Genomic DNA, 56,858 nt, shown 5'->3' on the forward strand with positions numbered 1-56,858 from the left:
GCCGGCGTTGTGTCGAAAATCGTCGAATAATTCGCGCCAGCGAATGATCAGACAGAAAGGGCGTCTCCAGGGGCGCCCTTTTTTTGTGTTCAGTTTCCGTTATTTGTCTCATTATGGTCGTTACAGTGGGCCATCGCTTGAGAAACCCAAACTTTGCTCTGGGCTTGAACGCTTGGAAGTCAGGGAACCCGAACGGAGAACGACCGAACAGTGATGACGACTCACCTCGAACACATTTTCCTGAATGTCTTCAACATCATTCTGCCGGTACTGCTCTGTGTCGGCGTTGGTTATGTTCTGGCCCTGATCAAGGCGCCCTTCGACAACAAAGTGGTGAACGACCTCATATCACGTGTCGGGTTTCCCACTCTGGTCATCTCTCATATCTCGACAGCCCAGATCGATGGTCCCACGTTTCTAACCGTGATCGCCGCAGCGGCGATGGCGGTCGCGGGACTGGCCATTTTCAGCCTGCTGGCCCTGCGATTGCTGGGCTATTCCATTCCGGCGTTTCTGGGTCCGTTGACGCACGGCAATGTCGGCAGCATCGGCTTGCCGGTTACCCTGCTGGCGTTCGGGGATGCAGGCATGGCCTATGCGATGGGATTCGTCGTTGTCATCCTGCTCAGCATGTTCACGGTCGGCATCTGGATTCCCTCCCGTTCCGTTTCGCTGAAGGCGGTGCTGACCTCTCCGGTCATCTACGCCGCCCTAATCGCTTTGGGATTGGTGATGACGGATACATCTCTGCCCAAGCCGGTGGCGGCGAGCTTTAATATTCTCGGCGGGCTTGCGATTCCTTTGCTGCTGCTGACGATGGGGCACACCCTTGCCTCGTTCAAGATCGGAGATGTTCGGCAGGCCAGCCTGCTTACTGCAATCCACCTGATTATCGCGGCGTCGGTCGCGCTGGCGGTGACGCAACTGTTCGGATTTACGGGAACCGAGCGGGGCGTGGTGATTTTGTGCTGCCTGATGCCGTCATCCGTTGCCAACTATCTGTTCGCCGATCAGTATCTTCCGGATAAAGCCCCGGATGTGGCAGGGTTCATTCTGGTTTCGACGCTTGCAACCCTTGTGGTATTGCCGCTGGCGCTGACGTTCTGGGTGTGACGCCGGACAGGTTTTCAACGTCTGCACATAATCGATGTAGTTTGCGCACCGAAATTGTTCTTCCTGCCTTCGCTTGGACCTTGGCCCCGAAAATGTTGCTTTTTGGTATCGACCCATTGTGCGGATTGTTGCCGTTATTGCTGCAAGAGATTCTATTTCCTACAGTTTTTCAAAGATTAAGGCAGGACGAACAACTTACCTGAAGCAGACAGGAACCGGGACTGAACCATGAAGAATTTTCTGGCAGCCATTTTGCTGTGCATTCCACAACTGCTTTTTGCGCAGTCGAACACGATTGTGCCGGATCAGACCAAGCCGACAAAGCACGAGTTGGTGGGCTTTGGCTGGATGTTCAGCGATGATCTGATCGGTGACGATCACGACCGCTGGCAGACCTCGTCCCTGAACCTGTCGTGGGTTCTGGCGCGTGGATGGAACGGGGAATTGCCCGAGGCGTTCGGAGACGTGATCGAAATCCGGGCCTACACTCAGATGATCTCACCCGAGGACCTGATTACACCCAGTGCTACTGACAGGCAGTACGCAGGTATTCTGTCACTGGGTGCATTCACTCATTTTCAAAGACGCCAAGCCGAATATACGCTGGGCGCCGAGCTTGTGGCGGTCGGTCCTCAGACCGGCGTCGACAGCCTCCAGACCGAGTTTCACAAGCTGATCGGAAGCACACCGCCTTCGCAGGCGGTTCTGGATGATCAGATCCCCAATGGCTTTTACCCGACTGCAATTGCAGAGGTTGGACGCGAATGGGATTTGGGGGGTTCCACGCGTATTCGCCCTTTTGCCTCACTGCGTGCGGGTGATGAAACGCTGGCCCGAGTCGGCTTCGATCTGGTGTTTGGTCAGATGGGCCGCTCGGAGTTGCTGGTTCGCGACAAGATCACCGGGCAGCGCTATCGCACCATGCGCAAAAGCCCGAAAGGGTTCAGCGCCGTGTTTGGCGTCGATGCAGCCTATGTCGCCGACAGTGCCTATATTCCGAATTCAGGAACCGTAAGCCTCAAGCATGAACGCTACCGCGCCCGGCTTGGCCTGAACTGGGAGGCGAAATACGGAACCTTCTTTTACGGCGCGACGTATCTGAGCCGCGAATTCGATCCGCAGCCCGAAGGGCAGGTCGTAGGGTCGCTGAACTTCAAGATCTGGTTCTGAGAGGGGCCGATGCGCAGCGTCAGTCAGCCTGACCGCCCCGCCACGGTTCGCGTCCCACCATCCGGTCGGCCTCGGCCGTGATGTCGTTCATGTGCCGTTCAAGGCTCTGCCGCAGTTCCTCGATCTGGTCTTCGCTGGCCTTGCGAGGAACGGGGTCGGTCCATTCGCGGCACAGAAATACGCCCTCATTCCGCCAGGGCCTCGGCATTAACAGGCGATCCCATGTCCCGGCTTCTCGGCCATGGCGGGCGGAATAAGTGATGCCGAACACCCGTTTGCCCGAGGTGCGTGCCCAGATCAGTGGCACGGTCGACGACACCCGCTCGGGCCCGCGCGGCCCGTCGGCGGCGATACCGATCGATATTCCCTGCTTCATCTTGCCCAGCACTTCGCGCGACAGGGCAACGTGCCGCTTGTGGCTGGACATGGCGATCGTATCCATGCCGAATTGCTGCTGAACCCGTCCAACCATGCTGCCTGCGCGCGCGGCTGAGGTGATGGAACAGATGCGGCCCTTGTCCAGCGGAAAGAAATAGGGCGACTGGGCCAGACGCTGATGCCACAGCACCACGATGACCGGTTCACCCTGTTCGGCCAGCTGATCCAGTTCCTCGTATCCGATGCGTTGCCACTTGGTATTTCGATGCACCATGCGGATATAGCTCGCAATGCGCCGCGCGAACCAGTTCAGAGCGGTTTCGCTGTTTGCGATTCTCTTGCGCAAATTCACTGGCGGCGTCCTCCTGCTGGCCGGGCAAAGTCATACCCGACTTGGCGTCGCGTGCAATCGGTTTGTCTGTAACAGAACTGTGGGTAAAATCGAAAAAGCCTCTTGAGTCCGCCGCGCGGCTGGCATATCTGGATGCTCGATACAGGGGTATAGCTCAGTTGGTAGAGCGACGGTCTCCAAAACCGTAGGTCGCGGGTTCGAACCCTGCTGCCCCTGCCACTCACCATATGTTTATATTTATCAAAGGCTTAGCCTTGATCTGCTCGCCAGATACGTAACAGTTCTTCGTAACAGTTTTGTTCTTGTGAAACCGTGTAACCACTGACCCTACAAACGGTCTCACCGGAAACGACATAGACTGCCGACTCACCAGCGTCATCGGATGTGGCTCAGATAGTTGCGGTTCCCGGCGTGCGGTGTGGACCTGCAATCCTGTGGTGCAGGCGATGAGAGCCGTGATATCGCCACGTCCGATTATTGATGATCGTTCCCAATTGATGAGTGTCGAACTGTTGCATCGTGTCCACGCTGTCGATGATCCGATCGCGGCAGTGGAATTGGCGCGACGACGCGCGTTGAGGAAACTGAGAAACGGAAGTACTGATTAGAAATCGGCGCGCGGGTTTGTCCGCGTGTCGTAAGATTTGGAAAAGTACCTGATTGCATCATGGATAAAAAAGATAAACTTGAACTCAGTGAAATTGATATTTGCGACCTGTTCATATCGCCCAGCATCAAGGACGCGGGTTGGGACCCAGTCACACAAATCAGACGTGAAGTGACGCTGACACCGGGTCCGGTTGTTGTGCGTGGCAACATGTCTGCGCGAAACAAGAAGAAAAAGAAGTTCGCGGATTACGTTCTATTTTGGCGTAAGGGTGTTCCGCTTGCGGTCGTTGAAGCCAAAGATAACAAGCACTCGGTAAGCCAAGGGATGCAGCAGGCCCTGTCATATACTGAAATTCTGGATGTACCCAGCGCATTCAGTTCCAACGGTGATGCCTTCGCCACCCACAACAAGGCGGCCGTGCCACCCGAGTTGATTGAGGACGAGGTTGCGCTTGATGCCTTTCCCGGCCCCGACCTTCTTTGGGAGCGTTACAAGAAATACCGTAGCATCTCGGATGACGAGGGAACGCTGGTCGAGCAACCTTACTACTCGGACGGAAGCGGGAAAGAGCCTCGGTACTATCAGGTCGAAGCCATCAACCGGACAGTGGAAGCGATTTCCAAGGGCTCTGATCGCGCGCTGCTCGTAATGGCAACCGGTACGGGCAAGACCTACACCACGTTCCAGATAATCTGGCGGCTTTGGAAAGCCGGTAAAGCCAAACGCATCCTGTTTCTTGCTGACCGGAACATTCTGGTCGATCAGACACTGGTCAACGATTTCAAACCGTTTGGCAGCGTCATGACCAAGATTAAGAACCGCAAGATCGATCCCGCTTACGAGGTCCATCTGGGGCTCTATCAGGCGCTCACGGGACCTGACGAAGCCGATAAGGCGTTCAAGACTGTATCGGGTGACTTCTTCGATCTCGTAGTCATAGACGAATGCCATAGAGGCAGCGCAGCCGACAACGCGGCGTGGCGTGAAATACTGGATTACTTCTCAAACGCCATCCATTTGGGGCTGACAGCGACACCCAAAGAAGACGATGGTGTTTCCACCAAGAGGTATTTTGGGGGTGCCGTTTACACCTACAGCCTCAAACAAGGGATCGAAGACGGGTTTCTAGCCCCGTACAAGGTGATCCGCGTCGACATTGACCGCGATGTGGAGGGGTGGACACCCGAGCCGGGTATGGTCGATGACCTAGGGCAAGAGATCGAGGACCGTGTCTACAACCAGAAAGACATGGATCGTATCCTCGTTTTGAACCAGCGGACGAAGCTGGTGGCCAATCGAGTGATAGAGTTCCTCAACGCAACTGATCCGTTCGCGAAGACCATCATATTCTGCGAGGACATCGATCACGCTGAAAGAATGCGGGTGGCGCTGGTGAACGCAGCGGGACAAAGGGCTATCGAGAACCCGAAATACGTCACGCGGATTACGGGCGACAGCAAGGAAGGCAAGGAACAGCTAGACCCGTTCATCGACCCAGAAAGCAGGTTCCCAGTCATCGTGACCACATCAGAATTGCTTTCGACGGGGGTTGATGCAAAGACATGCAAGCTGATTGTGCTGGACAAGTCGATTGCTTCCATGACCATGTTCAAGCAGATCATTGGGCGTGGCACCCGGATCGACGAGGAACACAACAAAATGTTCTTCACCATTATGGATTTCAAAAAGGCAACAGAACTGTTCCGTGATCCCGCATTTGACGGTGATCCCGTTGTGATCATTGATGGCGACGACTGGCCACCTGACGGCGGGGGAGGTGATGGCCCGGATGGTGGCGGCGAAGACGATGATGACGACCTCGAGGGTAGCGATGATAATGGCGGTCAATCCAAGTACAAACTCGGCTCTGTCAGCGCCACAATCGTAAACGAACGCGTCAGCTACATCGGACCCGATGGTAATTTAGTCACCGAAGCTTATCGGGACTTTGCGAAGAAGCAGATTGTCGAGGAATACCGTTCTCTGGATGAGTTCATCCGGGGTTGGAATGACGCCGACAAGAAGCGGGCAATCATAGAAGAACTGGCCGAGCGCGGTGTGCTGCTGGATCATCTGGAGGAGGAAGTGGGTAAGGATGTCAGCGAACTTGACCTGATCCTGCACGTTGCCTTCGATCAGCCGCCTCTGACGCGCGCAGAGCGCGCTAGCAACGTCAAGAAGCGGAATTACTTTGCGAAGTACAGCGATACCGCAAAGGCTGTTCTAGAAGCTCTGCTGGACAAGTATGCGGATGGTGGTGTTCAAACGATAGAGGATAACCGGGTGCTGAAGCTCGAACCCTTTGACAAGATCGGCACCCCCATCCAAATAGCCAAAGCGTTTGGCGGAAAATCAAACTACGAACAGGCCGTTCGCGAGTTGGAAAACGAAATATTTAAGCAGGCCGAGGCGGGATGAGTATCAACACCACTCTCAAGACGATCCGAAACATAATGCGTAAAGACACGGGCGTTGATGGAGACGCCCAAAGGATTGGGCAGTTGTGTTGGATTTTTTTCCTGAAAATCCTTGATGACCAAGATCAGGAGCTTGAGTTTACCAAAGACGACTTCGTGTCTCCCGTTCCGAAAGAGCTACGATGGGAAAGCTGGGCGGCAGACGCTGAGGGTATTACTGGCGACACGTTGCTGAAGTTCGTGAATGACGAGCTTTTCCCCGGCCTCAGAGAATTGCCGGTAGAAGCGGGGCCAAGGGCGCTTGTTGTCCGCGAGGTTTTCGAGGATGCGAACAACTATATGAAATCTGGGCAGTTGCTGCGTCAGGTCATCAACGTCGTGAACACTGTCGATTTCAACGATATGGCAGAGAAGCGCCATTTCGGCGAAGCCTATGAAGGCTTGTTGAAGGAACTGCAGTCCGCTGGGGACGCCGGAGAGTTTTATACCCCTCGCGCTGTGACGCAGTTCATGGTGGATCGGATAGACCCAAAGCCAAATGAAACAATCATGGACCCGGCATGTGGCACAGGAGGCTTTCTAACCTGCGCCATGCGGTACATGCGTAAGCATCACGTGAAAACCACGGAAGATGAAGTCACGATGCAGGGCAACTTGCGGGCGGTGGAGAAAAAGCCGCTGCCGCACATGCTCTGCACGACAAACATGTTGCTGAATGGCGTTGAAGCGCCTGCATTTGTCCAGCACGACAACACACTCGCGAAGCCCTACCGCGATTGGACGTCTAAAGATGCCGTGGATGTCATCCTCTCCAATCCTCCATTTGGCGGTAAGGAAGAGGATGGTATCGAGCAGAACTTCCCGCAGAATTTTCGCACTAAAGAAACCGCTGACTTGTTCCTTGCTTTGATTGTTCGCTTGTTGAAGCAGGATGGGCGTGCGGCGGTTGTGTTGCCCGATGGCTCGCTCTTCGGGGAAGGTGTTAAGACGCGCCTGAAAGAACATCTGCTGGAAGAGTGCAACCTGCATACTATTGTACGGCTGCCAAACTCTGTGTTCAAACCCTATGCCCAAATTGGTACCAACCTACTGTTCTTCGAGAAAGGCAAGCCCACGGAAGAAGTATGGTACTGGGAGCATAAGGTTCCATCGGACCGAAAAGCCTACTCCATGACCAAGCCCATTGAGCTTGGCCACTTGGATGGCTGCGTCGAGTGGTGGGGCGGAAAAACGCGAGAAGGTCGCGAGGAAGGGCCTCAAGCGTGGAAAGTCACAATCGACGAGATCAAGGAACGCGGTTTCAACCTTGATATCAAGAACCCGCACAACGAAGAAGAAGACTTGGGTGACCCGGTAACATTGGCGGTGGAATTGCAGAGATCAGAGGCTGATGTTGTTGCCCTACGCGATCAGTTGAAGACAATCCTGTCGGAGGCATTGCTGCGATGAATGCTGATCTGCTTTTGAAACACTACGAACATATCAGCGACGCGCAGGACGCTGTAGACCGGCTTAGGAAGTTTGTGCTGGATCTTGCCATTCGGGGAAAGGTGGTTGATCAAGATCCAAGCGAAGAACCCGCTTCTGCACTATTGAAAGAAATCGCGGAAGAAAAAGCAAATCTGATTAAGACAAAGGCGATCAGAAAGCCGAAAGCTCACCAACCGCTTTCACAAACTGATATCCCATATCCAGTTCCCGCTGGATGGGTTTGGTCGCAGATCGCTGAAATTGGCATTCTAAACCCTCGGAACGACGTTCGCGACGATTTGCTTTCTTCGTTCGTACCCATGCAATTGATTGCTGCAGATTACGGCGTTCAAAACGGTCACGAACCGCGAGAATGGGGCAAAATAAAAAAGGGTTATACGAACTTCGCCGAAGGTGACGTTGGATTGGCCAAAATAACTCCGTGCTTTGAAAATGGGAAATCGACGGTTTTTAGGAACCTCACTGGAGGTCTAGGCGCGGGGACAACCGAACTACATGTTGTCCGACCAATAAGGGTGTTAGCTGACTATATAGTGCTGTTCCTCAAAAGCCCCCAATTCATTGAAACGGGAATACCCAAAATGACCGGTACAGCTGGTCAAAAGCGTGTCCCTTCTGAGTACTTCAGCACTTCTCCTTTCCCATTGCCGCCACTCGCGGAACAGCACCGCATCGTCGCCAAAGTCGAAGAACTGATGGCTCTGTGCGACCAGTTGGAGGAAGCCCGCAACAGCCGGGAAGCCACCCGTGACATGCTGACCGCCGCCAGCCTTGCCCGACTGACTGATGTTAAAAGCACCACCGAAAAGTTCCGAGAGAGCACACGTTTCGCAATAAGTGTGTTGCCGTCGATCACCCATCGTCCGGATCAGATCAAGAAGATCAGACAGACCATTCTTGATCTGGCGGTTCGAGGGAAGTTGGTGGAGCAGAACCCAGATGACGAGCCCACATCAAAACTCCTTGAAAGAATAGCGCTTGGAAGTGCTCGTCACGGCAAAAAGCACGCAGTTTCACCCCTGCAAGATGATGAGATACCCTTCGACTTGCCCAGTGGTTGGGCTTGGTCACGGATCGGGGAGATTTGTTCAAAGACGGGATCAGGCAGCACGCCCAGAGGTGGTAAAGACGCGTATAAGAGTTCGGGCGTTTACTTCTTGCGCTCCCAAAATGTCCACAACAACGGTTTGCGATTGGACGATGTTGCTTTCATTGACGAGCAAACCCACGAGCGAATGAAGGGCACCCATGTAAAGCCTAGAGACTTATTATTGAACATAACTGGTGGATCAATGGGGCGTTGTGGGCTCGTTCCCGAGGACATTTTGGACGCCAATGTTAGCCAGCACGTCGCCATCATTCGTCCTGCTGACGACGGGATGGCAGAGTTCCTGCACGCATTGGTTCTTTCGCCCTATTTCCAAGCTTTTATATTTGGAGAGCAAACTGGTGCTGGGCGCGGTGGTCTTCCTAAAAACCGAATGGACAAGATTGTAGTCGCTTTGCCACCCCTCGCCGAACAAAAGCGCATCGTCGCTAAGGTCGAGGAACTGATGGGTATCTGCGATCAACTAGAGGCCAGCCTCAGCGTCGCTGAGACGACAAGGGCCCGGTTGCAAGAGGCGACCCTGCGAGAGGCCCTTGAACCCGCTCAGAACGCGCTGGAGGCCGCCGAATGATGACCTGCAAGCGCCCTATTTGGGCTGGTCCGCGCAAGCTGCAGCGGCGGCTCCTTTAATACATTCAAAGACGCCAAACGCTTACACCTTCGGCGGGGTAGTGTTGGGCCTAAATTGTTCCAAGGACGTCGAGGCCATACTGAAATCTGAAATAGGAGACGAATTTCCTGTTTTCTGTACAGAAAAGAGCAATGAAAGCTTCGAAATCGACATCATAAATTGAATTGCATCCTGAAGGCCTAGGTACCTTGGCCAAGAAAACGTCATTTAGTATCCGGTGGCAGGTGTTCAAACAGAAGAATAAAGAAATCCTCTGAGGTCATTGTAGTGATTTCCATGTTTCCTCCGCGTGATTGCGGGCGAATTGCCGGGAGTTCTTTGATCGCCACAAGTCTAGAAATGAAGCTGAAAGATGTATAAGTATTTGGTAATGAACGAAAAAGTAAGTCAGTTGTGACTTACTTTTCTGGTGTAAGGATTTCTGTGTGTCCCAGTATTGGTCAGTCAATACCTGACCCGTGTTAGTGATAGCTTATATGTGTGGGGGTTTTAGCGGGAATAGTACTGGTTACACACGGAGAGTTGCTTCGACCTTACTCGCTTCGCTCGTTGGCGGTCTTCGCGCATCTCCTCTGGATTTGACCTCTGATGCGCTTCGCGCATTTATCAGAGGTCAAATCCTTTCGTCGATGTTTCTTCCATCTAAATGCGTTGATGCCTTTCTTTCAGACATAGCTTCGCCATTGCCATCATCCTAACTAAGACAATGGCGAAGCTATGCCTGAGATGCACACGCTCCGGGCCTCGCCACGGCGCGCTGGGGGATAGTCCCCGGTGCAATGCACTGGGTTGCTGCGAAAGCGCGGCATGGTAGTCTCTCAGTCAGAAGTGTTTGTCTTTGGTGCGCGTCCGTGCGCAGGTTCAGGAATTGTCGAATTCCTGTGAAAGAACGAACGAAGCTAAATTTGCCGGATCGGTCAATTCTTTGGTTACATAGTCAACAGCGCCATTAATTGAATACACACGCTGAACATTTGTTGTCCCAGTATTTAGGATGCGTGTCCAATGGTGTTGGGCTTTGCAGCTCAAGCAGATGAGTGCGCTGGATGATTTGCCGCCGATGAACCGGCCATCCGCATCAACACCGCCCCACCTGATTCTATCGTGGCGTTCGTCTGGCAGCTCCTCGGAAAGGCTAAACAGAAAATGGTAGTGAGGTAGCGTCTTCCTGCCTTCTCGGAATGCAACCCATTTATTCCAATGCTCAGGTCTTTCGGCCCATTTTCGTCCAGCAGCCGACCCGTGCATCCGCTTGTGCCATTCCTTCACCTTCGCTCTTAAACCGTTCTCCGTGATCGTTGGACTATTCGATGCGAGCGTGATCATGTAGGTGAACCGCTGATCGAAACTCACCAACCATTGTCTGGCGGCAGCCCTTAGACGGCGGCGCTGGGCGTCTGTCAGGCCGTCAGACAAGGAAGTACTCGGCGTGGCGGGTACCGCCATTGGTCACCATCTTGGTTCGAATGTCATAACCCGCACTACGCAAATTGTGGATTATGGAGGAAAGTCTATAGACCTTCCATTGGGCTAGGGCGCTCAACCCGGTGATGTGCTCTCCGCGCTTGAGGGCGGCTAGGATTTGATGGGTAGCTGTGGTTTTTCTCATTTGCCTGTATCTTTTATTGGTGTGGCTTTTACTGCTGTTAAGTCCGCTTTGTTCATCATGCTGAACCAGACGCGGTTTTGTTCACGAGTTGTTTGCTGCTTCTATGCGCGCTGCCGAGATAATCTGATCCAGAGCTTCACAAATTCGCGGCACGCTTGTTGTGGCGATGGATGCCTTCTCACCTGTCGATTGGCCTGTGGAAGGATCTAAACGATAAAACAAAATGCCACGCCCGTGACGGCGGGCTTTCACTGGAAACCCGATATGAGAACCACCAAAGACAAAGCTTCCGCCTGATAGATTAGGTAGGTCACAAAGGCTGTCTCGGATGATCTGAGCTTCTCGAATACCAACATAGGTCGGCACTAGGTCATCAAGACCTAAATCTAATCCAATCCAAGTCTCACATCGACTAGAACTGCCATCTTTCAAAAAAGAGCATACGGCAAAATTCCAACCCTCTGGGAGTAGGACGTTAGCATTCTTTGACAGACATTCCGCCTCGGTATCGTCGTCATTTTCGATGTATGCGCTCAGCTCAGGAAGCAGTGCCTCTCTGATCGCGTACTCCATAGCTGCCTTTAATGACATGCCTGCTAGATCAGCATAACGCTTTGCTAAATCAGCGTATTCCACACTGATGGTGATTGTTTTTCGCGAAGACTTCATTTGGCTGCTCGATTCTAGGTGTTGCATTATTGTAACATGCGTCACCTTATTGTGCAACCGATTAGCTTCGACAATCTGGACCGGGATATGTGATCGCTCTGAACTTTCTAAGACTTCGAATTTGCATTTTCCTTAGGGTATTGGGCTCGCTGTGAGTGATTGGAGGATCTGGCCTCTATGCAGGCGGTAAGACGCGCGACAACACGCGCTGGACCTGCACGGCACTCCAAGGCCCGCCACGGGCTGTCTGGACGCCCACCTTGTCCAACTCAGTGGCAATTTCTCGAAGCGATTTCCCAGCTTCACGCAGCGGAACGACAATCCCGGCAATTTTATCAGCACGATGCTGGGCGTTCGCTTTTACGACTTCATTGCGCTTCATCGTCTTGTCGCGCAGGCCGCCCAGTTTTCGACCCTGAGCTTTCGCCGCTGCCAATGCGGCTTTTGTTCGCTTGCTGATGAAGTCGCGTTCTTGTTCAGCCAACGCGGCATAGATGTGAAGCTGGAAGTTGTCTGCGTTGGGCATTTGCGCCACACGAAGGGTCAACTTCTTGTCTTCCATCATCGATGAGACGAATGAAACGCGACGGGAAAGGCGGTCCAACTTAGCGACTAATAGCTCTGCTCCAAACTTTTTTGCCAAAGCAACAGCCTTCGCAAGTTCGAGGCGATTGTCATCTTTGCCAGATTGTACGTCCACAAACTCTTCGATGATCTCGTACGGTACGTCTGAGTAATTGTTCAGATAAAGCTCGATATCACGCTGCTGAGCTTCAATACCCAAGCCGGAACGCCCCTGCTCAGCGGTGCTAACTCGTTTGTAGGTCACATACTGTTTCATCGTTAGCGCTCCAACTGACTTTTCTAGTTATCGGTTGATTCGTTACAAACGTCAACGAACGTTGTGACTGTAACAACGCCAAAAAACTACGTAAAGGGGGGGTAAAGGATGGCCGCTTGGGCAGGTAGTGTTTAGAAATGGTCGATGTTTCGGGAGGGTTGTTGCTTCAATCGAACCTGTATCGTTGTTGGAGTGATGTTACATCCCAATTGTGAAGGAATGCCCAAAACATGGCAACGTCGGTGATGTTGTTGAAGCAGATCAACCGATCTGAATCTTGTCTTAACCCAGAGCAACCAATCATCATCTGAAAAGTCTCGTCAGCGATAAATTTCAGAGCTTCGTCGCGCTCATCTGGGGATGCATCTTTCAACATCTCCAGCAATTCCAGTTTCCAAGGAACGTCTTCAGCTCGATCAGGGCTCGAAACGTCGTTTTCTGCACTAGCTGCAATGGATGCGCTGGTGGCTAGTATGCACGTAAGTGCAAGAATATGAGCCCTGAAGGAAATGGTTGGCATTGTTTGATCCCATTTGAATTTGATAAGAGCAACTAGCAATCGGTTAGAATTTTGATCTCAGACAAATCAAGGTCTGTATAACTGATCGTCTCGATAATTTCTTTACGTTTCCCAACAGAATAGGCTTCCGCCTGTCCATACCCTCGAGTAACGCTCCTTGGTTCATGACCAATCAGTGGTTGGAACTCGTACTCTGCATAGGCGCGGGAGTCATCGCCGCTGGCCACGCTCTGGATTGTCGCAGGTACTCAGGGGGGCGGTATCGTCATCTTGAGACACCAGCCGCCAAGTCACGCCTCAAGCGGGCGCGTTACTGCCGGTAGAGCGTCGATAGCCCATCAACCCCACCAACGCTCCAAGCAACAGCAACCCACTCGCAGGAAGCGGAACTGCCGCAACTGTCGCGACCTGTTGCAGACCCGTTGCCCCCGAAAAAGTCAATGCAATCTTCCGACTGCCTGTTGCATCAAGGTACTCATAAAAGCCACCAATCCCGGGCTGTCCACCAACACAAGAGTTTTGCGCCTGGAAAAATGCGCCGCAGAGGTTACGACTGTTGGGGCTAAAGGATATTGCAGAGGCCAAGCTTGAAAAATCAAAAAGCAAAGCGTTCGCCGTCGCACTCAACCCAGTTCCAAAGAGGGTAAAACTGCCTAGGCTGGAGTTCATTGACGTCGTTCCAAAGCCGTCAACAACCGTGTTCAGATTAAATCCGGTAATGCTGGCTGAATCTAGTACGCCAATGGTGCCATTGGTTTCGATTGTACCCAAAATTCGCCCCGAACTGTAGAAACTGCCTGCGCCGTCGAAATCAGAAAGTGCTATGTCGACGTTGTAAGTTATTGCGCTTGCGCTGGAAGCCGCCAGCATCGCCGCTGCAATTGCAGAGATTAGTCTCATCATTACCCCCCAACCAAAGAAATCAATAAATTCCGGCCAGTTTAACAAAAAAGTTGTGATTTTCAAAATCCCGTTAGAAAATCAGGTTTGAGCGCTTTTATTGGGAGCCCGAGCCTAAACTCTTCCTAGAGCTAACTCGTCGAACAGAGAGAGATGCGAAGTAACCCTCGCCTTCGGGAGTGATGGCGCGACGCACCAAACTCTTACCTCCTCAATTCAATCGCTACGGCCCTTGTCAGTCTTTGATCCTGTCGATTTGCCCCGTGGAACTTGGACTACCCCAAACCTCCCCAAAAATAGCGAGTAGATTCAAGGCCCGTGCCGATATGCACTTACACCTACACTCCGGATCTGCCTGCTACAGTTGTTTTGCGTGCGATGGCGGAGTGAGGGGCTGGACGAGGGGGTAAAGGCCAGCCTCTCATCTCCGAGGGTACACAGAGTGGTGAATGTACTCCGTTGATTTGACGTTACGTCAGCGTGTCGTCATATGTAATTGGGGGATTCCCGTAGCGTCCGCGCAATCAATGCACTATTTTCTTTCAACTAAAGCGTGTGCCACCGAACGATCTGATCTTGGCCAAGTCAAGGCCCAGATACCTGATGTTCTCAATCATCTCTTTCCGCCTGCTTGGGGAATAGGTCTCAACTTTCCCATACCCGCGTGTGACGCTTCTGATCTCATGGCCGACTATCGGTTGGAACTCGTGCTCTGCAAGGTTACCGCGTCTGAATTCATCAATGACCGAGTGACGGAAGCTGTGAAACGTAGGCCGCTTACCTTCGCGGTCGGGGGCAAACCCCATTCTCTGGAAATAACGCGCGTAGAATTTGGCGGGCTTGTCGTACTGACCTTTCTTGTTCCTCACGAGATCGGGGAAAAGCCGAGTAGCTCCCCTTTTTCGCTGCTGTGCTATGAATTCCAAGAAGCCCAGCGCGATTAGCCGGGAGTGAATGGGTACGGTCCGAACCGCTGCTCCTGTTTTGACGGACTTTGCAGGGTCACTCCCGGCATTGGTTATCTCGAAACAGGCGACGCCATCTATCGTCTTGATGTCTGAGAGTTCAAGTTGCGCAAGTTCCCCCAATCGCGCACCTGAGAATGCTGCCATCAGCGGTAGCCAAAACCGCCAGTCTCGGACCAAGGTTTTACCCGGAGACGTGAATTGCCGAATGTCTTTGTCGCCAGCGCATCCACAGAAGAGTGGCGAAGAGAACAGCTTTTGTAGCTGATGTGCTGAGAAGGGAATGCGGCTGTTGTCGACCACGTCAGGGGCAAGTCCCTTCCAGAGATTGTCGGTAGCACGCTCTTCGATGGCAAGCCAGCCAAAGTAGGCGGACAGATCGGATATATAGTGCTTGATCCGATTGGGGCTGATCGTCTGGTGTCCAAGCCTTTCATTCGCGCGGATGGTCTCAGGAAAGCTCATTCCGGCAAATTCATGACGTGTCGAGGCCTTTGCTGGGAGCTTATAGAGCAGGTCGCGGAAATTGCGGCAATCATCTTTCGTAATGCTGTCTGTGGGTCGCTCAATTCCGACGAATTCTGCGAATAGGGTGACGACGCGAAACCTGTTTGAGATGGTGTCCCCCTTTAAGTTTCCACACTTCTGTCTGACATACATCGACCAGTGATCGAGCAATGGCGGTTGCTTGAAGGTTTCTTCTACCGGCGCAATGGCGGGAGCCTCTGAGCGCGCCGTAGAGTGCCTGAAAAGTGGATCTGCGGGCTTCCTGCCAAACTTACCTTTGTCATGCTCAGAGAAGCGTTGAAGGGCCTCCGCGTGCGCACGAGCCAGCATTTGGCGGAACCTGTTCTGTCGGGGTGATCCGGATCGGAACTGAAATCCGAAGTGATGCGACCAGTAGTCAATATCCGCGACACTGAAATCACCAACTGCTACCGCTTCGCGAAGGCGGCGGGCTTCACGTTTGTTTGCCTTTGCGGCTTCTTTGCCGCCTCTTTCAAGCAATCGCGCTTCCTCGGCGTCTGACCGCTCATCAATGTCATTCTCAACTTCTAAGTCGTATACCTGTCGTGCGGCGTCTTCCATCTGGGCGTCTGTAGGTTCCAAGACCGTTCCAGAGGCAGCGATCCATTCCGGGGGTTGGGCCGCCAAGATATCGTGCCAGATGTCCTGAGCGACACCGCCTGCGATTTCCTGAGCCTTCCTGTGGTCTGGGGTTCGCAGACTTCGCCAAATTTCAGATGTACCGCCCAGCGCTGGGCGATACTCTTGAGGGACATAGTACCGAACCTGCCAATTTCTCGAACCGGGTCTTTGGGTGACTTTATAATGTGATGACATAAACGCGTGTTTCGTAACAGTGACTCGTAACAATCAGTAGTCGACAGCGCGTTGAAATTGCAATGATTTATCTCAATCAATGGGTTGCGTCCGGGTGGTGAGAGCACCCTGCTGCCCCTGCCATCAAGATCAATCGCCAACATGCTGATCCGGTCCGTTTCCTTACCAGCCCGTTTCCTTGTCAAAATGGCGCTCAACATATTTCTTATGTTTCGCTTCTGCCGTGCAATCGCGGTTTCCTCCCGGGTTCGAATGACATAACATCCGCGGAAACCCTGGCGACCGGATGGAGTCACATGTCGCGTTTCGATGGATACTTCCTGCGGCAGCTGCTTGTTCTGTTCGGATTTTTCACACTGGTTCTGGTGGGTGTGTTCTGGATCACCCGGTCGGTTAGTCTGTTCGACCATGTCATCAGCGGTGGCCAGTCAGCGATGGTGTTTCTCGAATTCACTGCATTGACCCTGCCGACGCTGATCCGAACCGTCATGCCGATGGCGGTGTTCGCGGCTGCCGTCTATGCGACCAACCGACTGAGCCGCGAAAGCGAATTGACGGTGATGCTTGCAACCGGCAGCAGCCCCTTGCGACTGGCCCGTGCGGTGTTCCTGTTCGGCCTCTTTTCCGGGTTGATGATGGCTGTCATCAGCGTCTATCTGCGGCCGGCGTCGGTTCTGCAACTTGAGCAGCGACAGGCCGAAGTCGCCGGAGATGTCACCGCCCAACTGCTGAACGAGGGCGAGTTTCTGCACCCGACGCCAGGCGTTACCGTCTATATCAGCAGCATAGATCTGGATGGAACTCTGCACGATGTTTTCGTCTCGGACGGGCGCGACAAGCTGCACCCGGTCAACTATTCCGGAACGACCGCCTATCTGGTCAACAGCGACACGGGCTATAATCTGGTTATGCTGGATGGCGTGGCGCTGCGCCTCGACCGCGAGGGAAGAACCCTGTCTTCAACCCTGTTCGAGGATGTGACATTCGACATTTCCGAGCTGACCGACAGCGACGACGGTCACACACGCAGCCTTGAAGCCATCCCGACTTCCGAACTCATCTGGGATCGCGCGGCAGTGGCCGAGGCTGACAAATTCAGCCAGGGTGAACTGATCGAGGAACTGCACCAGCGGTTTTCCTGGATTGCCATCTGCATCGCCGTTGCACTGGTTGGCTATTCGACGCTGATGCTGGGCAGCTTTTCCCGCTTTGGTCTGTGGCCGCAAATTCTGGCGGCCTTCACGATTCTGGTTGTGCTCGAAGGTGTGCGCGGATTTGTGGCATCGATCGTAATCGACCGCCCGAACCTTTGGATATTGCTTTATTTGCCCGCAATTTTCGGCATTTCCGTATCCTGCTTGTTTTTCGCATTCGCCGGGCGTCCGCTGATCAAACGCAGGGATCGGGGTGGCAAGGCCTCTTTGTCTCCGGTCTGACCGGTCGGCCCTTGAGCCCCTTCGCGCATACCCGACCAAATTGTGACACAGAGTTCTGAACGCGCCTAACCGTCCGCCTCGTCCATCAGCCCGCGCAGCCAGCGCCCCGCGAGCCATGCCGCCGGGATGCCCAGCGGGATTGACCACAGGATCGCCGGCACAGGCCGGATTGCCCCGAACCCTGCGCTATGGGCGATAAGCCCGACAAGAAACAGATTGACCGCCACGGTCAGCGCCGATGCCGGGTACAGAAGGATGGCCAGTTTCCAGACTGGCCACCGCCCTTCAGTGGCTGGTGCCTTCCGAGAAGGTGATTTTGTTCCAGACATTGTATTTCCCCGAAGGTTTGCGCATCGGCAGCCGCCGGATTTCCTCCAGCGTTTGCGCATCATAGATGATCACCGCGCCGTCATCCTCCCAGATCGACACCAGCGCACGGCTGCCATCGCGGGTGAACTCCACATGCGCCACGGTCTTGCCGGGGGCTGGGCGCAGCGTCTTGACGATCTCAAGGCTTTCCTTGTCGATCACATGCATGGCGTCCTTATTCGGGCCAAAGAAGACGTCTGCCCAGACATAAGGCGAATTCTCGTGGCTTCGCATGAAGAAACCCGGGCCCTCGGTCGTGATCCGCTTTACGGTTTCCCAAGTGCCCATGTCGATGACCGACACGGTTCCGTCCGTCAGATGCGGTGTCGCCATCACAGTCGTTTCACCACGTTTCCAGGTGATACCCGACCCAAGATGCGGCATTCCCGGCAGATCCAGATCGGCCACTTTCTGGCCGATGACCAGATCGATGACCTGACCACCCTTGCCGTCACGAGAGGCGCCCATGACGTACTCATAACTCTGGTCGAAAAAGAAATCGTCCAGATAGTCGGGCGTTGTGATCTTACGCACCGGGAAGGGGTCGGGGTTCTTGAATTGCCCCTCAATCCGAAAGTCATGACCCAACCCGGACTGAGGCGGATTCGCTCCGTAAAACACCTCCCAGATTTCCGGCACGTCCTTCAGCGCCAGCACAAAGCTTTCACGCGGCGGCGCCTGATACACGGCCGAAACCCGACTGGGCTTGCCCTTCTTGCCCTTGACCTCAACAACCTTGGCGACCGCCAGATCGTCGGTAGACAGCAATGTCAGAGAGTTCGGCAGATAGTTCGCAACAGCCAGCCATTTGCCATCCCCCGACATTGCGATGTTGCGGCTGTTCAGCCCGGCCCGGACCCGCCCAACTTGCTTTAGCGCCCAGATGTCGTACTTCTGAACCCAGCCATCGCGGGACATGATAAAGACATACCGACCGTCGGGGCTGAACTTCGGCCCGCCATGCACGGCAAACGGCGTCTCGAACCGGTCCAGAACCTCGAACGTGTCACCATCCAGAACGCTGACGTGATGATCCCCGGTTTCCACCACCAGCGTGATATTCATCGGATCACTGGACCAGCCGGGGGCGTCGACAGGGGCATAACCTTCGTCCAACGTGCGGCTGGCCATGATTTCGGCCTCACCCCAAACAGGATCGGTTTCCAGCGGGGATTTCAGCCACCCGGCCAGTTCCTCGATCCGCAAGGCGTCCAGTTCGTGGGAAAAGGCTGGCATCTGCGTGGCCGTCCGCCCGTCGGCAATCACCGCCGCCACCCGTGGCCCGCGCATCCGCTTCAAGGTCTCAGGGATCAGCGCCGGTCCAACTCCGCCAAGACGGTTCTCACCGTGGCAAGAGGCACAATGATCCGCGTAATCCGAGGGCGCATCGGCCCAAGCTGCGCCTACGCTAAGTAGGCAGACCAGCCCCCCCATCTTCATCTTTTCAAAAATACTCCAGCCGGAGGCTCCCGCGTTCACCACCCGCGTATCGGCCGGGCCAGCAGAGCAAACGGTTTCAAAAGAACTGATGCGCCGGATCATGGCTTTTCCCCCGGAATGGCGTGACCTGCAGACGTTCCCCCGCATCGTTCACACCAATTTCTTCGTTCGAAAGATAACAGGCCGGGTCCTCGGCCCATGGATCGCCGGTCACCTGCAAAGCCCGGATGCGGGTGTTGCCACCACAAACATCCTTCAGCTGGCAGGCGCCGCACCGCCCCTTCAGCGGGCGCGGACGGGTGCGCAACAGGGACAGCATCCGGTCTTCCCCGGTCCAGAGCTCGGAAAACGGCGTCGTCTTGACGTTGCCCACGGTGTAATCCGACCAGTAGGTATCGGGATGCACCCGGCCCAGATTGTCGATATTGGCCACGCCCAGCCCGCTGGAGTTTCCGCCCCACGCCGCCAGATGCTCACGCACATGCGCGGCCTTCTCATCATCGAACTTGTCGCGAACCCAGTTCAGGAAATACCCCGCATCAGCATCGTTGTTGCCCGTCACGATATCCAGAGGCCGCCCGCCCGAGGCCGCCTCCCACGCCCGATCAAGCAGCAGGTCCATACCCCTGCGGGTGCGCTGATGTTCGGCATCCTCGCCACGGTTCTTGTCTCCGCGCCCGGCATAGACCAGATGGCTGAGATAGAACTTGTCCACCCCTTCATCGTCGCACAGCTTCAGCAGATCGGGCAGATGATGCTGCGTGCCTTCGGTCAGGCAGAACCGCAGCCCCACCTTGATCCCGCGCTTCTTGCATTCCCGCACGCCGTGCAGGGCATCTTCAAAGGCGCCTTCGACACCTCGGAACCAGTCATTCGTGGCCCCGATCCCGTCCAGCGAAATTCCGACATAGCTGAAACCAACTTCGGCAATCCGATCAGCAGTTTCGCCATGGATTTTCGTGCCATTGGTCGACAGCGCCAGCATCGGTACCAGTTCCCGCGCACGACCGGCGATATCGAAGAAATCCGCCCGATCCAGCGGTTCCCCACCCGAGAGGATCAGGGCCGGGACGCGAAAGTGGCCCAGATCCTCAAGGGTTTTCATGGCTTGCTCATGGCTGAGCTCGCCGGGAAACGCGACATCCGCCGAAACGGTGTAGCAATGGCGGCATTTCAGGTTACAGCGCCGTGTCAGGTTCCAGATCACCACGGGTTTCACCGGTCCGGGGCGGCGTTTGCGCACCGGGGTCGGCTCGATCAGTTGGTGCATGTATTCGGTCAGGCGGAACATGTCTCAGCCTTTCTTTTTCAGTCGCAGCCCGGTCTTTTTCAGGATGCGCGTGGAATAAAGGATGTCTTTGGCCCGGCAGGCATCGCCCAGAATGGCCGTGATCTCGGCCCGTTTTTCCTCGACCTCGTCCCGGTCGGAACCATGGACCATGGCAAACAGGTTATAGGGCCAGTCGGGCAGGGCGCGGGGGCGTTCATAGCAATGGGTGACAAAGGGCAGCGCGCCGATCTGTGCGCCCAGTTCGGTGATGCGGTCGTCCACCACATCCCAGACGGTCATCCCGTTCGAGGTCATGCCCAGCTTGTAATGGTTCGGTGCGGCGGCGATGCGGCGTATCACACCGCGCGATTTCAGTTCGGCCAGCCGGAACAGCAGGGCATCCTCGTCCATGCCAAGGCCCTGGGCCACAGCGGCATATGGTGCAGGCACTAACGGCAATCCGCCTTGCAGCGCCTCGATAATCTGCCTGTCTCTTGCGTCGATCATGCCGCCACCCGGAAGCCGATGAAAAATTCCTGAAGTTTGGGGAAACGGAGAACTTCAATCCCCGTTTCCCGTTCGATTGCATCGGCGGTGGCCGCGATCCCCTCGGGCGTTTCGGTGGCCAGCACGAACCACATGTTCAGCCGGTGCGTACGTTCATAATTATGCGCGACCTCCGGATGCGCATTGACTTTGGTCAGGACGGATTCGAATTCCCCCGCAGGGACCGCCATGGCACACAGGGAGAAGGCGCCGCCCATCGCCGCGGCGTCAAAAAAGGGGCCAAAGCGGGTGATCACCCGATCCTCTTTCATTCGCGCCAGCCGTTGCAGAAGATCGCCCTCGCTGATGCCCAGCTCATCGGCCACCTCAGCATAGGGGTGCGCCGTCAGCGGCAGATCATCCTGCATCCGGTTCAGGATGGCGCGGTCGGTTGCATCCAGTGGTGTCATGCGGCCACCTCCTTGGGCTTGATCAGCGCGCCGGTCTGTTTGAAGCAGCGGGTCGAGAACAGCACCTTGTGCTGTGCCCCAGCCAGTTCCGGCAGATTGGCAGCCTCGCCCAGAACCTCACGCGCTTCGGGGCGTGAACGAGCATGGATCATGGAATACAGGCGATAAGGCCAGACCCCCTCGATGGGTCGGCGCTCGTAACACAGCGTCACGCCCGGATGGGCAGCCAGCGCCGGCCCGGCGCGGTCGATCTGCTCGGCAGGCAGATCCCAGACCACCATCGCATTGGCTGACCACCCCAAAGCGCGGTGGCGCACAATAACGCCAAGGCGCGAGATGATGCCCGCCCGATGCAGAACATCGATACGCTCCATAACCGCGGCCCCGTCGCGGCCCAGCGACCGCGCCAGCGCCAGGAACGGGTCGACTACCAGCGGCAGGCCCGAGCTCAGCGCCTGCAACAGATCACGGTCACCCGGCTGCATGGCCGAGCGGTCCACTTTACGCGCATTCGGGACGCTCCGGGCGCCGCCCGACATGCGAAAACCGAGATCCACGTTGAAGGGCCGTACCAGCCGCAGGTCCAGAACACGCAACCCCGTGCGTTGCCCGATCCGCGACAGGGTATCATCCACATGCGCGCGATCCGGTCCGGTGGCCACGAACCACAGGTTCCAGGCATCTTCGCGCTGATAGTTGTGGTTCACGCCCGGCTCGGAATCGATCAGGGCGGCGATCTCTTCAATGCGCTCTTCTGGCGCGGCGACGGCGGCGAGTGTGCTGGCCGAGACGGCTCCGGGCGCGATGGTGGCGCCGACGCGGGTGATCCGCCCCGCCGCGCGCATCCGGGCCAGCCGGTCCAGCACCTCGTCCTCGCTCAGCTCCAGCGTGTTGGCCAGAACCTGAAACGGGCGTTCAACGACCGGAAAATCGCGCTGGAAATCATCCAGCAGCCGACGGTCGATCGGGTCGGTAATATGGCACATGAATCACAATCCCGTTCTGTGCGCGCGGGCGGTGAAAAATATGCCCGATGGACTGTCCGCCTCGATTTCGCGCAGTTTCTCAAATGTTTGCGTGTCGTAGACCATGACCTTGTTGGCATCGCGCACGCTGAGCCACACCTCATGCCCGCGCGGTGTGAACTCCATGTGCAACACCGCAGGGCCGGGCTTGAATTCGTGGATGATTTCTTTGCTCACTGAATCGATCACCTGAATCGTGTCGTTCAGCGGATGGGCGAAATTCACCCAGACCTGCCGCCCGTCGGGCCGCGCCATGGCAAAGACCGGCTGGCCGTGGGTTTTGGTCCGTCCGGTTTCGGTCAGGGTGTCGGCGTCGATCCAGAGAACCTCGTGATGGCCGACGGCGGGCAAAACGAACTCGCGCCCCGTCAACGCCCAGCCTTCCAGATGGGGCATCTTGTAGACGGGCATTTCCTCCTGCCCGCGCCCATAATTCGGCAGGACCCGAATGGGTTCGGGATTCTCGGACCACAAATCCAGCGCTGTCAGCCCGTCTTCGCCGAACAGGCCGGTGATATAGGTCCGGCCATTGGCGGTAATCAGCGCGTCATAGGGGTTTTTGCCCATGTCGGGGATTTTGGTGATCTCCGGCGTGCCACTGGCGAAATCGGCGATCCAGGTCTCGCCCGTGTCCCACATGGTGAACACGAACCGACGCCCCGGCGCATCGACAAGGCCGATGGTTTTGCTTTCGGTGGGGATGTCCGCGACCATCTCAAGCGTATCGGCATCAAAGACGCGCACGCCGCCGGGTTCATAATTAGACACTGCCACCAGCTTGCCATCGTCCGAGATCGCACCGCCGATGGCATTACCCGCCTGCACGACCCGGTTCACGATCTGCCGGGTCACGATATCGACCTTGGTCAGCCCGCCGTCGCGCCCGAATACATAGGCAAACCGTTCATCGGGCGAATAAACCAGCGAGGCATGGGACAGATCTCCCAGCCCTTCGATCCGCGCAAGTGCTGCGCGCTCGGACTGATCCACCAGCAGGACCGTGCCCTGCGCGCGCTCGATCACCAGCCCTAGGTCTCCGGTAGCCGTGGGTTCACCATGCGCGGCGGTCATCATCAATGTTGCCACAAGGCCAAGGACGATATGTTTCATTGTGCCTCCGGTTCCAGCAGGTAACGGGCGATCCATTCGGCCTCTTCTTCGGAAATCAAAGGTCGCCAGGGCGGCATGGCCGTATCGGGAATACCGTCAAGGATCACCCCGGTCAGAACTTCCGCGTCGTAGTGTTTCAGGTTCTCCGTGCGCAGGTCCGGGCCAAGACCGCCTTTCAGCGACAGCCCGTGGCACGACCCGCAATCCTGATGGACAAGACGCCTTAGTGCGTTGGGGTCCAGCGCGTCGGCGGCCAAGGCCGAGGTCGCGACCATGATGGCGGTCGTCAGAACAGCCCGCGAAGGCCAGCCTGCGCGACCGCTGTTTGTTTGACAGATGCTAGCCATGAGCCTGCTCCAGCAACTCGGTCACAGGCCGTTCCGCATATAGCGAAACCACCTGACCGATGATGAACAATGTGGGCGCCTTCAGTTCGGCCTCGCGCACATCCGAGGCCAGCCGGTCCAGTCGCGACACGAGGCGGCGTTCGTCTGGGGTGGTGGCCTTGCCCACAGCAAGAACGGGAGTTGATCCGGGCAGATTCTCGGTCATCAGGCCCATGGCGATCTGACCGATATTGGCCACGCCCATATACACCACCAGTGTCGAGTCCGGGTCGGCCAGACGCTTCCAGTCCAGATCCAGAATCTTGTCCGCCTGCCGGTGGCCGGTGACATACTGAACCGAGGTCGCCAGCCCGCGATGGGTCAGTGGCACGCCGGTCGAACTGGATGCCCCCTGCGCCGCCGTGATGCCCGGCGCATATTCGACCGCGATGCTATGTTCCAAAAGATAGGCGGCCTCTTCCGAGCCGCGGCCGAATATCATCGGATCGCCACCCTTCAGGCGCGCAACAGTGTGACCGGCGCGTGCTTCCTCCAGAAGGATTTCGTTGATGCGGTCCTGCGGAACGGTGTGGCATTTGGGGGCTTTGCCCACCGGGATCAACCGCGCACCTTCGGCGTGCATGGCAAGGATGTCGTCCGAGACCAGACGGTCATAGACCACAACATCCGCCTCTTGCAGCATACGCAGGGCGCGCAGGGTCATCAGTTCGGGGTCGCCGGGGCCAGCGCCAATCAGAAAAACCTTACCGCTCATGTGCAAACTCGCTTGTTCTGAATGTCTTCGGAACCCGGATCTTCGGCAGCTTCCACGCGCTAAAAAGGGACGTTGCTGGGAGAACCGGGCGTGTCATGGGGGCAGACTGGCGCAATCGCAAACCAACCTCCTTGACATAAGTTAAGGAGCGCGGGATTTGCGCCCGCGCCCCTTTGATCTTGCCTGTATTTTTGCCTCGGCTCAGGGTTCGACTGTGACCATTCCGATCATGTTCTGCGTCTCCCAGTGCGGCCCGCACAGATAATCCTGCGGACCGGGGGTGAGGAAGGTCATGTCCACTGTTTCCTCGGGGAAAATCCGGTCGGATTCGGGTTCGCTGCCATCCTTTAAAAGCACGCTGTGGCTGGTGCGCTTGTCCACGTTGACCCAGCGCACCGTGGTTCCTGCCTTGACCGTCAGTTCGGCGGGGCAAAAGTTGTACTTGTACATCAGCACCACCTTCGCGTCCTCGACGTCAGCAGCGGGCTGGCCGAACATCTCGACATAGCGCTCTTCCGCCTCGGCACAGATTGCGGCAGTGTCTTCGTCCGCAGCAAATGCCGGTGATGCCATGAGCAGCAGAGCAGGAAGAAGGTTTTGGGTTCTCATGGTCCAATTCTCCTGTCCGAAAAAGGGCAGGGGCCGGATCATCCGGCCCCCATCCGCTATTGTTTCACCACGTTGATATTGGCGGTGTCGTCATCCAGTGCGAGGCTGGTGTTCAGCGTCACATGGTGGAACCTTGCCGCGGCAAAGTCGTCGTGGATCGCAAACCCGACCGTGTAGGTCTGGCCGGGCTCCAGCGGTACATCCCCCGGCGCGCCGGAATTCAGCGGCCGCGAGAAGACGACGGTCCACATGCCACCCGACAGGTTGGCCGAGGCGGCGATTTCACCGTCGTTGACCACGCGCTGTTCCAGCAGATATCCGTTCGAGGCACTGCCATCGGCATAGACGCGCATCAGGTCAAGGAAGGTACCATCGGCCAGGTACTGCTCGATCTGGGCTTCGGCCTCCAGCTTGTCCCAACCACCCATCGGCTTACCGCGGCGGCCCTTGGTATCAACCTCGGTGCGGCTTTCGCTGATGTATTTGGTCACCGTGTCCTGCGCGGTCAGACGACCTGATACATCACCATTGGCGGCAATCGCCTCTGCGCCCGGATCAAAGGGCATATAGGTGTTGTCGGCGTGGCACGAGGCCCAGCAACCCACCTGATCACCCAGCTCGATTCCGGTACCGGTGATCATCATGGCGACCTTGATCTGGTTGTCGGGGTCCATCTTGCCACCTTCGACGAAGGGGGCAGGGCTGTGGCCCGCATCCGGCCATTGCATGCGGATGTACAGGTTCTCGTCGTCATGCGCGGCCTGAACGGTTGCATCGATGACACCACGCTTGCCGGGGATCGGCGTCGGTTCCAGCTCGCCACCGGCCACGATCTTGTTGCCGATCGCATCCAGTTCCTTGGCGTGACAGGTCGAGCACTGATCGCCGCCCTTGGTCAGCGGACGGGCGCCACCGTGGAACTTGCCGTTCTGTACCCATTCAAACGAAGCCTGACCGGGGTAGAACAGTTTCAGATCCGCACTTGCCACGGCGTTCCAGTCGATGTTGCCACCGACATCGCTGCCACCGCCACTTGCGGCGGGCGCTGCGGCTTCTTCTTCTCCGCTTGCGTTGGCGCGTTCTTCGGCAACGGCTGCGTCAACAGCGGCTGCGATCTGGGCCTGAACGGCCTCTTGCTGGGCCTGCTTGGCGGCTTTTTCAGCCTCGGCCTCGGCAGCTTCCTCGGCTTCGATCTTTTCAAGGCTGGCCAGGTATTCCGGCGGGATCGGGCGGATGAAGGCGGGGTTCGGCGCCTCAAGTTCTTCCAGATATTCCTCGTCAGCACGGTCACGGGCATCCGAGTGGGCGATCCCCTTGTGACAGTCGATGCAGGTCTGACCGATCTCCATCGCGTTCAGGTGCTGCTGACGTGCGCGGGGTTTCTGGAACTCGGGCATCATCGATTCAAAATCGTGACAGTTCCGGCATTCGCGCGAGTCGGTGGCTTTCATCCGCTCCCATTCGTTCATCGCCAGATGCACGCGCTTGGCTTCGAACTTTTCGCGGGTGTTGATGGTGCCGACCACCTTGCCGTACAGCTCTTTGGACGCCTTGATCTTGCGGATCATCTTGTGCGTCCAGTCCTTGGGCACGTGGCAGTCCGAACAGACCGCGCCCACGCCCGAGCGGTTCACGTCGTGGATCGTGCCTGTGTATTCCTCATAGACGAAATCGCGCATCTCGTGGCACGAGATACAGAAATCCTTGGTGTTGGTCGCTTCCATGGCGGTGTTGAACCCGCCCCAGAAGATGATGCCGCCGACAAAGGCCGCGGCGATACCGGCCACGGGCATTCCCCACAGGAAATACCGGCGCCAGATCGGTGGTTTTTTATCCGGTTCGGAAGTCATATCCGGGCTCCGTTTTAGCTGTCTTGACTGGCGCGGCGTGTCAGGCCGGCGCATTGGCTCAAAGGGCAAACGAAGAAAGGGCGGGCGAGGGGCCCGCCCTTTCAGGTTTTGGTTGCGATCCCGTCAGGTGACGTGGTTCGACCGGTTGTAGACGTTGAACTTGCCGGTTGGTGCGTACAGCCCCTCGATACGGCCGATCTCTTCCAGCGTTTTGGCGTCAAAGATCACGATCTGACCGTTCGGCTCTTTCGAGTCCGACAGGTTCCACTTGGAAACCCAGACCTCGGTGCCATCAGCGTTGAACTCGAAGTGGACGGCGGCACTGCCTTCGTCTTCGGTGATCTGGATCGTTTTCACAATCTCACCGGTTTCCTTCGAGATGACCTGAACCGACTGCTGAATTTCCGGCTCCGGATGTTTGGTCTGGTCAGCCCAGATGTAATCCGAATTCGGGTGGGTGCGGACAAACAGGCCGGGGCCGTCGGTTTCCACTTCGTAGCAGACCTTCCAGGCATCGTCCGGACGGTTCTCGGGGTCATTACCCCAAACAGTCACGGTACCAACACCAAGGTGAGTCGTACCGGCGACCGGGCCACAATTCGGGTCATTCCAGTTGGCGCCCGGACCGGGGTGCGGCAGCGCGGCCGTGTCGATCATCGCTTCCAGCTTGTGGGTCTTGGTATCGACGACCACCATCTTGTTCGACGCGTTTGCGGCGATCTGGAAGTAACGGCCTGTCGGGTCAAAGAACCCGTCATGCAGGAACTTGGCGCTGTCGATCTTGTCGATCCGCAGGTTGTCCAGATCGGTGTAATCGACCTGCCACAGCTGTCCCAGCTCCTTCACGGCAACGATCCATGTGGGTTCGTTCGGAGTGGTGTAGATTGCGGCCACGCGGGCCTCTTCCACATAATCCCCGTCCACGTTCACGCCGCGGGTCGATACGACCTTGACCGGTTCCATGGTCTGGGCGTCAACGATCGCGAAGTGCGGCGGCCAGTAACCACCACCGATGACGTATTTGCCATCGCCGGAAACGGCAACGTCGCGGGCGTCATAGGCAATCTTGACCTCGGAAACCAACATCTTGTCCGGTGTTTGCCACAGGTCGATCTTGGTCATCTTGCCGTCGCGGCCCATCGTGTACCAGAAACGGCCGGGCTGTTCGGGCTCTTCCAGCTTGTGGTGCTCGGATGCCTTCAGCACGTGCACGGCATAACCGGTCGGGATGTGCGTCAGCACCTCTTTGGTATCGCCGTCGATCACGGCCACCTTGCCTACATCACGCTCGATGACGACAAAGAAGTTTTCCCAGTTACGGCCATGCAGCGGTTCGGTCGGATAATCGGCCTCTTCCACGTAAACCTTGCGGGTCGCCATCATCTGATCCAGCGACATCTCAGGCGGCTTTGGCGGCTCCATCATGATGTAGGTCGCCATGTCCTTGATTTCCTGCTCGGTCATGATGTCCGAGAAGTTGTTCATCCCGCCTTCGGTTCCCCAGGCGATGATCTTTTCAAGGCGTTCCTGTCCCAGTTTCAGGGTGCCGCCTTCGGTGACGGTGCCATCGTCTGCGGTCTTTTTCCAATGGGGTTCAAGGTTCTTGCCGGTGGCGCCCTTACGCAGAACACCGTGGCAACCGGCACATTGTTCAAAATATAGCTGCTTGGAGGCCTCAAAGGCTTCCTCGCTCAGTGTTGGCTCTTCGGCAAAGGCCGGTGCAGCGACGCTGCCCAGCAGCATCGCCAAACCAACCCCAAATGCGCGGCCGGTTTTGTTGTAGCTGATTCCAAGTGACATGATCACTCTCCATATGCGTGGTGAGGCAGGGCAGAGAGTGCGCCCTGCACTCGGAAAGCGCCTTGACCAAAGTCAACGAAGCTCGCGGAAACGTGATGCGATCACTGGTCCTTTTGCCCGTACAGGGCTTTGTAAATCCTGCTTTTGACAGTCATCTTTTTTCAGCCGTCTTGATTTTGGTTAAGTATGGCGACCTCCTGTGCCGCTACTGATCTTGGAACAGGGCGCGACCACAGATCGCGCACAGCCATCGAGGCAGAGGAGATATCCATGACAACTGTTGCCACGCGCGTTCTGGGTGAAGGGTTTCGCGTCTTTTTCCTGTCCGCCGGGCTCTACGGGTTATTCGCGGGCGGGGCCTGGGGGCTGTGGCTGGCGATGCAGAGCGGCGCGATCACATCTCAGGCTTCTTCCTACGCCATGAGCCCGCCAATGTGGCACGCGCACGAGATGATCTTTGGATACGCAACGGCCGCGCTGGGCGGGTTCTTTCTGACTGCCGTGCCCAACTGGACCGGCGCCCCGAACGCGCGTGCCCTGTTCATCGCCACGGCGGCCGGGCTGTGGCTGGCAGGGCGGGTCGCGATGTGGTTTTCCGCATCTCTTGCGCCATGGCTGGTCGCGGTACTTGATCTGGCTTTCATCCCGATTCTGGCGGCCAAGATCGGCAGCCAGCTGATCCGCCGCCCAAAACCTCAAAATATGGTCTTTCTGCTGATTCTCGGTTTCATCTGGATCGCCAACCTCATGACCCATCTGGAATGGATGGGCGTGACCGATGATACGCTGAACACCGGTCTGCGCGCGGGGCTGCTGACCTTGTGCTCGATGATTGCCGTTTTGGGGGGGCGCATCACTCCGGCCTTCACCCGCAACGCGATGAAGCGCGCGGGTGAGCCCGAATCCGCATGGCCGGTCAGCGTCGCGCGAGTGGAAAAAGCCAGCCTTGTGACCGCGCTGTTGCTGCCGCTGTCGATACTGGTCCTTGGCAGCGGGCCGGTGGCCGGAGCGCTGGCTCTGGTCTTTGGCGTCCTTCAAGTTGTGCGGCTGTCGCGCTGGCGCGCAGGCTGGGCCATGCGTCAGCCCATCCTGATCGCCCTGCATCTGGGACTTGGCATGCTGGCCCTTGGCCTGATCCTGTGGGGGCTTGCCCTGCTGGGAATCGGGAACGAGATCGGCGCCCTGCACGTCCTGGGCATCGGATGCGTCGGCGGCATGACCCTTGCGGTGATGAGCCGCGCCGCACTGGGCCATAGCGGTCGCGCATTGGTGGCACCTCAGCCGATGGTTCTGGCCTATGGGCTGATGGCGGCGGCGGCAATCGTCCGGTGGTTCGGCACGGGGCTCGACACCGGTTACCTAACTGCCATGCTGGTGGCTGACGGCCTGTGGATCTGCGCCATCGGCCTGTACCTGATTGCCATGTGGCCCTCGCTTACGGGGCCACGGGCAACCGCCGCCTGATCGGGCCCTGCACGACAATTTTAGGCCCGGTTAGGTGTGGTTTGCATGAGCGCGCCCAGAACGCGCAAAATTCTGTCAGTCAGGTGAATCAGCCGCAATTTCAGCCAATCCCCAGTGTTCCAAGGCTTCGATCACCGGGGCCAGACTATGCCCCTTTGGGGTCAGCGAATATTCGACATGGGGCGGCACGACATCCAGAACTTCACGATGCACCAGACCGTCTTCCGCCATCGCTTTCAGCTGAGCGGTCAGCAACCTCTGAGAGATACCTGCCAGATCGCGCTTCAGCGCATTGAAGCGCTTAGGCCCATCCGTCAGCTCATATAATATCAGCAGCGTCCACTTCCCGCTGATTACACTCAGAGTGCGGCGCACCGGACAGGTCAGGTAACCTTCAGGAAATACGCGTTCTTTTGTTTCGGTTCGCATGCGGTGCCTCCGATTGCAGTACCCTTTAGTATACTAGTAGCTAAAATAGTGCGTACTAGACGAAATGAATTTACCCTTTAATTAGCAGCCATCAGTTCGCAAGAAAAGGATTTGTGAAATGTTGAAACTGACAACTTGGATAATGTCCGGAGCAATGATGATGACTGCCGCAACAACCGCCTATGCCAACGATGCCGTAAAAACGATCCGCGAGTTCTACGAAGTCGCAGATGCCCGGCCAATGAATGCAGAGGAACTTCGCAGTTATTACGCTGAGGATTTCGTTGATCACGATGCCGCACATGAGGGCGGGCACGTTGACGGCGGTGTCGGCACTTACGCTGCGTTGGCAGATGGGGCCCCGGATTCAAAGCACGACCTGGTCATGGTTTTGCCTTCGGGCGACGACAAGGCCATTGTGTACTGGCGCTACAAGGGAACCAACACCAACAATCTGTTTGGTATGCCAACGACTGAAACGCCCCGCAGCTTTGATATTGCCGGGATCGAGATTTTCACCGTCCGGAATGGCAAAATTACCGACATGTGGCACGTAGAGGAAATCAGCAAGCTAGTCGAAACGCTCACCGGCGAAGAGTGAATACCGATGATCACACCCGCGGATGATGTTCGGGGGTGTGATCAAAACCGACTGCCTTCGCTGGTTACGACGAACAGGTTTTCCTACCTTCATGGCAAGTTGCACCTGATGGGGCACTGCCAATCTTGGTTTGCCGTTGAAAACGGCCGTAATGTCGGAAGCTGAGATTGGGCCTTTCGTTGCTTGGGCAACAAAAGGCGACAGTTTTCAGTGCTAGTTCCGCCCGATCAGTGGCTGGTCGTTCTTGAGATGGCGGTGCACCAATCTCCTGATCTGGCCGCCTCTGGCAGGGATCCTGCGCGCGGCATCAGGGATGTAGCCGGGTCTCATCAGCGACGGGAACAGGTCAAGAATTTCACCGCGCGCCTGAGGGCTGACACCCTTGAGCGCCTCGGGGCCGGTAAACAGGCTTTCCGATGGCGCCCCTTCGGCAAAAACAACCTCGTGCCGGTCGAACAGGACGTGGATATAAGTCACGCTTTCGACCGTTTCGTCGACCGTGACGCCGGGAACACCTACCAGCTTGTGTGCGGGAACCAGAACTTCTTCGGCATCGAACATCCGGATCGCAATGGCAGACCGCACCAGCATCCGGTGTTGCGGTGAAACCAGCAGGTCGCGATGTGGCAGGCCACAGCCCAAAGCACCGGCGGCAATCCGGATCGGGCGCAGCACGGGCTTGGCGGCCAATTCTTCCGGCCCCAGTTCGCGCGATCCGATCCAGCGGATTGGCTGCGCGCCGCGATCCAGCGTGACAATCTCATCCCCTACGGACAGGGTATCGATTGCGCGCGGACCCTGCGGCGTTTCGATCATTGTTCCCCGGGTGAAACATGGCACAACGGTATTCACCGGAATGTCCGCGCCGTTATCGGTCAGTGCCCCGATCGTCAGGGTGGTGTTCAGCGGCGGAACGCCCCCGATGAAGCCAAGAAAGTAACCCTGTTCGGCCGACGGAAAGTCAAAATCGCCATCATTGTTGATGTCCCAGTCCATGACGCCGATTTCATAGGTGTTCACGCCATCGTTGACCTCGATGGTATAGTCCCACGCAAATGACTGACCCAGATAGGTCTGGCTCGGGTCATTCGGAGTTTCATTGGAAACATTATCGCCGTCGATGATCGTGGGGTCTGCCCCGTCCGAGATCGTGATCTGGCTATACGCGGTGATCTGAAAGGTGGTGCCCGGCTGATATAGCTGCGCCTGGCTGTCCGTCATGGTCGAGTCAGAACGGAATGCGCCGTAAATATTGATTGCCATCTTTAACCCAACTACTCGCTTCGGCCCGCCTGTTATCCCGCGCGGTTGCGCAAATGGCGGCACCATCTCTAACCGGGTAAATCAATGCCGGGTCAAAATTCAATTTTCAAGGCAATATCCGGGCGATTTTTAGGTATTGCGACATAAACACCAGACGTTGGGTGCCAGAGTGACGGCCCGATCCCGCACCCACCCGGTTGCGTGACCAAACGGGAATTCGTCCGCCAGTCTTGACTTTGGTTAAGGCGTACCTATGGCCCGACCTCCATGCTCCGTGCATCAGCAAAGCGGCGCAAAGGAGAGCGCAATGCGCGAAGTCATGACCAAGAGCATGGCCCGCAACATATTCTATGGCGGGTCACTGTTCTTTATTCTTATCTTTCTGGCCTTATCGGCCCATTCCCACTGGTACATCGTCAATTCCGAGAACGCGGCCACACTTGATGACAGCGTGATCCGGGGCAAGCACGTCTGGGAAAAACATGCCTGTGTCAACTGTCACTCGATTCTGGGCGAGGGTGCGTATTTCGCCCCCGAGGTCGGCAACGTGATGACCCGCTGGGGCGTTCTGGACGACCCGGAGGCGGCCTTTGAAACCCTCAAGGGCTGGATGGAGGCGCAACCGACCGGCATCGAAGGCCGGCGGCAGATGCCCAATTTCAACCTCAGCGACGAAGAAATCCGCGATCTGTCGAACTTCCTGATCTGGACGGACAACATCGACGCTCAGGACTGGCCGCCGAACGACGCGGGCTAAGAAGGGAACCGAGAAATGAAATACGAATCCCAAAAGGTGGCCTACGCCTACTTCGCAGTAGCCATGGGCCTGTTCGCGATACAGGTGATCGGCGGCCTGCTGGCTGGCCTGATCTATGTATCCCCCAACTTCCTGAGCGAGCTTCTGCCGTTCAACATCGTGCGGATGCTGCACACCAACTCGCTGATTGTCTGGCTGATCCTTGGCTTCTTCGGCGCGGCCTATTTCCTGATCCCGGAAGAGACCGAGCGTGAGATCCATTCGACCAAACTGGCCTATCTGCAGCTGATCATCCTTGTGGTCGGCACTCTGGGCGTGGTCGTGACCTATGTCTTCAACCTGTTCGAAGGCAACTGGCTGCTGGGCAAAGAGGGGCGCGAGTTCCTTGAACAGCCCAAATGGGTCAAGGCGGGCATCGTCGTTGCCGCGCTGATCTTCCTCTACAACGTCTCGATGACGGTGTTGAAGGGCAAGAAGACCGCGATTTCGAACATCCTGCTTCTGGGCCTTTGGGGTCTGGCGCTGCTGTTCCTGTTTGCCTTCTACAACCCGGGCAACCTGTCCTTGGACAAACAATACTGGTGGTACGTTGTCCACCTGTGGGTCGAAGGTGTGTGGGAACTGATCATGGCCTCGATCCTGGCCTATCTGATGCTCAAGCTGACCGGCGTTGACCGTGAGATCGTCGAGAAATGGCTCTATGTCATCGTTGCCGCCGCCCTGTTCTCGGGCATCCTCGGCACCGGCCACCACTACTACTGGATCGGTACGCCTGCGTACTGGCAGTGGATCGGTTCGATCTTCTCCAGCCTCGAGGTGATCCCGTTCTTTGCGATGATGGCCTTTGCCTTCGTCATGGTCTGGAAGGGCCGTCGTGACCACCCGAACAAGGCCGCACTTCTGTGGTCGCTGGGCTGTGCCACGCTGGCGTTCTTCGGTGCCGGTGTCTGGGGCTTCCTGCACACGCTGCACGGGGTGAACTACTATACCCACGGCACGCAGATCACCGCGGCCCACGGTCACCTGGCCTTCTACGGTGCCTATGTCTGCCTCAACCTGGCGATCTTCAGCTATGCCATGCCGATCCTCAAGAACCGCGATCCCTACAATCAGGTTCTCAACATGGCGTCCTTCTGGCTGATGACCAGCGGTATGGTCTTCATGACCTTCGTGCTGACCTTTGCCGGTACTGTTCAGACTCACATGCAACGGGTGGTCGGTGACTACTTCATGGATGTGCAGGATCAGATCGAGATCTTCTACTGGATGCGTCTTGGTTCTGGTCTGGTCGTGGTCCTTGGCGCGCTGCTGTTCATCTACTCGATCTGGGTTCCCCGGAAAGAGATCATTGAACCCGGCGCAGCCGAAACACCTGCGGAGTAATGGATATGGACGGCTCCATACAAATGGGAACGGGGGCGGCTGACGCCCCCTTCTACCTCCCCCAGGGCGACGAATGCGATGTGTTCGCCGCCGCCTATACCAACAACCTGCCGGTCCTGCTGAAAGGCCCGACCGGCTGCGGCAAGACCCGCTTTGTGGCCCACATGGCCGCCAGTCTTGGCCGCCCGCTTTATACTGTGGCCTGCCACGACGACCTCGCAGCGGCTGACCTGATCGGGCGCTACCTGCTGAAAGGCGGCGAAACCGTCTGGGTCGATGGCCCGCTGACCCGCGCCGTACGCGAAGGCGCGATCTGCTATCTCGACGAGGTGGTCGAGGCCCGCAAGGACGTCACCGTTGTTCTGCACCCGCTGACCGACGATCGGCGCATCCTGCCGATCGACCGCACCGGCGAAGAACTTGAGGCCGCACCCGGCTTCATGCTGGTGGCCTCGTACAACCCCGGCTACCAGAACATCCTGAAAACCCTGAAACCCTCGACTCGGCAGCGTTTCATCTCGCTGGAATTCGACTTCCCCTCGCCCGAGATGGAGGCCGAAGTTGTTGCGCAGGAAAGCGGCTTGCCGCTGGAACGCTGCAAGCCACTGGTCCGTCTGGCCGGTAAGCTGCGCGGGCTCAAGGGTCAGGATCTCGAGGAAGGCGTTTCTACCCGTCTGGTCGTTTATGCCGCGACGCTGATCGCACAGGGCATGTCCACCGACCGCGCCATCCTTGCCGCCATGATCGAACCTCTGACCGATGACGAGGATATCAAACGCGGGCTCCTCGATCTTGTCACGGCTGTCTTTGGGTGAGGCCGGCCGATGGTCAAGATCGATTTCGAGCCATGGGAACCCGAAGAAACGATCGGGAAACTGTGGCACACCCTTGCCAGCCGCCTCGATGCACCTGAGGTGCATGTTGGAGCCGCGGTCGACCTTTCTGAGGTCGCGGGGCGGCTGGCAGTCCTCTTTCGGGGACTTGGGGGTAGTCCGGGCGTCGAATTGCGCCCGGTCTCACCCGAAATTTCGCGCCACCGCCTCAGCTGGCGCCGCCGTCTGGCGACCGAGGCCGAGCAGCTTCCGCGCGCCTCGTTCGACGGCGAGGTTCTGCGCTTGCCGGACCGACTGGCCGTCTTTCCCGCGCGCGAAGCCAACGGCGCGCTCTATGTCTGGCTTGCTGCCGCCGCCGCCCATGCGGGAACCCGAATTGACGAAGATGACCCCCTGCGTGCCGATCTGCACGCCCTGACCGCCGCACAGGAAATGGTTGCGGCGACGCTTGAAGACGCCCCGGGCTTGCGCCCGCTGTATTCCGAGCTTTGCAAGGGGCTGCTGCATCAGCGCGACGTCCCCGATCTGCCCCCGGTCGAAGCCGCCGTCGAAGAACTGGTCCGCCAAATGCTGGGTGACCCCACGCCGCCTTCGGCGCGGGCCGAACAGCTGAAAGCAATTGACGATGATCTAACCGCCCCGCGCGGCTATCAGCATTTCCGTCCGGTTGCCCTGTGGCCGGAACTGCGTGCCGTCGGCTTCTCAGAACATAACGAGGTTGAAAACCCAGACACCGAAGGCCCGCCCGAGGAATCAGGTGAAAAGACCCACCGTGCGCGCCGCCGCAAATCCGATCAGGCGTCGCGCAGCGACAGCTTCATTCTGCACAAGTTCGAGGCGATCCTCAGCTGGGCCGAATTCCTCAATATCAACCGTCGCATCGATGACGATGACCCCGACAATGCCAAAAAGGCCGCCGACGATCAGGACGAGATTGGCCTGGGCCAGATCTCCAAGGCGCCGCCGACCAAGCTGAAACTCCACCTCGACCTCGCGCCCGAGGATGTGAATCGTGAACGCCTGTCTGGCCGCATCCTCTATCCCGAATGGGACGTGCGGACAGGAGCTTACCTGCCGGATCACGTCAACGTCCTGACCTCGGACGCGGAAATCCGCGAGGACGCCGCCGAGTTTGGCAAGGACCCCGCCACCGCCCGCCGCATCCGCGCCGTCAAACGCCAGTTCGAGGCCCTGCGCCCGGGCCGCGTCATGACCCGTGGCCATCTGGACGGCGATCAGCTGGATATCGAAGCCGCCGTGCGCGCCGAAACCGACCGCCATGCCAGCGGCGAAGGCAACGAACGCATCTGGCTACAATCCCGGCCCGAGGCCCGCGATCTGGCGGTGTCGATCCTGCTCGACGTCAGCCGCTCGACCGAAAGCGCCGTCACCGGCCGCGCCGTCATCGACATCGAGCGCGAGGCACTGGCCGCTCTGGCCTGGGGGCTGAACGCTTGCGGCGACGATTTCGCCATCCACGCCTTCAGTTCGCTCAAACGCCAGCGGGTCTATGTCCAGCGTTGCAAACGCTTTGACGAACCGATGGGCACCACGGTCGAACAACGTATCGCCTCGCTGCGCCCCGGTCACTACACCCGCCTCGGGGCCGCGATCCGCCACTGTTCCGCCGATCTGGCCGCGCAATCCCGCAAACGCCGCCTGCTGCTGGTCATCACCGATGGCAAACCCAACGATCTGGACCACTACGAAGGCCGCCACGGAATCGAAGACACAAGGCAGGCCGTGCGCGAGGCGCGCCGCGCCGGACAATCGGTCTTTGGCGTCACCATCGACAAGACCGGCAAAAGCTGGTTCCCCCGCATGTTCGGGCAGGGCGGCTTTGCCGTCATCCCCGACCCGCACCGCCTGACCATGGCCCTGCCGCAGATCTATCGCCAGCTGGTCGGCGCATGAGCGATGCGGCCCTGATCGACGAGCTTCCCGGCGAGCTTCTGATGTGGGTGCTGATCATCAGTGAGCTGCTGGTCTTCGGCGCGGGGCTGGTCGCCTTCATGGGCGTGCGCCTCACCGACCCGGCTGGCTTTGCCGAGGCGCAATCCCACCTCTATCGCACCGGCGCGGCGCTCAATACCGCCGTTCTGGTCACGTCTGGCTTTCTCGCGGCCAAGGCGCTGCAATGGCGGCAGATTGCCCGCCGTACAACAGCCCGCCTTGCCCTGATCGGCGCGGCCCTGCTGGGGGTCCTGTTCCTGATCATCAAAGGCGCGGAATATGCAGGCAAGGCGGGGCAGGGCATCAGCTATGAATCCCACCCGTTCTTCCTGTTCTACTACCTGCTCACGGGTTTCCACGCCGCGCACGTCCTTGCCGGGGTCTGCATCCTTTTGCTGGTCGCGTGGCGCGACGATCCCCGCAATATCGAGGCAGGTGCGCAGTTCTGGCACATGGTCGATCTGGTCTGGGTGCTGCTGTTCCCGGTGATCTACCTGTTGGGATGATGGCGATGATCCATTCTTCATCTTTTTCCAAATACTCCCGCCGGAGGCTCCCAGACCGCCTCACAATCGCATGGCTCGGACTTCTGGCGCTCAGCCTGACAACCGCATTGCTGACCACACTCCCGCTGTCACCCAAGTTCATCGGTGCAGGTATCCTGTTTCTGGCCCTCGCCAAGGCCCGCATCATCCTTGCCCGCTATCTGGACCTCGCGCAAAGCCCCGCATGGCTCCGGGGATTCACTGCGGTGCTGACCGTATTCACACTGCTGTTGCTTGGGTTGTACCTGATCTGATCCGCGCGCCAGTCATCCCGCCTGTGCCTCAGCCCCGGAACGCCGCCGCCAGATCTTCGGGCAGGTCAAATTCCTTCAGCACCCGCGCCCGTGCCTCAGCCGACATTTTCCGGGCCGTCTTTTCCACGATGCGCTGAATTTTCTCAGCCGAGTGCTTTTCGGCAAACGGTGCGAAATACCATTTCAGGAAAACGAAGCAGATCACGTCCTCCAGCGCCTGCACATCCGCATCGCGTTTGATGCCCTCCTTGCGCAGCATACGGCCCGCCGCCTCGGTGTCTTTTGCACCGTATCCGGCCTTGGTCATAAGCCCCATGACCACATCGGCGTGATGCACGCCCTGCGCCTTGCGCCAGGCGAGATAGCCCGCGCGGCCTTCGGGATATTCCGACCGCGCCAGTTTCCAGCGCTCCACATGCTGCCCCCGCGCTGCGATCTGCAGCACATCCCCTGCGCCGGGAAACAGCCGGTTCATCTCGGCGCTCATCCGTTCGCCATAAAGCCGCGCCTCCGGGCGGCCATCCTCAAGCCTGGGGTCTGCGTCGTTGGCCGCATCAATTGCGTCCAGAACCGTTTGCATCCGTTCACTCATTACCTGCTCCAGTTCTCTGCCGGATCACTTTCGGCATAATCGCGCAGCACCTCGATATCCGAAATTTCCGCGTGGTTGCGCTTGACCGTAACGCCAGCCGTCTTCAGTCGCGAAAACGCCCGGCTCAGGCTTTCGGGTTTCATGCCCAGACGCCCTGCGATCAGCATCTTGTCATAGGGCAGGGTGACGTCACAGTCCCCGGTCTCGCAATCGCACAGGTTCAGCAGAAACTCCGCCACCCGCTGGGCTCCGGTCTGCGCCTTCAGTTGTTCCAGCTGGGCTACCAGCGAATGCAGATGGGTAAACGTGGCCGCCAGAATCGAAATTCCGATCTCCGGGTCTTCCTTCATCAGCGAGATGAAGATCGGGCTGGGCACGTGCATGATCTCGCAGGAAGACACCGCCTCGGCCGAAACCGGATAGGGCATGTTGCGCAGCGCCACGGCCTCGCCAAAGCTCTCACCGCGGGTAAAGACGCTCACCACCGCTTCGGCACCCGTGGGCGCCATTCGGAACAGCTTGACCCAGCCACTCAGTACGACGTGAATGGCCTGTGCCTCTTCCTCCTGCAGAAATATGGTTTCTCCGCGGTCGTATTTCCGCCAGATCGCGTGACTCAGCAACGTGTCGACATGCTGTTCCGGCAGTGATCGTAACAGCAATGACTGCCGCGCGATCGCTTTCTGTGCTTCATGCGCCAATAAGGCCACCTCATTAATTTCCTGCTGGCTCGATCCGGCCAGTGGGTCATTCGAACCCAAACTACGTCAAAGTGGGCCCCGGTGCACCTGCCTTTTCCACGACCTGCCGTCAATCCTTTGCGACACTTGACAATAGTCATGTTCCCGGCCCGCCACCGGTTCTAACGTCACCACAAAGCCAGTATTCCCGGGAGAGAACGTCATGGACTACGAGCGATATTTCACCCAGAGCCTCGACAATCTGCGGGACGAAGGGAATTACCGTGTTTTCATAGACCTCCAGCGCCGCTGCGGCGCTTTTCCAAATGCCCGCCAGACCGACGGTGAAACCCGGCGCGATGTGCGCATCTGGTGTTCGAACGACTATCTAGGCATGGGACAGCACCCGTCCGTCCTTGCGGCCATGCACGATGCGCTTGACCGCTGCGGGGCAGGGGCCGGGGGCACCCGCAACATTTCCGGCACCACTCACGATCACGTGCTGCTCGAAGCCGAACTGGCCGACCTGCACGGTAAAGAAGCAGCACTCCTCTTTACCTCCGGATATGTTTCGAACTGGGCTGCCCTCGGTACCCTTGCCTCCAAGATCCCCGGCCTGATCGTGTTCTCGGACGCGCTCAACCACGCCTCGATGATCGAAGGTATCCGCCATTCCCGCGCCCAAAAGGTGATCTGGAAACACAACGACCTCGAGGACCTCGAGGCGAAACTGGCCGCCGCCGACACTGACGCGCCCAAGATGGTGGCCTTTGAATCGGTCTATTCGATGGATGGCGACATCGCCCCCATCAAGGAAATCTGCGATCTGGCCGACAAATACGGCGCCATGACCTATCTGGACGAGGTGCACGCTGTCGGCCTTTACGGCCCGCGCGGCGGCGGTATTGCCGAACGCGAGGGTCTGATGGACCGCCTGACGGTCATCGAAGGCACGCTTGGCAAAGCCTTTGGCGTGGTCGGCGGATATATCGCCGCCTCTGCCGCCCTGTGTGACTTCGTGCGCAGCTTTGCCAGCGGATTCATCTTTACCACCGCACTGCCGCCAGCCATCGCCGCCGGGGCCGCCGCCTCGATCCGGCATCTGAAACAGTCTGCGGTCGAACGGTATACCCAGAAAATGCGCGTCGCACAGGTTCGCGCACGGCTGGATGCCGAAGGCATTCCACACCTGCCCAACCCCAGCCACATCATTCCGGTGATGGTGGGCGATCCGGTCAAGTGCAAGTTCATCTCGGACACCCTGCTGGAAGAGTTCGGAATCTACATCCAGCCGATCAACTACCCGACCGTTCCCAAAGGGACCGAACGCCTGCGCATTACCCCATCGCCGGTCCATACCGACGCCGATATCGACCATCTGGTCGGCGCATTATCGGCTCTCTGGCAACGTTGTCAGATCGCCCGAATGCCGGTCGCCGCGCAATAACGACCCTGTCCGGTCGGCCCGAAACCGCCGCAGAGTCAGGAAAAACTTTGGTCTGCCTCCCTCCCTGTGCCATCCTTCAGGGAGGGAGGATGTTTCATGACGATTTACAAGAGTTCATTTCCTGACGTTTCACTGACCGAAAAAACCATTACTGAGCGTGTGTTCGAAGGCATCGACCCCGACATGGCGGTCCTGATCGACGGGCCGTCCGGGCGCTCGATAACCGGTGCGCAGTTCATAGACGGGGTCAAATCCTTGGCGGGGGGTCTGACACAGCGCGGATGGGGCGCAGGCAAAGTGGTGGCCCTGATGGCCCCCAACCTTCCCGAATATTGTGTGGTCTTTCACGCCTCGGCCTGGGCGGGCGGAACGGTGACCACGATCAACCCGACCTACACCGCGCATGAGGCTAACCACCAGCTTATCGACGCCGGAGCCGACATTCTGGTCACAGTTGCGATGTTTGCCGAAACCGCGCAAGAGGCCATCAAGGGCACCGGCGTGCAGGAGATTGTGATCATCGGCGACGCGCCCGAAGGCATGGTTGCGCTGTCCGAACTGATGGGGTCGCCGCTGGAGGAGCAGGCCCCGGTCGATGTCGCCGAGCATGTCGTCGCGCTGCCCTATTCCTCGGGCACGACGGGACTGCCCAAAGGGGTGATGCTGACCCACCAGAACCTTGTCGTGAATATCGATCAGACGCTTGCAACCGTCGATATGAACCCCGGCGAACTGACGATCGCCTTTCTGCCGTTCTTCCACATCTACGGGCTTCAGATCCTGCAGAACATCTATCTGGCATCAAATGGCGGTCTGGTGACCATGCCGCGTTTCGATCTTGAGATGTACCTGTCGTTGGTCGTCAAATACAAAACACCCCGGCTCTGGGTCGTGCCGCCGGTCGCTCTGGCACTGGCGATGCACCCGATGGTCGATCACCACGACCTGTCCTGTGTCGTACAGGTCAACTCAGCCGCCGCACCGCTGGGCGCGAACGTGGCCGAAGCGATGGGCAAACGCCTTGGCACCAACGCCACGCAAGGCTACGGCATGACAGAGTTGTCGCCCGTCAGCCACCTGTCGCCTTTCGGCAGGGGCAAACCCGGCGCATCGGGCGTGGTGATTCCAAACACCGAATTCCGGATCGTAAACCCCGAAACGCAGGACGACCTGCCAACGGGAGAGGACGGGGAAATTTGGGTGCGCGGCCCACAGGTGATGAAAGGATACCTGAACAACCCACAGGCCACTTCGGACACCGTGGTCGATGGCGGTTGGCTCAGAACCGGGGATATCGGCCATGTTGACGATGACGGGTTCATCTATATCACCGACCGGCTCAAGGAACTTATCAAGTACAATGGGTTTCAGGTCGCCCCGGCCGAGCTTGAGGCCGAGCTTCTGACCCACACCGCGATTTCCGATGCCGCCGTGATTGGCAAACCCGATGCCGAGGCGGGCGAACTGCCCATGGCCTTCATCGTCGCCGCGCCGGGCCAGACGGCCCCGACACTGGGCGAAGTGCAGGAATACCTTGATGACCGGCTGGCCCATTACAAACAGGTCCGCATTCTGGAGGTGGTCGAGGAAATCCCGAAATCCGCATCCGGAAAAATCCTGCGACGGTTGCTGCGCGATCAACTCGGCACATGACGCCACGCGCGGTTCAACGTCCGAAAGCGCATTGCCGAGCGGCGATCTCTGGGGCTTCTTTTTGCCATTGGACGCTAAATTAATCGGTCGAATGGCCCAACTGTGTAACCGGCTTCACTGACCGCACCTCTGATCCGTGCCATGCTGGGATCATTACAGAGTGTGCGTTATCGAGTTATTTGAAGCGTATTTTTTCATTACCCTCCCTGAGACTGGAGCGCGCGATAAATTAGCGCGCTCATTTTTGTTTCCGCCGGGCAAACGTCACCGCGTTTACCAAATCCAAACAACATCGCTATGTTTGAAGGAGTTTTTTGACAGGGGATTTTAATGGCGGTCTCAGACATACTGCCAGGCGTTCGAATTCCTCGATGGCTTGACTGGTATTTAAGTTGCGGTTTCGAGGGCAAGTCGCAACGTCAAAAACGACGTCAGCTGACTGCAAATGTCGTCAGTTTGTGGGGGGCGGCCAATTCGTTCCTCTTTATCGGATTCTATCAGTTTCACGACATGTCGATGTGGCCCGCATCCGTGGTGCTTGTGGTTCTGGGGCTTAGTATATTTGCCCTGCCATTCGTCAGCCGATTGGGCGCGGCCGCCTTGACGGCCTTTTCCACGATATCCATCTGCGGATGCTTTGTTACGCTCACCTATTTCGTTGGCGCTGAGTCGGGTGTTTATCTGTATATACTTGTCGTTCCACCCGCTGCCGTTGTTGTGGTGGGAACCAAATGGAAGCAAAGCATCATCCTTTGCACGCTGGTTTGTGCGCTCTCTGTTGCATACGCCGCGCTGCATTTTTCCGAACCAGCGCTACCCGCAGCCAACGTGCCACCGTTTCAAAGCGTGCTTCTTGTCCTTGCGGCTTTTCTCACCGCAGCCATGATCACCGTTGCCGTCTATATCGCGTTTCTGCGGGCGGAAAGTGCGGAAGACGCGCTTGAGGCTGAGTATGCCAAATCGGAAGCATTGCTTTACAATCTGTTGCCGGAAGAAATCGCTGCGCGGCTCAAGGTTGAACCGGACAAGACAATCGCGGACAACCTGCCGAAAGTGGCCATATTATTTGCGGATATCGTCCAGTTCACCCCCCGCTCCGCCGCAATGGAGCCGGAAAAGGTTGTTGATTTTCTCAACCTGATTTTCAGCAGATTTGATGCGATCGCGGAGACGTATGGTTTGGAGAAAATCAAGACGATCGGCGATGCGTATATGGTTGCAGCCGGAATGCCCAATCCTTGCGGTGATCCAGTACACCGCGTGGCGGAAATGGCATTGGGGATGCTAGAGGCGATGAAACCCCTGTCTGGTGAACTGAAAGACACGGTGGACATCCGAATTGGCCTTCACGCCGGGCCCGCCGTGGCTGGTGTCATCGGCAACAAAAAGCTTTTCTATGACGTCTGGGGTGAGACGGTGAATACGGCCAGCCGCATGGAAAGCCACGGCGAACCCGGACGGATACAGGTCACCGGACCGGCGTATAGCGAACTGGTCGGTGATTACCGGTTCGAAAAGCGGGGGCAGGTCGACATCAAAGGCATGGGAATGGTCGAAACATGGTGGCTGTTGGGTCCGGCTAAGTCAGATTGAATCGCGGTCAGATTTTAGCCACTCGGCCCATTCCTGATGCGGCCCCAGTTGCAAAATGTCGGCGGTCGTCACTTGCGTTCAATTTAGTGAACCTGACCTAAGTCAAGTCTTCTCACCTACAGACTCCCTATGACTCGGACAAACTTCCCGAGTCGGAGTCTCCATGCCTGCCTGCCGCATACACCCTAACCCTCTCGACCGCGCGTTTCGTGCGGTGGTGGGCTTGGCGGGCATCCTCCTGTTGCTGTTGCAGATGCTCGGTCCGGCGCTGGCGAGTCCCGGACAAGGCGTCTGGATGGAGATCTGCTCGGAGGCAGGGGCGGTCTGGGTTCAGATCGAGCCGGAAGAAGGTTCCACTGATCCCACCGCGCCCTGTCCGAAATGCGCCGACTGCGCCCTTTGCGCCGTGACCGGGGCGGCACCGCTGCCGAACTTGCCCGAATTGGGTCTGACAGCGAGTGTACAAACCGAAACATTGGGGTGCCGGAACCTGTACAAATCGTACAATTCGGCCCGTCTCTGGCCCGAAACCCGCGGACCCCCGTCCGCGACCCAAAACAGAACCGAACGCGCCCCACGCGCGTCCATGGCGTCAATCCAAGTATCCGGAGGTGCGCCATGACGATTAAGCGCGCAACCCATTTTCTTCTGGCCCTGATCCTGTCCTGCTTTATGGCCGTAGCGGCCCATGCCGACAGCCTCGCCAGCTTCCTGCCCGAGATCGATCCTGCCGAACTGTCCCCCGGTGCCGACGCCTTTGGCCCGGTGCGCGATGACGTCAAGGTCGCCCCTGTTCTGAAGGGGGGCGAGACGATTGCATGGGCCTTCCTGACTTCCGATTTTGTGGGTACGACCGGTTATTCCGGCAAACCCATTCACGTGGTTGCAGCCATTGACGCCGACGCGGTTCTGACCGGTGTAAAGCTGGTTAAGCATTCGGAACCCATTGTTCTGATTGGTATTCCCAACTCGCGCATGGTCGAGTTGACCGAAGGCTATGCGGGTCTTGACCTCAAACGTGAGGCCGAAACCGGCGGCGAGGGGCACGACCTCGACATCATCTCGGGCGCGACTGTGACGATCATGGTGATCGACGACAGCCTCGTGCGCGGCGGGATCAAGGTGGCGCGTGCGCTGGGTCTGGGTGGGCTATCTCCAGTACAGGCCGACGGCCCCAAACGCGAAGTCGACATGGCACAGAGTGCGACCTACGACTGGGCAACCCTGTCCGGTGACGGCTCGGTCCGGCGTTTGACGCTGGATATCGGGCAGATCAACGCCGCTTTTGAGGCCACCGGCGATCAGCGCGCCATCAAACGCCCCGAACCCGGGGAACCGGATGACACTTTCATCGACATGCACATGGCTCTGGTCTCGGTACCCTCAATCGGAAAATCGCTTTTGGGTGAGGCGGAATATTCCAATCTTGTCAATTGGTTGGATGAGGGAGAGCAGGCCATTCTGGTGCTGGGCCGCGGTGCCTACAGCTTCAAGGGTTCCGGCTATGTGCGTGGGGGAATCTTTGACCGCATACAGTTGATTCAGGGTGACCGCTCGGTCCGGTTTTTCGACCGTCAACAGCGGCGATTGGGCGAGGTTGCAGCCCCCGACGCGCCAAGCTTCAGCGAACTCGACATCTTCAAGATCCCCGCCGATGCCGAGTTCGATCCGGCCGAACCCTTCCGCCTGCAACTGCTGGTGCAACGGGCCGTGGGCGCGGTTGAAAAGACATTTTTGACCTTCGATCTGGGCTACAAGCTGCCGGAAAACTACCTGCTGCCCGTCGCCACGCCCACGATTGTTGATGATGCCACCGACGAGGCCAACGCCAAGGCCGCGCTTTGGAAGCGCATCTGGAAGGACCGTACGGTCGAGATCGCCGTACTTGGCGTCATGCTGCTGGTGCTGACCGCAACCTTCTTCTTCCAGTTCCACGCCACAATGAACGCGCGGGTCTTCTACTGGTTCCGCATCGGCTATCTGACAATGACCCTGTTCTTCATCGGCTGGTACGCCAATGCGCAGCTGAGCGTTGTGAACCTGATGGCGCTGGCAGGCAGCCTGCGCACCGGCTTCTCGTGGGACGCCTTCCTGCTGGATCCGCTGGTCTTCATCCAGTGGTTCGCCGTGGCTGCCGCCCTGCTGTTCTGGGGTCGCGGCGCCTATTGTGGCTGGCTTTGCCCGTTTGGTGCGCTGCAAGAGCTGACCAACAAGATCGCCCGCGCGCTGAAGGTGCCGCAATGGACCCTGCCATGGGGCCTGAACGAACGCCTCTGGCCCGCGAAGTACATGATTTTCCTCGGGTTGTTCGGCCTCAGCTTTGTCTCGATCCCGCTGGCCGAGACATATGCCGAAATTGAACCCTTCAAGACCGCCATCATCCTGAAATTCATGCGCGACTGGCCGTTTGTGGTCTTTGCGCTGGCCCTGTTGGGGATCGGGCTGTTCATCGAACGGTTCTATTGCCGCTACCTCTGCCCGCTTGGCGGAGCGCTGGCCATCCCCGCCCGTATACGCATGTTTGACTGGCTGCGCCGCTACAAGGATTGCGGCACCCCCTGTCAGACCTGCGCCAACGAATGCCCCGTTCAGGCAATCCACCCCACCGGAGAGATCAACCCGAACGAGTGCGTCACCTGCCTGCATTGTCAGGTGCTCTATCAGTCCGAGGCGAAGTGTCCCGTCGTCATCCGCCAGTTGAAACGGCGGGCCAAGACAGGGTCGGTCAACCTCAAGACCCCTCTCGGACAACCACCGGCGAACCATCCGAACGCCAAACCGCAATCAGTTTCCTAAAAAGGAGGAACGATCATGTCGGAACACGATAACAAACTGAAAGTCACACGCCGGGGAATGCTGGGTGCGACCGCAACCGGCGCCGTGTTGGCCGGGACAGGTCTGGGTTCGACCCTGATGTCCGCGAAAGAGGCCAGCGCCGCGGCCAAGCAGCATCTGGAGCCTGGCGAACTGGATGAATATTACGGCTTCTGGTCGTCGGGCCAGACCGGCGAGCTGCGCATCATGGGCGTGCCCTCCATGCGCGAGCTGATGCGGGTACCCGTGTTCAACCGCTGCTCGGCCACCGGCTGGGGTCAGACCAACGAGTCGCTGAAGATCCTGACCGAGGGCCTGCTGCCCGAAACCAAAGAGTTCCTGGCCGCAAACGGCAAGGTTACCTATGACAACGGCGACCTGCACCACCCGCACATGTCCTTCACCGATGGCACCTATGACGGCCGCTATCTGTTCATGAACGACAAGGCGAACACCCGCGTGGCCCGCGTACGCTGCGATGTGATGAAATGCGACAAGATCATCGAGATCCCGAACGCACATGACATCCACGGCCTGCGTCCGCAGAAATATCCGCGCACCGGTTACATCTTTGCCAATGGCGAACACGAGGCACCGCTGGTCAATGACGGCCAGATCCTCGACGATCCGTCGCAATACGTGAACATCTTTACCGCCATTGACGGTGACACGATGGAGATCGCGTGGCAGGTGATGGTGACGGGTAACCTCGACAACACCGACTGCGACTATCAGGGCAAATACGCCTTCTCGACCTCGTACAACTCGGAAATGGGTATGAACCTGGCCGAGATGACCGAGAACGAGCTGGACCACGTGGTCGTGTTCAACCTGAAAGGCATCGAAGAGGCCGTGGCCGCCGGCAACTATCAGGAACTGAACGGCGTCAAGGTTGTGGACGGGCGCAAAGAGGCAGGCGGCAACCTGACCCGTTACATCCCGATCCCGAACTCGCCGCATGGTGTGAACGCCGCACCCGACAAGAAACACATCATGATCAACGGTAAACTGTCGCCGACCGTTTCTGTGATCGATGTGGAAAAAGTCGACGCGCTGTTTTCTGACAATGCCGATCCGCGTTCCGCTGTCGTTGCCGAACCTCAGCTGGGTCTTGGCCCGCTTCACACTGCGTTCGACAACAAGGGCAACGCCTATACCACCCTGTTCCTCGATAGCCAGATCGTGAAATGGGACATCGCCAAGGCGATTGAGGCCTATGCCGGTTCTGATGTCGATCCGATCCTCGACAAGGTGGACGTGCAGTATCAGCCGGGTCACAACTCGACCTCGATGGGGGAAACCGCCGAAGCTGATGGCAAGTGGCTGATTTCGATGAACAAGTTCTCGAAAGACCGCTTCCTGAACGTGGGTCCGCTGAAGCCGGAGAACGAGCAGCTGATCGATATCTCGGGCGACAAGATGAAGGTGGTCCATGACGGCCCAACCTTTGCGGAACCGCACGACTCGATCATTGTGCACCGGTCCAAGGTGAACCCGATCAATGTCTGGAACCGCGACGACCCGATGTGGGAAGATGCGCGCAAACAGGCCGAGGCTGATGGCGTCGATCTGGAAGAAGGGGCCGAAGAACCCATCCGCGACGGCAACAAGGTGCGTGTCTACATGACCTCGATCGCGCCGACCTTCAGCATGGAGAAGTTCACGGTCAAGCAGGGCGATGAGGTTACCATCTATGTCACCAACCTGGATGACGTCGACGACGTGACCCACGGTCTGTGCCTGTCGAACTTTGGTGTCGCAATGGAGATCGGGCCGCAGGCCACTGCCTCGGTCACATTTGTCGCCGACCGTCCGGGCGTGCACTGGTACTATTGCCAGTGGTTCTGCCATGCGCTGCACATGGAAATGCGCGGCCGGATGCTTGTTGAGCCGCGGAGCGCGTAGTCATGCGCTGGCCCCTGCTCATACCGCTCCTGCTCGGCTCGCCCCTTTGGGCGGCGGATTGGGATGTGCCCAACCGGGCAGGGGCCATCAACGAAACATTGGCGCAGGCGGCGGATGGAGACACCCTCCGCCTGAGCCCCGGTACCTACACCGAACAACTGGTTCTGGACCGGCCCGTCACCATAGACGGGCTGGGGCAGGCCACCATTGACGGACAGGGCGCAGGCAGCGTCATCACCGTGACCGGACCGGGCGTGACCGTGCGCGGCCTGACGGTGGTTGGTTCCGGCTCGGGCCATGATGAGATCGACAGCGGTATCAAACTGACCAAGACGGCCAGCGGGCCGGTGGTCGAGGATAACGTGCTGCTGGGCAATCTCTATGGCATCGACATTCACGGCGCCAAGGACGGTATCGTTCGCCGCAACCGGATCGAAGGGCGGCAGGACCGCCACATGAATGCGCGCGGCAACGGTGTCTATGTCTGGAACGCGCCGGGCGCGGTTGTTGAAGGCAATGACATTCAATTTGGCCGGGATGGCATCTTCGTCAATTCTTCGAAGAAGAACTTCTTTTCAGGCAATCTGTTTCGCGATCTGCGCTTTGCCGTTCACTACATGTACGCCGATGATTCGGTGGTCAGCGACAATATCTCAATCGGAAATGACTTAGGTTATGCCGTCATGTTTTCGACCGGCGTAAAAGTCACCGGAAATGTGTCGATAGGTGACCGCGAGCATGGCGTGATGCTGAACTATGCCAACAAAAGCGTGATTTCCGGAAACGTGGTGAAAGGTGCCAAAGAGAAATGCACCTTTCTGTACAATTCCAACAAGAACGACTTCACCGACAACTGGTTCCAAGGCTGCGGTATCGGTATCCACTTTACCGCCGGCTCCGAACGCAACCGCATCGTGGGCAATGCGTTCATCGGCAACCGGACACAGGTGAAATACGTCTCGACCAAATGGGTCGAGTGGTCCGAGGACGGGCGCGGCAACTACTGGTCCGATTTTGCCGCCTATGACGTTGACGGCAACGGCATTGCCGACGCCCCCTATCGCCCCAACGATAGTATGGACCATGTGCTGTGGACCCAACCCGCAGCCAAAATGCTGCTCGGCTCTCCTGCCGTGCAGCTGGTGCGCTGGTCGCAATCGGCCTTTCCGGCACTGCTGCCGGGAGGGGTGATAGACAGCAATCCCCTGATCAAAGCCCCTGAACCCCCAGCAATGAAAAAGGTGCCTCATGACGGATAAGGCCCTGACCATCGAACATGTTTGCAAGGACCGCGGATCAACCCGCGTCCTCAGCGATATCAACCTGTCCCTTGCCCCCGGTCAGCGCGTGGCGCTGCTGGGCCATAATGGCGCGGGCAAGTCGACCCTGATCAAATCCATTCTCGGACTGACACCCATCCACGACGGGGCGATCCGCATAGGCGAGGCCAGCCCCGGCAGCGCGCAGGCGCGGCGGGATACGGCCTATTTGCCCGAAGCGGTGTCGTTCCATCCCGCGTTAACCGGGCGCGAGCAGCTGACCCTGTTTGCCAGCCTCTCGGGCGCAAGGGCCGATGTGCCGGACCTGCTGGATCGGGTCGGCCTCAGCGACGCGCTTGATCGCCGGATCGGGACCTATTCCAAAGGGATGCGGCAGCGACTGGGCCTTGCGCAGGTGCTGCTGGGCAAACCCAAAGTGGCGCTTCTGGATGAGCCGACAAGCGGTCTCGATCCGATCTCGCGTCAGGATTTGTATGCCATCATCGATGATCTGGCGGCGCAGGGCACGGCAGTCCTGATCGCCTCGCACGCACTGACCGAGGTTGAGGCGCGCACCGACCGTATCGCCATCATGCGCAAAGGGCGGATGGTGGCTGATGACACCCTGAGTAATCTGTCGGCATTGGCCGGGCTGCCAATCCGTTTGCGTGTACGCGCGACTGAAAACGCCGATGTGCTGGCCGCAAAGCTGGGCGGTGATCGCGTCAACGGAGCCTCGGTCGAGTTGCTATGCGCCCCCGCCGACAAGATGGAGGCGCTGCGGCGTATCGCGGGTATGGGTGACGCCGTGGCAGATGTGGAAATGACCCCGCCGAAATTGGAAGACCTGTATCGCCACTATGCGCAGGAGGCATTGCAATGACCCGCTTTCTTGCCATCACCCGAACCGAGATGATGATTTTGCGCCGCAATCGCTGGCTGCTGGTGGCAACGCTGATCATGGTGTTGTTCGCACTGGCGCTGACCTTTGCTGGCAGTGCACCCACCGGAACGCTGGGCGTGGACATGCTGACCGTGTCTGTCGCTTCGATGACGACCTTGTCGGTTTACCTCGCACCGCTTCTGGCCTTGATGATCGCCTTTGACGCCATCGCCGGAGACGTTGACCGGGGCAGTCTTGCCCTGCTGCTGTCCTACCCTGCCGGAAGAGGTGAAATTCTGCTGGGTAAATTCGCGGCCCATCTGGCCGCTCTGGCCTTTGCCATGACTGTTGGTTTCGGCACCGCCGGTGCCGTCGCCGCATGGTTCGGCGGGGCGGGACCGGAAAGCCTGATGGCTCTGGTGCGCCTGATCCTCACATCCATCCTGCTGGGCGCCGTGTTTCTGGCGCTGGGATACCTGCTGTCCGCCCTCGCACGGGGCGCCACGGCGGCGGCAGGTCTGTCGGCCGGGCTCTGGCTGGTCTTTGTCGTCCTTTATGACCTCGGGCTGTTGGGAGCCGTGGTCATGGATCAGGGCGGCACCTTCACCCGATCCGTCTTTCCTTGGGTGATGGTGGCCAACCCGGCCGACGCATTCCGTTTGTGGAACATCGCGGCGACCGAAGGTGTTGCGATGGCATCTGGCATGTCCGGCGCGGCGCAGGCCTTGCCGGTCTGGGCAGCACCTGCCTCGCTGCTGCTGTGGCCGTTTCTGGGATTCCTGCTGGCCCGCGCCGCATTCCGGAGGGTCGAGCCATGAAGCACCTTGCACTTATCGCCCTTCTTGCCCTTGCCGCCTGTAAGGAGGAACAGGTGGCAGCACCGCCCGAGCCGGTCGATCTGACGGAAACCGCGCTCAGCTATTTCTGCCAGATGAACATTGCCGAACATGGCGGGCCAAAGGGGCAAATTCATCTTGAAGGCTATCCCGCACCGCTGTTTTTCGCTCAGGTACGCGACATGCTGGCCTATCTCAAAAGTCCCGAACGCGACGCGGAAATAACCGCCATCTATGTCAGCGACATGGGGGTAGCACCCAGTTGGCGGCAGCCGGGGATTTCCAACTGGATTTCTGCCGATGGCGCAACATTTGTCGTTGGGGCAAACGTGGCAGGTGGTATGGGCGCGCCCGAAGTCGTTCCCTTTGCCAACTCTTCGGCAGCGCTGGGTTTCATTGATCAGTACGGCGGAGAAGCACTGCCGCTGAGTGAAATTCCGGCCGAAGAAGTGCTTGGACCCGTCGATCTGGACCTCAGCCTGGAGACACCGGCATGACCCATGTATCGCGTCGCCGCTTTCTGACGATCTCTGCCGCCTGTGCGGCGCTGCCCGCAGGTGCCATCGCTGCACCGGTTGCCCGGTGGCGTGGTGTCGCGCTGGGCGCAGGGGCCAGCCTGCGTCTTGAAGGATTGACTGAGGCGCAGGCTGCGCCCGTCATCTCTGCGGTCGAGGCCGAGGTGAACCGGCTGGAGAACATCTTTAGCCTGTATCGTCCTAATTCGGAGCTTTGCCGACTGAACCGTGACGGAGTATTGCCAGCACCCGCGCCCGAGTTATTGGATGTGCTCAGCCTGTGTGGCGCGATCCATGACGCAACCGGGGGCGCCTTTGATCCGACCGTGCAACCATTGTGGCACGCTGTGGCCACGGGCGCAGAGCAAACCCAGATTGCGCAGGCCAATTCCGCCGTTGGGTGGCACAATGTCACGGTGCTTTCGGGTGAAATTCGACTGGCCCGTCCGGGTGTTTCGGCGCTAACGCTGAACGGTATCGCTCAGGGAGCGATCACCGACAGGGTGGCGACATTGCTCAAAGGATTCGGATTGCGTGACGTTCTGGTCGATATGGGAGAGATTTCGGCCCTCGGGCAACGCGCAGACGGAGCGGCGTGGCGGGTTGGGCTGGCCGGACCGGAAGGGGCGGCTGTTCGTCGTATCACATTGCGCGACCGGGCGATCGCGACCTCGTCCCCGGCGGGTACCATGCTGAGCGCGGAACAGGGGCACATCCTGGACCCTCGCGGCGGTACGCCAACTCACCGCGCAGTATCTGTTTCCGCCCCCGGCGCTGCGGTTGCAGACGGGCTGTCCACGGCGCTTTGCCTGCTGTCGGAAGATGACATCGCCCGGGTTCTTACACAATTCCCGCAATCGAAACTCGAAATGCTGATCTGAGACATGAAAAGGAAAGAAAAATGATCAAACGCACGCTCATCCTGTCAACGCTAGCAGCCGCCCTGGCCATGCCCGCCATGGCAGAAGGAGATGCCGAAAATGGCGAAAAGGTTTTCAAGAAGTGTAAGGCCTGCCATGCCGTAGGTGAGGGCGCAAAGAACAAAGTTGGCCCGATGCTGAATGGTATCGTTGACGCCCCTGCCGGTCAGGTCGAAGGCTTCAAATACTCCGGCGCATTGATCGAGGCCGCAGATGGTGGTCTGGTCTGGGACGAAGAAAATCTGGCCCTGTTCCTGGCCAAGCCCAAGGACCTGGTGAAGGGCACCAAGATGTCCTTTCCCGGCCTGAAGAAAGAAAGCGATCAGGCAGACGTGATCGCCTATCTTAAAGGTTTCTGATCAATGGCAAACCCGGCCTGTATCAAGGCCGGGTTTTTTGCTCTCTGAGGTCCCTGAGGCAACTCAGTACCTCGTCGACCAGCCCGTGATGTTCGTTTTCCGGGCGTACGACCAGATACAGCGGCAACATCAGGTCGCGCGCCGGGAGGACCGGTATCAACGCGCCATCGGCCAGATATTGTTTTACTACATAGGCCGGAAAATATCCCTGCCCGCCGCGTTGCAGAACATAGCGCAGCGCCATCATGCAGTTTCCGAGAAAGATTGTCTGACCCGACGCCTGTCGGGCCGTTGCACGGACGTGGTCCTGATATATCTCGCCCAGCTCCAGATTGACAAAGAGCGAGTCATCCTCACTGCCGGATGCACCCGGCGTTTCGATCAATAGCAGGCGTTCCGGGTTGAGTTCGTGGCACACCACGCGGGGATCGGATGGCTTAACATGGGTCAGGGCCGCATCCAGAACATGCGTGGCAACCGCGTCGATCACGTTCAGGTCATGATCATAGTTCAGGGTCAGCAACAGCTTCCCGAACCGCTCTTCAAACCGAACGGCAAGATCCACCAACAGTGGATCCCAGATGCTCAGCTGCGATCCGAGCCTGAGCGCCACGCGGCTTTGGCTTTGTGCCGGTAGATCTCGTGAAGCAAATGACCAGAGCGAAAGCATCTGTTCGGCATAGGGACGGAATTGGCGACCAAAATCCGTCAAGGCGGTGCCGCCGGCCCCGCGCGTAAACAGGGCCTTGCCGGTTGCTTCCTCAATCAGACGGATTCGGGCGCTGACGGCGGTTTGCGTGACGTTCAGCTTTCGAGCCGCAGCATGGAAGCCGCCCGTTTCGGCAACGCACAGAAATGTTTCCAAGGACTTAGTCTGCATGTGAAAGTATTTTTTGATCGAAGCGATAAAATCAATTCATTTTTTTTGTCATTTGATTGCGTTTAACCTGCCTAAACCAGAAATGCCAAGGGATGCCGCCATGCTTGACAAGAGCCACAAACCGACCTGGACCAGCTTTGGAGAAGCGACCAAGGAAGATTTCCTTGCGGTCATGGATTATGAGGAAGCGTACAACGCCGCGTTGCCTGATCGTATCCTTGATGCGATCCGCTCGTTGGACGAGGAATGGACCCCGTATCCCGTGAACCGCTATCAGCACAGCCTTCAGGCCGCGACGCGCGCCTATGAGGACGGCGCCGATGAAGAGATCATTGTGGCCGCACTGGTGCATGACACCGGCGATATCCTCTCGCCTTACAATCACGGCGAATTGGCCGCGGCGATGATGAAGCCCTATGTCAGTGAGCGGACCCATTGGATCCTCAAGCATCACTGCGTGTTTCAGGGTTATTACTACAACCACCATCTGGGCGGCGACCGAAACGCGCGCGACAAATACCGCGACAGTCCCTATTGGGAAGATTGCCGGTACTTCTGCCACGAATACGACCAGTGCGCATTTGACCCGGATTACCCCACCAAACCGCTAGAATTCTTCGAACCCATGCTGCGCCGGCTATTGAACAAAGGCGAAGGCCACATGGAGTTGAACGAAACCGTCGATGACGGCAAGGTCGACTGACGATCAGCTCAGGCGGATCGGATAGGCCTGCCTGAACTCTGCATTCACTGCGGGTGAAACATGTGATGCGCGGGTTCTGATATCAGAGCCCGCGTTTTGCCGCGCAGGATCAGCAGGAGGCCATCAGACGATAAACGATCTGGGCGGTTGTGAAATCCCACGCGGTATCGCCGTTGGGGGCCAGTTCGACAACATCGAAGCCAACACATTTGCGACCCTTGAGGGCATGTTCAACAAGGTGCAGCGCCTGATAATACGCCAGCCCACCGGGGACGGGGGTGCCGGTGGCTGGCATGATCGCAGGGTCTAAACCGTCGACGTCAAAGCTGACATAGACCAGTTCGGGAAAATCTTCCGGCAGGTCGATGGCGTGAATGTTGCCGGTAACCAATTCTTCAGCATCCACGTGAAAAATGTTGTTTTGTACACGGGAATTGGCCTCTTCTGTACAAAATGCACGCACGCCGAACTGGGCAAGGCGAATGCCATCCTGTGCCAGCAGATGCATGACCGACGCATGCGAGTGCTTCTCGCCCTGATACGCGTCGCGAAGGTCGGCATGGGCGTCGATCTGAACGATACCAACCGGTTGGCCCAGCGCGCGGACAACACCCGTGACTGCCCCGTAGCTGAGCGAATGCTCGCCGCCAAGAACGACGGGGATTTTGCCCGCGCGGACTGCGGCTTCGGTGCGCTCGGCAAGGCGATCCATGATCTCGGGCAGGGCGCCGTTACAGTCGAGCTCCGCTTCGGTAAAAATCCCCTCGACGCAGGGCTCAGCGTGACCTGTGATGCGCTCAAGCTCATTGCTGGCTTCAATGATCGCCTCGGGACCTTTAGCAGTGCCCGACCCGTACGAGACCGTGCGTTCCAGAGGCACCGGGATCACGCGGAACCGGGCATCTTCGGTGCGCTCGGCGGCGGTCAGTTCACTGTCGAAGAATATGCTCATGACAATCTCTCTTTGAAGTCTTCATAGCCGAACTGTTTGATGATTTTCAGTTCGTCCGTTTCGCTGTTCCACAGGGCGATGGTGGGCAGAGGGACGCCGTTGAAGGTGTTGGTCTTGACCATCGAATAGTGCGCCTGATCGAGGAAGGCAAAGCGCTGGCCGATCTCAAGCGGTTTGTCCCATGTGTAATCGCCGATCACATCACCCGCCAGACAGGAAGGACCACCAAGCCGGTAGGTATGGCCCGCATCGGCCTCGTCCATCAGGGCGGGGCGATAGGGGGCTTCGATCACGTCTGGCA

Annotated in this window: 54 protein-coding genes, 1 tRNA gene and 1 pseudogene (1 of these 56 running past the window's edge); 28 read left to right on the plus strand and 28 right to left on the minus strand. The window is 58.0% G+C overall.

The features are described 5' to 3' along the window. Positions 1-213: 213 nt before the first annotated feature. Positions 214-1,113, plus strand: coding sequence for an AEC family transporter (locus tag ACR0D6_RS12065; RefSeq protein WP_480765677.1), 900 nt, complete (start codon positions 214-216; stop codon positions 1,111-1,113). Positions 1,114-1,341: 228 nt separating this feature from the next. After that, positions 1,342-2,283: a lipid A-modifier LpxR family protein gene (locus ACR0D6_RS12070; protein WP_480765678.1), complete on the plus strand. Its 942-nt coding sequence runs from the start codon at positions 1,342-1,344 to the stop codon at positions 2,281-2,283. 19 nt (positions 2,284-2,302) lie between these two features. Here the strand turns inward: ACR0D6_RS12070 and ACR0D6_RS12075 are convergent, their stop codons facing one another. Continuing rightward, entirely contained in the window at positions 2,303-3,013 is a 711-nt protein-coding gene (locus ACR0D6_RS12075; RefSeq protein WP_170651293.1) for a DUF374 domain-containing protein, read from the minus strand. Positions 3,014-3,156: 143 nt separating this feature from the next. Between ACR0D6_RS12075 and ACR0D6_RS12080 the strand changes: the two genes are divergently transcribed. From ACR0D6_RS12080 to ACR0D6_RS12095, 4 genes are all read left to right on the plus strand, one after another. Then, positions 3,157-3,232 (plus strand) — tRNA-Trp (locus ACR0D6_RS12080). 448 nt (positions 3,233-3,680) lie between these two features. Further along, a complete protein-coding gene (hsdR, locus tag ACR0D6_RS12085; protein WP_480765679.1) occupies positions 3,681-6,041 on the plus strand; it encodes an EcoAI/FtnUII family type I restriction enzme subunit R in 2,361 nt (786 codons plus the stop codon). After that, positions 6,038-7,489, plus strand: a complete 1,452-nt coding sequence (locus ACR0D6_RS12090) for a class I SAM-dependent DNA methyltransferase (protein ID WP_480765680.1) — start codon at positions 6,038-6,040, stop codon at positions 7,487-7,489. The genes hsdR and ACR0D6_RS12090 overlap by 4 nt, the downstream gene beginning before the upstream one ends. Then, on the plus strand, positions 7,486-9,210 hold the full coding sequence (locus tag ACR0D6_RS12095) for a restriction endonuclease subunit S (RefSeq protein WP_480765681.1): 1,725 nt from the start codon (positions 7,486-7,488) through the stop codon (positions 9,208-9,210). The genes ACR0D6_RS12090 and ACR0D6_RS12095 overlap by 4 nt, the downstream gene beginning before the upstream one ends. A 921-nt stretch (positions 9,211-10,131) precedes the next feature. On the opposite strand, the gene ACR0D6_RS12100 is transcribed toward ACR0D6_RS12095, so the two are convergent. The 8 genes and pseudogenes from ACR0D6_RS12100 to ACR0D6_RS12135 form a co-directional block, all read right to left on the minus strand. Continuing rightward, positions 10,132-10,716 carry a hypothetical protein gene (locus tag ACR0D6_RS12100; protein WP_480765848.1) on the minus strand — a complete coding sequence of 195 codons (585 nt, stop codon included), beginning with the start codon at positions 10,714-10,716 and terminating at the stop codon, positions 10,132-10,134. Further along, on the minus strand, positions 10,679-10,879 hold the full coding sequence (locus ACR0D6_RS12105) for a helix-turn-helix domain-containing protein (RefSeq protein WP_480765682.1): 201 nt from the start codon (positions 10,877-10,879) through the stop codon (positions 10,679-10,681). Before ACR0D6_RS12105 ends, ACR0D6_RS12100 begins: the two co-directional genes overlap by 38 nt. An 81-nt stretch (positions 10,880-10,960) precedes the next feature. Further along, entirely contained in the window at positions 10,961-11,575 is a 615-nt protein-coding gene (locus ACR0D6_RS12110; protein ID WP_480765683.1) for a hypothetical protein, read from the minus strand. A gap of 148 nt (positions 11,576-11,723) precedes the next feature. Continuing rightward, entirely contained in the window at positions 11,724-12,389 is a 666-nt protein-coding gene (locus ACR0D6_RS12115) for a recombinase family protein (protein WP_480765684.1), read from the minus strand. Between the two features lie 166 nt (positions 12,390-12,555). Beyond that, on the minus strand, positions 12,556-12,909 hold the full coding sequence (locus ACR0D6_RS12120) for a hypothetical protein (RefSeq protein ID WP_480765685.1): 354 nt from the start codon (positions 12,907-12,909) through the stop codon (positions 12,556-12,558). A gap of 297 nt (positions 12,910-13,206) precedes the next feature. After that, positions 13,207-13,875: a hypothetical protein gene (locus tag ACR0D6_RS12125; RefSeq protein WP_480765686.1), complete on the minus strand. Its 669-nt coding sequence runs from the start codon at positions 13,873-13,875 to the stop codon at positions 13,207-13,209. A gap of 476 nt (positions 13,876-14,351) precedes the next feature. Next, the gene (locus tag ACR0D6_RS12130; RefSeq protein WP_480765841.1) at positions 14,352-15,863 is read right to left on the minus strand and encodes a site-specific integrase; all 1,512 of its coding nucleotides are present in this window, start codon (positions 15,861-15,863) and stop codon (positions 14,352-14,354) included. 93 nt (positions 15,864-15,956) lie between these two features. Continuing rightward, positions 15,957-16,118: pseudogene (locus ACR0D6_RS12135) on the minus strand (DUF6538 domain-containing protein); the annotation flags it as partial. A 296-nt stretch (positions 16,119-16,414) separates the two neighbouring features. Here ACR0D6_RS12135 and lptF point away from each other — a divergent pair. Continuing rightward, the gene (lptF, locus tag ACR0D6_RS12140) at positions 16,415-17,554 is read left to right on the plus strand and encodes an LPS export ABC transporter permease LptF (RefSeq protein ID WP_480451300.1); all 1,140 of its coding nucleotides are present in this window, start codon (positions 16,415-16,417) and stop codon (positions 17,552-17,554) included. A 65-nt stretch (positions 17,555-17,619) separates the two neighbouring features. Here lptF and ACR0D6_RS12145 read toward each other — a convergent pair whose 3' ends face one another. The 12 genes from ACR0D6_RS12145 to ACR0D6_RS12200 all read right to left on the minus strand — a co-directional run bounded on the left by ACR0D6_RS12145 (position 17,620) and on the right by ACR0D6_RS12200 (position 29,084). Then, positions 17,620-17,883 carry a hypothetical protein gene (locus tag ACR0D6_RS12145; protein ID WP_480765687.1) on the minus strand — a complete coding sequence of 88 codons (264 nt, stop codon included), beginning with the start codon at positions 17,881-17,883 and terminating at the stop codon, positions 17,620-17,622. Further along, on the minus strand, positions 17,840-19,357 hold the full coding sequence (locus ACR0D6_RS12150) for a cytochrome D1 domain-containing protein (protein WP_480765842.1): 1,518 nt from the start codon (positions 19,355-19,357) through the stop codon (positions 17,840-17,842). The genes ACR0D6_RS12145 and ACR0D6_RS12150 overlap by 44 nt, the downstream gene beginning before the upstream one ends. Before the next feature lie 82 nt (positions 19,358-19,439). Beyond that, positions 19,440-20,654, minus strand: a complete 1,215-nt coding sequence (gene nirJ / locus ACR0D6_RS12155) for a heme d1 biosynthesis radical SAM protein NirJ (protein WP_480765688.1) — start codon at positions 20,652-20,654, stop codon at positions 19,440-19,442. A 3-nt stretch (positions 20,655-20,657) separates the two neighbouring features. After that, the gene (ahbB, locus tag ACR0D6_RS12160) at positions 20,658-21,140 is read right to left on the minus strand and encodes a siroheme decarboxylase subunit beta (protein WP_480765689.1); all 483 of its coding nucleotides are present in this window, start codon (positions 21,138-21,140) and stop codon (positions 20,658-20,660) included. Continuing rightward, on the minus strand, positions 21,137-21,589 hold the full coding sequence (locus ACR0D6_RS12165; protein WP_480765690.1) for an Lrp/AsnC family transcriptional regulator: 453 nt from the start codon (positions 21,587-21,589) through the stop codon (positions 21,137-21,139). Before ACR0D6_RS12165 ends, ahbB (ACR0D6_RS12160) begins: the two co-directional genes overlap by 4 nt. After that, positions 21,586-22,575 carry a siroheme decarboxylase subunit beta gene (gene ahbB, locus ACR0D6_RS12170; RefSeq protein WP_480765691.1) on the minus strand — a complete coding sequence of 330 codons (990 nt, stop codon included), beginning with the start codon at positions 22,573-22,575 and terminating at the stop codon, positions 21,586-21,588. The genes ACR0D6_RS12165 and ahbB (ACR0D6_RS12170) overlap by 4 nt, the downstream gene beginning before the upstream one ends. Positions 22,576-22,578: 3 nt before the next feature. Continuing rightward, on the minus strand, positions 22,579-23,724 hold the full coding sequence (locus tag ACR0D6_RS12175) for a cytochrome D1 domain-containing protein (protein WP_480765692.1): 1,146 nt from the start codon (positions 23,722-23,724) through the stop codon (positions 22,579-22,581). After that, positions 23,721-24,071, minus strand: a complete 351-nt coding sequence (locus ACR0D6_RS12180) for a c-type cytochrome (RefSeq protein WP_480765693.1) — start codon at positions 24,069-24,071, stop codon at positions 23,721-23,723. Before ACR0D6_RS12180 ends, ACR0D6_RS12175 begins: the two co-directional genes overlap by 4 nt. Next, a complete protein-coding gene (gene cobA / locus ACR0D6_RS12185) occupies positions 24,064-24,825 on the minus strand; it encodes a uroporphyrinogen-III C-methyltransferase (RefSeq protein WP_480765694.1) in 762 nt (253 codons plus the stop codon). Before cobA ends, ACR0D6_RS12180 begins: the two co-directional genes overlap by 8 nt. 201 nt (positions 24,826-25,026) lie before the next feature. After that, the gene (locus tag ACR0D6_RS12190; RefSeq protein WP_480765695.1) at positions 25,027-25,434 is read right to left on the minus strand and encodes a cupredoxin domain-containing protein; all 408 of its coding nucleotides are present in this window, start codon (positions 25,432-25,434) and stop codon (positions 25,027-25,029) included. A gap of 56 nt (positions 25,435-25,490) precedes the next feature. Beyond that, complete coding sequence (locus tag ACR0D6_RS12195; RefSeq protein ID WP_480765696.1) at positions 25,491-27,284, minus strand: NapC/NirT family cytochrome c; 1,794 nt, start codon at positions 27,282-27,284, stop codon at positions 25,491-25,493. Between the two features lie 123 nt (positions 27,285-27,407). After that, positions 27,408-29,084 (minus strand): cytochrome D1 domain-containing protein, encoded by a 1,677-nt coding sequence (locus tag ACR0D6_RS12200; protein WP_480451285.1) that lies wholly within the window; start codon positions 29,082-29,084, stop codon positions 27,408-27,410. A 270-nt stretch (positions 29,085-29,354) separates the two neighbouring features. Between ACR0D6_RS12200 and ACR0D6_RS12205 the strand changes: the two genes are divergently transcribed. After that, a complete protein-coding gene (locus ACR0D6_RS12205; protein ID WP_480765697.1) occupies positions 29,355-30,548 on the plus strand; it encodes an NnrS family protein in 1,194 nt (397 codons plus the stop codon). A gap of 75 nt (positions 30,549-30,623) precedes the next feature. On the opposite strand, the gene ACR0D6_RS12210 is transcribed toward ACR0D6_RS12205, so the two are convergent. Next, on the minus strand, positions 30,624-30,977 hold the full coding sequence (locus ACR0D6_RS12210) for a winged helix-turn-helix transcriptional regulator (RefSeq protein ID WP_480765698.1): 354 nt from the start codon (positions 30,975-30,977) through the stop codon (positions 30,624-30,626). Between the two features lie 160 nt (positions 30,978-31,137). On the opposite strand from ACR0D6_RS12210, the gene ACR0D6_RS12215 reads away from it, so the two are divergent. Further along, positions 31,138-31,578, plus strand: coding sequence for an ester cyclase (locus ACR0D6_RS12215; protein ID WP_170651308.1), 441 nt, complete (start codon positions 31,138-31,140; stop codon positions 31,576-31,578). A gap of 213 nt (positions 31,579-31,791) precedes the next feature. Here the strand turns inward: ACR0D6_RS12215 and ACR0D6_RS12220 are convergent, their stop codons facing one another. Beyond that, positions 31,792-32,841 (minus strand): Hint domain-containing protein, encoded by a 1,050-nt coding sequence (locus ACR0D6_RS12220; RefSeq protein WP_480765699.1) that lies wholly within the window; start codon positions 32,839-32,841, stop codon positions 31,792-31,794. A gap of 307 nt (positions 32,842-33,148) precedes the next feature. Here ACR0D6_RS12220 and ACR0D6_RS12225 point away from each other — a divergent pair, with 307 nt between their 5' ends. From ACR0D6_RS12225 to ACR0D6_RS12250, 6 genes are read left to right on the plus strand one after another with little or no spacing between them, the layout of a single operon-like run. Next, positions 33,149-33,598: a c-type cytochrome gene (locus tag ACR0D6_RS12225; protein ID WP_480765700.1), complete on the plus strand. Its 450-nt coding sequence runs from the start codon at positions 33,149-33,151 to the stop codon at positions 33,596-33,598. A gap of 15 nt (positions 33,599-33,613) precedes the next feature. Next, positions 33,614-34,981 carry a cbb3-type cytochrome c oxidase subunit I gene (locus ACR0D6_RS12230; RefSeq protein ID WP_170651311.1) on the plus strand — a complete coding sequence of 456 codons (1,368 nt, stop codon included), beginning with the start codon at positions 33,614-33,616 and terminating at the stop codon, positions 34,979-34,981. Positions 34,982-34,986: 5 nt separating this feature from the next. Further along, a complete protein-coding gene (locus ACR0D6_RS12235) occupies positions 34,987-35,796 on the plus strand; it encodes an AAA family ATPase (RefSeq protein WP_480666202.1) in 810 nt (269 codons plus the stop codon). A gap of 9 nt (positions 35,797-35,805) precedes the next feature. Next, the gene (locus ACR0D6_RS12240) at positions 35,806-37,728 is read left to right on the plus strand and encodes a nitric oxide reductase activation protein NorD (protein WP_480765701.1); all 1,923 of its coding nucleotides are present in this window, start codon (positions 35,806-35,808) and stop codon (positions 37,726-37,728) included. Beyond that, positions 37,725-38,273 carry a cytochrome c oxidase subunit 3 gene (locus ACR0D6_RS12245; protein WP_480765702.1) on the plus strand — a complete coding sequence of 183 codons (549 nt, stop codon included), beginning with the start codon at positions 37,725-37,727 and terminating at the stop codon, positions 38,271-38,273. Before ACR0D6_RS12240 ends, ACR0D6_RS12245 begins: the two co-directional genes overlap by 4 nt. A gap of 5 nt (positions 38,274-38,278) precedes the next feature. Then, a complete protein-coding gene (locus ACR0D6_RS12250) occupies positions 38,279-38,566 on the plus strand; it encodes a cytochrome C oxidase subunit IV family protein (protein WP_480765703.1) in 288 nt (95 codons plus the stop codon). 28 nt (positions 38,567-38,594) lie between these two features. Here ACR0D6_RS12250 and ACR0D6_RS12255 read toward each other — a convergent pair whose 3' ends face one another. Next, positions 38,595-39,158 carry a DUF4202 domain-containing protein gene (locus tag ACR0D6_RS12255; RefSeq protein WP_480765704.1) on the minus strand — a complete coding sequence of 188 codons (564 nt, stop codon included), beginning with the start codon at positions 39,156-39,158 and terminating at the stop codon, positions 38,595-38,597. Next, positions 39,158-39,859, minus strand: coding sequence for a Crp/Fnr family transcriptional regulator (locus ACR0D6_RS12260; protein WP_170652538.1), 702 nt, complete (start codon positions 39,857-39,859; stop codon positions 39,158-39,160). The genes ACR0D6_RS12255 and ACR0D6_RS12260 overlap by 1 nt, the downstream gene beginning before the upstream one ends. A gap of 202 nt (positions 39,860-40,061) precedes the next feature. On the opposite strand from ACR0D6_RS12260, the gene hemA reads away from it, so the two are divergent. The 12 genes from hemA to ACR0D6_RS12320 all read left to right on the plus strand — a co-directional run bounded on the left by hemA (position 40,062) and on the right by ACR0D6_RS12320 (position 54,022). Beyond that, entirely contained in the window at positions 40,062-41,285 is a 1,224-nt protein-coding gene (gene hemA / locus ACR0D6_RS12265) for a 5-aminolevulinate synthase (protein ID WP_480765705.1), read from the plus strand. A 96-nt stretch (positions 41,286-41,381) separates the two neighbouring features. Next, positions 41,382-42,938: an AMP-binding protein gene (locus tag ACR0D6_RS12270; RefSeq protein ID WP_480765706.1), complete on the plus strand. Its 1,557-nt coding sequence runs from the start codon at positions 41,382-41,384 to the stop codon at positions 42,936-42,938. 330 nt (positions 42,939-43,268) lie between these two features. Further along, entirely contained in the window at positions 43,269-44,531 is a 1,263-nt protein-coding gene (locus ACR0D6_RS12275; protein WP_480765707.1) for an adenylate/guanylate cyclase domain-containing protein, read from the plus strand. Positions 44,532-44,694: 163 nt separating this feature from the next. Continuing rightward, positions 44,695-45,153 carry a DUF2946 family protein gene (locus tag ACR0D6_RS12280; RefSeq protein WP_480765708.1) on the plus strand — a complete coding sequence of 153 codons (459 nt, stop codon included), beginning with the start codon at positions 44,695-44,697 and terminating at the stop codon, positions 45,151-45,153. After that, entirely contained in the window at positions 45,150-47,327 is a 2,178-nt protein-coding gene (locus ACR0D6_RS12285) for a 4Fe-4S binding protein (RefSeq protein ID WP_480765709.1), read from the plus strand. The genes ACR0D6_RS12280 and ACR0D6_RS12285 overlap by 4 nt, the downstream gene beginning before the upstream one ends. A gap of 15 nt (positions 47,328-47,342) precedes the next feature. Further along, positions 47,343-49,250 (plus strand): TAT-dependent nitrous-oxide reductase, encoded by a 1,908-nt coding sequence (gene nosZ / locus ACR0D6_RS12290; RefSeq protein ID WP_480765710.1) that lies wholly within the window; start codon positions 47,343-47,345, stop codon positions 49,248-49,250. Between the two features lie 2 nt (positions 49,251-49,252). Next, the gene (locus ACR0D6_RS12295; protein WP_480765711.1) at positions 49,253-50,509 is read left to right on the plus strand and encodes a nitrous oxide reductase family maturation protein NosD; all 1,257 of its coding nucleotides are present in this window, start codon (positions 49,253-49,255) and stop codon (positions 50,507-50,509) included. Beyond that, positions 50,499-51,392, plus strand: coding sequence for an ABC transporter ATP-binding protein (locus ACR0D6_RS12300; RefSeq protein ID WP_480765712.1), 894 nt, complete (start codon positions 50,499-50,501; stop codon positions 51,390-51,392). The genes ACR0D6_RS12295 and ACR0D6_RS12300 overlap by 11 nt, the downstream gene beginning before the upstream one ends. Beyond that, complete coding sequence (locus ACR0D6_RS12305) at positions 51,389-52,210, plus strand: ABC transporter permease subunit (protein WP_170651325.1); 822 nt, start codon at positions 51,389-51,391, stop codon at positions 52,208-52,210. The genes ACR0D6_RS12300 and ACR0D6_RS12305 overlap by 4 nt, the downstream gene beginning before the upstream one ends. Next, positions 52,207-52,725: a nitrous oxide reductase accessory protein NosL gene (locus ACR0D6_RS12310; protein ID WP_480765713.1), complete on the plus strand. Its 519-nt coding sequence runs from the start codon at positions 52,207-52,209 to the stop codon at positions 52,723-52,725. The genes ACR0D6_RS12305 and ACR0D6_RS12310 overlap by 4 nt, the downstream gene beginning before the upstream one ends. Next, positions 52,722-53,624, plus strand: coding sequence for an FAD:protein FMN transferase (locus ACR0D6_RS12315; RefSeq protein ID WP_480765714.1), 903 nt, complete (start codon positions 52,722-52,724; stop codon positions 53,622-53,624). The genes ACR0D6_RS12310 and ACR0D6_RS12315 overlap by 4 nt, the downstream gene beginning before the upstream one ends. Before the next feature lie 20 nt (positions 53,625-53,644). Next, a complete protein-coding gene (locus ACR0D6_RS12320) occupies positions 53,645-54,022 on the plus strand; it encodes a c-type cytochrome (RefSeq protein ID WP_170651328.1) in 378 nt (125 codons plus the stop codon). Positions 54,023-54,044: 22 nt separating this feature from the next. Here ACR0D6_RS12320 and ACR0D6_RS12325 read toward each other — a convergent pair whose 3' ends face one another. Next, complete coding sequence (locus tag ACR0D6_RS12325; protein ID WP_170651329.1) at positions 54,045-54,902, minus strand: LysR family transcriptional regulator; 858 nt, start codon at positions 54,900-54,902, stop codon at positions 54,045-54,047. A gap of 100 nt (positions 54,903-55,002) precedes the next feature. Between ACR0D6_RS12325 and ACR0D6_RS12330 the strand changes: the two genes are divergently transcribed. Then, positions 55,003-55,605 (plus strand): HD domain-containing protein, encoded by a 603-nt coding sequence (locus ACR0D6_RS12330; protein WP_170651330.1) that lies wholly within the window; start codon positions 55,003-55,005, stop codon positions 55,603-55,605. 109 nt (positions 55,606-55,714) lie between these two features. Here the strand turns inward: ACR0D6_RS12330 and speB are convergent, their stop codons facing one another. After that, a complete protein-coding gene (gene speB, locus ACR0D6_RS12335; RefSeq protein WP_480765715.1) occupies positions 55,715-56,557 on the minus strand; it encodes an agmatinase in 843 nt (280 codons plus the stop codon). Further along, positions 56,554-56,858 carry the 3' portion of a carboxynorspermidine decarboxylase gene (gene nspC / locus ACR0D6_RS12340; RefSeq protein WP_480765716.1) on the minus strand. Its footprint extends 865 nt past the window's final position, so only the last 305 of its 1,170 coding nucleotides appear in the window; its start codon lies off the right edge, out of view; the stop codon is at positions 56,554-56,556. Before nspC ends, speB begins: the two co-directional genes overlap by 4 nt.

Source organism: Ruegeria sp. BJ6 (assembly GCF_056537885.1).

Bases quoted from the DNA above. Each gene is read 5' to 3' on its own strand.
- ACR0D6_RS12280 (WP_480765708.1), top strand. From the start codon at position 44,695: ATGCCTGCCTGCCGCATACACCCTAACCCTCTCGACCGCGCGTTTCGT.
- ACR0D6_RS12105 (WP_480765682.1), bottom strand. From the start codon at position 10,879: ATGAGAAAAACCACAGCTACCCATCAAATCCTAGCCGCCCTCAAGCGC.
- ACR0D6_RS12305 (WP_170651325.1), top strand. From the start codon at position 51,389: ATGACCCGCTTTCTTGCCATCACCCGAACCGAGATGATGATTTTGCGC.
- ACR0D6_RS12315 (WP_480765714.1), top strand. From the start codon at position 52,722: ATGACCCATGTATCGCGTCGCCGCTTTCTGACGATCTCTGCCGCCTGT.
- ACR0D6_RS12175 (WP_480765692.1), bottom strand. From the start codon at position 23,724: ATGAAACATATCGTCCTTGGCCTTGTGGCAACATTGATGATGACCGCC.
- ACR0D6_RS12285 (WP_480765709.1), top strand. From the start codon at position 45,150: ATGACGATTAAGCGCGCAACCCATTTTCTTCTGGCCCTGATCCTGTCC.
- ACR0D6_RS12320 (WP_170651328.1), top strand. From the start codon at position 53,645: ATGATCAAACGCACGCTCATCCTGTCAACGCTAGCAGCCGCCCTGGCC.
- ACR0D6_RS12250 (WP_480765703.1), top strand. From the start codon at position 38,279: ATGATCCATTCTTCATCTTTTTCCAAATACTCCCGCCGGAGGCTCCCA.
- ACR0D6_RS12110 (WP_480765683.1), bottom strand. From the start codon at position 11,575: ATGCAACACCTAGAATCGAGCAGCCAAATGAAGTCTTCGCGAAAAACA.
- ACR0D6_RS12270 (WP_480765706.1), top strand. From the start codon at position 41,382: ATGACGATTTACAAGAGTTCATTTCCTGACGTTTCACTGACCGAAAAA.
- ACR0D6_RS12090 (WP_480765680.1), top strand. From the start codon at position 6,038: ATGAGTATCAACACCACTCTCAAGACGATCCGAAACATAATGCGTAAA.
- ACR0D6_RS12330 (WP_170651330.1), top strand. From the start codon at position 55,003: ATGCTTGACAAGAGCCACAAACCGACCTGGACCAGCTTTGGAGAAGCG.
- lptF (WP_480451300.1), top strand. From the start codon at position 16,415: ATGTCGCGTTTCGATGGATACTTCCTGCGGCAGCTGCTTGTTCTGTTC.
- ACR0D6_RS12215 (WP_170651308.1), top strand. From the start codon at position 31,138: ATGACTGCCGCAACAACCGCCTATGCCAACGATGCCGTAAAAACGATC.
- ACR0D6_RS12220 (WP_480765699.1), bottom strand. From the start codon at position 32,841: ATGGCAATCAATATTTACGGCGCATTCCGTTCTGACTCGACCATGACG.
- nosZ (WP_480765710.1), top strand. From the start codon at position 47,343: ATGTCGGAACACGATAACAAACTGAAAGTCACACGCCGGGGAATGCTG.
- ACR0D6_RS12310 (WP_480765713.1), top strand. From the start codon at position 52,207: ATGAAGCACCTTGCACTTATCGCCCTTCTTGCCCTTGCCGCCTGTAAG.
- ACR0D6_RS12230 (WP_170651311.1), top strand. From the start codon at position 33,614: ATGAAATACGAATCCCAAAAGGTGGCCTACGCCTACTTCGCAGTAGCC.
- ACR0D6_RS12300 (WP_480765712.1), top strand. From the start codon at position 50,499: ATGACGGATAAGGCCCTGACCATCGAACATGTTTGCAAGGACCGCGGA.
- ACR0D6_RS12245 (WP_480765702.1), top strand. From the start codon at position 37,725: ATGAGCGATGCGGCCCTGATCGACGAGCTTCCCGGCGAGCTTCTGATG.
- ACR0D6_RS12130 (WP_480765841.1), bottom strand. From the start codon at position 15,863: ATGGAAGACGCCGCACGACAGGTATACGACTTAGAAGTTGAGAATGAC.
- nirJ (WP_480765688.1), bottom strand. From the start codon at position 20,654: ATGTTCCGCCTGACCGAATACATGCACCAACTGATCGAGCCGACCCCG.
- ACR0D6_RS12255 (WP_480765704.1), bottom strand. From the start codon at position 39,158: ATGAGTGAACGGATGCAAACGGTTCTGGACGCAATTGATGCGGCCAAC.
- ACR0D6_RS12190 (WP_480765695.1), bottom strand. From the start codon at position 25,434: ATGAGAACCCAAAACCTTCTTCCTGCTCTGCTGCTCATGGCATCACCG.
- hsdR (WP_480765679.1), top strand. From the start codon at position 3,681: ATGGATAAAAAAGATAAACTTGAACTCAGTGAAATTGATATTTGCGAC.
- ACR0D6_RS12150 (WP_480765842.1), bottom strand. From the start codon at position 19,357: ATGGGGGGGCTGGTCTGCCTACTTAGCGTAGGCGCAGCTTGGGCCGAT.
- ACR0D6_RS12180 (WP_480765693.1), bottom strand. From the start codon at position 24,071: ATGGCTAGCATCTGTCAAACAAACAGCGGTCGCGCAGGCTGGCCTTCG.
- ACR0D6_RS12240 (WP_480765701.1), top strand. From the start codon at position 35,806: ATGGTCAAGATCGATTTCGAGCCATGGGAACCCGAAGAAACGATCGGG.
- ACR0D6_RS12200 (WP_480451285.1), bottom strand. From the start codon at position 29,084: ATGTCACTTGGAATCAGCTACAACAAAACCGGCCGCGCATTTGGGGTT.
- ACR0D6_RS12325 (WP_170651329.1), bottom strand. From the start codon at position 54,902: ATGCAGACTAAGTCCTTGGAAACATTTCTGTGCGTTGCCGAAACGGGC.
- ACR0D6_RS12065 (WP_480765677.1), top strand. From the start codon at position 214: ATGACGACTCACCTCGAACACATTTTCCTGAATGTCTTCAACATCATT.
- ACR0D6_RS12100 (WP_480765848.1), bottom strand. From the start codon at position 10,716: ATGGCGGTACCCGCCACGCCGAGTACTTCCTTGTCTGACGGCCTGACA.
- ACR0D6_RS12120 (WP_480765685.1), bottom strand. From the start codon at position 12,909: ATGCCAACCATTTCCTTCAGGGCTCATATTCTTGCACTTACGTGCATA.
- ACR0D6_RS12145 (WP_480765687.1), bottom strand. From the start codon at position 17,883: ATGTCTGGAACAAAATCACCTTCTCGGAAGGCACCAGCCACTGAAGGG.
- speB (WP_480765715.1), bottom strand. From the start codon at position 56,557: ATGAGCATATTCTTCGACAGTGAACTGACCGCCGCCGAGCGCACCGAA.
- ahbB (WP_480765689.1), bottom strand. From the start codon at position 21,140: ATGATCGACGCAAGAGACAGGCAGATTATCGAGGCGCTGCAAGGCGGA.
- ACR0D6_RS12205 (WP_480765697.1), top strand. From the start codon at position 29,355: ATGACAACTGTTGCCACGCGCGTTCTGGGTGAAGGGTTTCGCGTCTTT.
- ahbB (WP_480765691.1), bottom strand. From the start codon at position 22,575: ATGTGCCATATTACCGACCCGATCGACCGTCGGCTGCTGGATGATTTC.
- ACR0D6_RS12095 (WP_480765681.1), top strand. From the start codon at position 7,486: ATGAATGCTGATCTGCTTTTGAAACACTACGAACATATCAGCGACGCG.
- hemA (WP_480765705.1), top strand. From the start codon at position 40,062: ATGGACTACGAGCGATATTTCACCCAGAGCCTCGACAATCTGCGGGAC.
- ACR0D6_RS12225 (WP_480765700.1), top strand. From the start codon at position 33,149: ATGCGCGAAGTCATGACCAAGAGCATGGCCCGCAACATATTCTATGGC.
- ACR0D6_RS12070 (WP_480765678.1), top strand. From the start codon at position 1,342: ATGAAGAATTTTCTGGCAGCCATTTTGCTGTGCATTCCACAACTGCTT.
- ACR0D6_RS12195 (WP_480765696.1), bottom strand. From the start codon at position 27,284: ATGACTTCCGAACCGGATAAAAAACCACCGATCTGGCGCCGGTATTTC.
- ACR0D6_RS12115 (WP_480765684.1), bottom strand. From the start codon at position 12,389: ATGAAACAGTATGTGACCTACAAACGAGTTAGCACCGCTGAGCAGGGG.
- cobA (WP_480765694.1), bottom strand. From the start codon at position 24,825: ATGAGCGGTAAGGTTTTTCTGATTGGCGCTGGCCCCGGCGACCCCGAA.
- ACR0D6_RS12275 (WP_480765707.1), top strand. From the start codon at position 43,269: ATGGCGGTCTCAGACATACTGCCAGGCGTTCGAATTCCTCGATGGCTT.
- ACR0D6_RS12295 (WP_480765711.1), top strand. From the start codon at position 49,253: ATGCGCTGGCCCCTGCTCATACCGCTCCTGCTCGGCTCGCCCCTTTGG.
- ACR0D6_RS12165 (WP_480765690.1), bottom strand. From the start codon at position 21,589: ATGACACCACTGGATGCAACCGACCGCGCCATCCTGAACCGGATGCAG.
- ACR0D6_RS12210 (WP_480765698.1), bottom strand. From the start codon at position 30,977: ATGCGAACCGAAACAAAAGAACGCGTATTTCCTGAAGGTTACCTGACC.
- ACR0D6_RS12235 (WP_480666202.1), top strand. From the start codon at position 34,987: ATGGACGGCTCCATACAAATGGGAACGGGGGCGGCTGACGCCCCCTTC.